The 57336-nt window shown below is 60.2% G+C and carries 50 protein-coding genes, 1 tRNA gene and 3 pseudogenes (1 of these 54 only partly in view); 21 read left to right on the forward strand and 33 right to left on the reverse strand.

The window, feature by feature from the left end:
* Window positions 1-493: 493 nt before the first annotated feature.
* Both FJ958_RS25050 and FJ958_RS25055 read right to left on the reverse strand, forming a co-directional pair.
* Window positions 494-925 carry a potassium channel family protein gene (locus FJ958_RS25050; RefSeq protein WP_140746623.1) on the reverse strand — a complete coding sequence of 144 codons (432 nt, stop codon included), beginning with the start codon at window positions 923-925 and terminating at the stop codon, window positions 494-496.
* Window positions 926-929: 4 nt separating this feature from the next.
* On the reverse strand, window positions 930-3326 hold the full coding sequence (locus FJ958_RS25055) for a phosphoketolase family protein (protein WP_140746625.1): 2397 nt from the start codon (window positions 3324-3326) through the stop codon (window positions 930-932).
* 162 nt (window positions 3327-3488) lie between these two features.
* On the opposite strand from FJ958_RS25055, the gene FJ958_RS25060 reads away from it, so the two are divergent.
* On the forward strand, window positions 3489-4682 hold the full coding sequence (locus FJ958_RS25060) for an acetate/propionate family kinase (protein WP_140746627.1): 1194 nt from the start codon (window positions 3489-3491) through the stop codon (window positions 4680-4682).
* A gap of 12 nt (window positions 4683-4694) precedes the next feature.
* Here FJ958_RS25060 and FJ958_RS25065 read toward each other — a convergent pair whose 3' ends face one another.
* Together FJ958_RS25065 and FJ958_RS25070 are read right to left on the reverse strand one after the other, a co-directional pair.
* Window positions 4695-5228 (reverse strand): GNAT family N-acetyltransferase, encoded by a 534-nt coding sequence (locus FJ958_RS25065; RefSeq protein WP_140746629.1) that lies wholly within the window; start codon window positions 5226-5228, stop codon window positions 4695-4697.
* A 322-nt stretch (window positions 5229-5550) separates the two neighbouring features.
* Window positions 5551-5760, reverse strand: a pseudogene (locus FJ958_RS25070) (hypothetical protein); the annotation flags it as partial.
* 47 nt (window positions 5761-5807) lie between these two features.
* On the opposite strand from FJ958_RS25070, the gene FJ958_RS25075 reads away from it, so the two are divergent.
* A complete protein-coding gene (locus FJ958_RS25075) occupies window positions 5808-7283 on the forward strand; it encodes an inorganic triphosphatase (protein WP_348642221.1) in 1476 nt (491 codons plus the stop codon).
* Between the two features lie 736 nt (window positions 7284-8019).
* On the opposite strand, the gene FJ958_RS25085 is transcribed toward FJ958_RS25075, so the two are convergent.
* From FJ958_RS25085 to FJ958_RS25135, 11 genes are all read right to left on the reverse strand, one after another.
* Window positions 8020-8238 carry a hypothetical protein gene (locus tag FJ958_RS25085; RefSeq protein ID WP_246679749.1) on the reverse strand — a complete coding sequence of 73 codons (219 nt, stop codon included), beginning with the start codon at window positions 8236-8238 and terminating at the stop codon, window positions 8020-8022.
* Window positions 8239-8654: 416 nt separating this feature from the next.
* Complete coding sequence (locus FJ958_RS25095) at window positions 8655-9434, reverse strand: 3-methyl-2-oxobutanoate hydroxymethyltransferase (protein ID WP_246679750.1); 780 nt, start codon at window positions 9432-9434, stop codon at window positions 8655-8657.
* Window positions 9435-9491: 57 nt separating this feature from the next.
* The gene (locus tag FJ958_RS25100; RefSeq protein ID WP_181176512.1) at window positions 9492-10283 is read right to left on the reverse strand and encodes a TIM barrel protein; all 792 of its coding nucleotides are present in this window, start codon (window positions 10281-10283) and stop codon (window positions 9492-9494) included.
* Window positions 10284-10289: 6 nt separating this feature from the next.
* Window positions 10290-10598, reverse strand: a complete 309-nt coding sequence (locus tag FJ958_RS31685) for a MocE family 2Fe-2S type ferredoxin (RefSeq protein WP_140610892.1) — start codon at window positions 10596-10598, stop codon at window positions 10290-10292.
* A gap of 11 nt (window positions 10599-10609) precedes the next feature.
* Window positions 10610-11569, reverse strand: a complete 960-nt coding sequence (locus FJ958_RS25105; protein WP_140746633.1) for a sugar phosphate isomerase/epimerase — start codon at window positions 11567-11569, stop codon at window positions 10610-10612.
* Window positions 11566-12570: a Gfo/Idh/MocA family oxidoreductase gene (locus FJ958_RS25110; protein WP_140746635.1), complete on the reverse strand. Its 1005-nt coding sequence runs from the start codon at window positions 12568-12570 to the stop codon at window positions 11566-11568. The genes FJ958_RS25105 and FJ958_RS25110 overlap by 4 nt, the downstream gene beginning before the upstream one ends.
* A gap of 88 nt (window positions 12571-12658) precedes the next feature.
* Window positions 12659-13504, reverse strand: coding sequence for an ATP-binding cassette domain-containing protein (locus FJ958_RS25115; RefSeq protein WP_140746637.1), 846 nt, complete (start codon window positions 13502-13504; stop codon window positions 12659-12661).
* Window positions 13505-13631: 127 nt separating this feature from the next.
* On the reverse strand, window positions 13632-14651 hold the full coding sequence (locus tag FJ958_RS25120) for an ABC transporter permease (RefSeq protein ID WP_140746756.1): 1020 nt from the start codon (window positions 14649-14651) through the stop codon (window positions 13632-13634).
* A complete protein-coding gene (locus FJ958_RS25125; protein WP_246679753.1) occupies window positions 14651-15595 on the reverse strand; it encodes an ABC transporter permease in 945 nt (314 codons plus the stop codon). The genes FJ958_RS25120 and FJ958_RS25125 overlap by 1 nt, the downstream gene beginning before the upstream one ends.
* 208 nt (window positions 15596-15803) lie before the next feature.
* Window positions 15804-16769, reverse strand: coding sequence for a sugar ABC transporter substrate-binding protein (locus FJ958_RS25130; protein ID WP_140746641.1), 966 nt, complete (start codon window positions 16767-16769; stop codon window positions 15804-15806).
* A 97-nt stretch (window positions 16770-16866) separates the two neighbouring features.
* Window positions 16867-17913, reverse strand: coding sequence for a sterol desaturase family protein (locus FJ958_RS25135; RefSeq protein WP_140746642.1), 1047 nt, complete (start codon window positions 17911-17913; stop codon window positions 16867-16869).
* 197 nt (window positions 17914-18110) lie between these two features.
* Between FJ958_RS25135 and FJ958_RS25140 the strand changes: the two genes are divergently transcribed.
* From FJ958_RS25140 to FJ958_RS25150, 3 genes are all read left to right on the forward strand, one after another.
* A complete protein-coding gene (locus FJ958_RS25140) occupies window positions 18111-19145 on the forward strand; it encodes a LacI family DNA-binding transcriptional regulator (RefSeq protein ID WP_140746644.1) in 1035 nt (344 codons plus the stop codon).
* A gap of 1330 nt (window positions 19146-20475) precedes the next feature.
* Window positions 20476-21081: a sulfite oxidase-like oxidoreductase gene (locus FJ958_RS25145; RefSeq protein ID WP_140746759.1), complete on the forward strand. Its 606-nt coding sequence runs from the start codon at window positions 20476-20478 to the stop codon at window positions 21079-21081.
* Window positions 21078-21824: a ferredoxin reductase gene (locus FJ958_RS25150; protein WP_140746646.1), complete on the forward strand. Its 747-nt coding sequence runs from the start codon at window positions 21078-21080 to the stop codon at window positions 21822-21824. Before FJ958_RS25145 ends, FJ958_RS25150 begins: the two co-directional genes overlap by 4 nt.
* Window positions 21825-22112: 288 nt before the next feature.
* On the opposite strand, the gene FJ958_RS25155 is transcribed toward FJ958_RS25150, so the two are convergent.
* From FJ958_RS25155 to FJ958_RS25170, 4 genes are all read right to left on the reverse strand, one after another.
* Complete coding sequence (locus FJ958_RS25155; RefSeq protein WP_181176514.1) at window positions 22113-24287, reverse strand: molybdopterin cofactor-binding domain-containing protein; 2175 nt, start codon at window positions 24285-24287, stop codon at window positions 22113-22115.
* 14 nt (window positions 24288-24301) lie between these two features.
* Window positions 24302-24763 carry a (2Fe-2S)-binding protein gene (locus FJ958_RS25160; RefSeq protein WP_140746650.1) on the reverse strand — a complete coding sequence of 154 codons (462 nt, stop codon included), beginning with the start codon at window positions 24761-24763 and terminating at the stop codon, window positions 24302-24304.
* A 302-nt stretch (window positions 24764-25065) separates the two neighbouring features.
* Complete coding sequence (locus FJ958_RS25165; RefSeq protein ID WP_181176515.1) at window positions 25066-25446, reverse strand: cytochrome c family protein; 381 nt, start codon at window positions 25444-25446, stop codon at window positions 25066-25068.
* A 321-nt stretch (window positions 25447-25767) separates the two neighbouring features.
* The gene (locus FJ958_RS25170; protein ID WP_140746652.1) at window positions 25768-26838 is read right to left on the reverse strand and encodes an aldo/keto reductase; all 1071 of its coding nucleotides are present in this window, start codon (window positions 26836-26838) and stop codon (window positions 25768-25770) included.
* 108 nt (window positions 26839-26946) lie between these two features.
* Here FJ958_RS25170 and FJ958_RS25175 point away from each other — a divergent pair, with 108 nt between their 5' ends.
* Window positions 26947-27846, forward strand: coding sequence for a LysR family transcriptional regulator (locus tag FJ958_RS25175; protein WP_140746655.1), 900 nt, complete (start codon window positions 26947-26949; stop codon window positions 27844-27846).
* A 100-nt stretch (window positions 27847-27946) separates the two neighbouring features.
* On the opposite strand, the gene FJ958_RS25180 is transcribed toward FJ958_RS25175, so the two are convergent.
* Both FJ958_RS25180 and FJ958_RS25185 read right to left on the reverse strand, forming a co-directional pair.
* On the reverse strand, window positions 27947-28354 hold the full coding sequence (locus FJ958_RS25180; RefSeq protein ID WP_140746657.1) for a DoxX family protein: 408 nt from the start codon (window positions 28352-28354) through the stop codon (window positions 27947-27949).
* Window positions 28355-28443: 89 nt separating this feature from the next.
* The gene (locus FJ958_RS25185; RefSeq protein ID WP_140746660.1) at window positions 28444-29097 is read right to left on the reverse strand and encodes an isochorismatase family protein; all 654 of its coding nucleotides are present in this window, start codon (window positions 29095-29097) and stop codon (window positions 28444-28446) included.
* A 108-nt stretch (window positions 29098-29205) separates the two neighbouring features.
* Here FJ958_RS25185 and FJ958_RS25190 point away from each other — a divergent pair, with 108 nt between their 5' ends.
* Complete coding sequence (locus FJ958_RS25190) at window positions 29206-30066, forward strand: LysR family transcriptional regulator (protein ID WP_140746663.1); 861 nt, start codon at window positions 29206-29208, stop codon at window positions 30064-30066.
* 35 nt (window positions 30067-30101) lie between these two features.
* On the opposite strand, the gene FJ958_RS32485 is transcribed toward FJ958_RS25190, so the two are convergent.
* From FJ958_RS32485 to FJ958_RS25210, 4 genes are all read right to left on the reverse strand, one after another.
* Window positions 30102-30401 carry an SDR family oxidoreductase gene (locus FJ958_RS32485; RefSeq protein WP_140746666.1) on the reverse strand — a complete coding sequence of 100 codons (300 nt, stop codon included), beginning with the start codon at window positions 30399-30401 and terminating at the stop codon, window positions 30102-30104.
* Between the two features lie 616 nt (window positions 30402-31017).
* Entirely contained in the window at window positions 31018-33000 is a 1983-nt protein-coding gene (locus FJ958_RS25200; protein ID WP_181176516.1) for a serine hydrolase, read from the reverse strand.
* A gap of 373 nt (window positions 33001-33373) precedes the next feature.
* Window positions 33374-34141, reverse strand: a complete 768-nt coding sequence (locus tag FJ958_RS25205; protein WP_140746672.1) for an enoyl-CoA hydratase/isomerase family protein — start codon at window positions 34139-34141, stop codon at window positions 33374-33376.
* 76 nt (window positions 34142-34217) lie between these two features.
* Entirely contained in the window at window positions 34218-35117 is a 900-nt protein-coding gene (locus tag FJ958_RS25210) for a LysR family transcriptional regulator (RefSeq protein ID WP_246679751.1), read from the reverse strand.
* 210 nt (window positions 35118-35327) lie between these two features.
* Between FJ958_RS25210 and FJ958_RS25215 the strand changes: the two genes are divergently transcribed.
* Window positions 35328-36005, forward strand: coding sequence for a peroxiredoxin-like family protein (locus FJ958_RS25215; protein WP_140746677.1), 678 nt, complete (start codon window positions 35328-35330; stop codon window positions 36003-36005).
* A 242-nt stretch (window positions 36006-36247) separates the two neighbouring features.
* Here FJ958_RS25215 and FJ958_RS25220 read toward each other — a convergent pair whose 3' ends face one another.
* Window positions 36248-37120, reverse strand: coding sequence for a LysR substrate-binding domain-containing protein (locus tag FJ958_RS25220; RefSeq protein WP_140746680.1), 873 nt, complete (start codon window positions 37118-37120; stop codon window positions 36248-36250).
* Window positions 37121-37231: 111 nt separating this feature from the next.
* Here FJ958_RS25220 and FJ958_RS25225 point away from each other — a divergent pair, with 111 nt between their 5' ends.
* The 9 genes and pseudogenes from FJ958_RS25225 to FJ958_RS25265 all read left to right on the forward strand — a co-directional run bounded on the left by FJ958_RS25225 (window position 37232) and on the right by FJ958_RS25265 (window position 46948).
* Window positions 37232-38356 (forward strand): ABC transporter ATP-binding protein, encoded by a 1125-nt coding sequence (locus tag FJ958_RS25225; RefSeq protein WP_246679754.1) that lies wholly within the window; start codon window positions 37232-37234, stop codon window positions 38354-38356.
* A 101-nt stretch (window positions 38357-38457) separates the two neighbouring features.
* The gene (locus FJ958_RS25230) at window positions 38458-39471 is read left to right on the forward strand and encodes an ABC transporter substrate-binding protein (RefSeq protein ID WP_210243474.1); all 1014 of its coding nucleotides are present in this window, start codon (window positions 38458-38460) and stop codon (window positions 39469-39471) included.
* A gap of 59 nt (window positions 39472-39530) precedes the next feature.
* On the forward strand, window positions 39531-40376 hold the full coding sequence (locus FJ958_RS25235; protein WP_140746683.1) for an ABC transporter permease: 846 nt from the start codon (window positions 39531-39533) through the stop codon (window positions 40374-40376).
* Window positions 40373-41140, forward strand: a complete 768-nt coding sequence (locus FJ958_RS25240) for an ABC transporter permease (protein ID WP_140746686.1) — start codon at window positions 40373-40375, stop codon at window positions 41138-41140. The genes FJ958_RS25235 and FJ958_RS25240 overlap by 4 nt, the downstream gene beginning before the upstream one ends.
* 23 nt (window positions 41141-41163) lie before the next feature.
* A complete protein-coding gene (locus tag FJ958_RS25245; RefSeq protein WP_140746689.1) occupies window positions 41164-42315 on the forward strand; it encodes a Xaa-Pro peptidase family protein in 1152 nt (383 codons plus the stop codon).
* Window positions 42316-42339: 24 nt separating this feature from the next.
* Window positions 42340-43422 (forward strand): hypothetical protein, encoded by a 1083-nt coding sequence (locus FJ958_RS25250; RefSeq protein ID WP_140746692.1) that lies wholly within the window; start codon window positions 42340-42342, stop codon window positions 43420-43422.
* Window positions 43423-43676: 254 nt separating this feature from the next.
* Window positions 43677-45059: an FAD-dependent oxidoreductase gene (locus FJ958_RS25255; RefSeq protein WP_246679752.1), complete on the forward strand. Its 1383-nt coding sequence runs from the start codon at window positions 43677-43679 to the stop codon at window positions 45057-45059.
* Window positions 45060-45070: 11 nt separating this feature from the next.
* Window positions 45071-45427 (forward strand): cupin domain-containing protein, encoded by a 357-nt coding sequence (locus FJ958_RS25260; protein ID WP_140746695.1) that lies wholly within the window; start codon window positions 45071-45073, stop codon window positions 45425-45427.
* Window positions 45428-45755: 328 nt separating this feature from the next.
* Window positions 45756-46948, forward strand: a pseudogene (locus FJ958_RS25265) (IS256 family transposase).
* A gap of 631 nt (window positions 46949-47579) precedes the next feature.
* On the opposite strand, the gene FJ958_RS25270 reads toward FJ958_RS25265, so the two are convergent.
* Window positions 47580-48236, reverse strand: coding sequence for a TetR/AcrR family transcriptional regulator (locus tag FJ958_RS25270; protein ID WP_140746697.1), 657 nt, complete (start codon window positions 48234-48236; stop codon window positions 47580-47582).
* 541 nt (window positions 48237-48777) lie between these two features.
* Between FJ958_RS25270 and FJ958_RS25275 the strand changes: the two genes are divergently transcribed.
* Window positions 48778-50427, forward strand: a complete 1650-nt coding sequence (locus tag FJ958_RS25275; RefSeq protein ID WP_140746700.1) for an ABC transporter substrate-binding protein — start codon at window positions 48778-48780, stop codon at window positions 50425-50427.
* A gap of 88 nt (window positions 50428-50515) precedes the next feature.
* Window positions 50516-51559, forward strand: coding sequence for a GlxA family transcriptional regulator (locus FJ958_RS25280; protein WP_210243475.1), 1044 nt, complete (start codon window positions 50516-50518; stop codon window positions 51557-51559).
* Between the two features lie 133 nt (window positions 51560-51692).
* Here FJ958_RS25280 and FJ958_RS25285 read toward each other — a convergent pair whose 3' ends face one another.
* From FJ958_RS25285 to FJ958_RS25295, 3 genes are read right to left on the reverse strand one after another with little or no spacing between them, the layout of a single operon-like run.
* The gene (locus tag FJ958_RS25285; RefSeq protein WP_181176517.1) at window positions 51693-52439 is read right to left on the reverse strand and encodes an SDR family oxidoreductase; all 747 of its coding nucleotides are present in this window, start codon (window positions 52437-52439) and stop codon (window positions 51693-51695) included.
* 44 nt (window positions 52440-52483) lie between these two features.
* Complete coding sequence (locus FJ958_RS25290) at window positions 52484-52795, reverse strand: putative quinol monooxygenase (RefSeq protein WP_140746706.1); 312 nt, start codon at window positions 52793-52795, stop codon at window positions 52484-52486.
* 31 nt (window positions 52796-52826) lie between these two features.
* On the reverse strand, window positions 52827-54545 hold the full coding sequence (locus FJ958_RS25295) for an FAD-dependent oxidoreductase (protein WP_140746709.1): 1719 nt from the start codon (window positions 54543-54545) through the stop codon (window positions 52827-52829).
* A gap of 432 nt (window positions 54546-54977) precedes the next feature.
* Between FJ958_RS25295 and FJ958_RS25305 the strand changes: the two are divergent.
* A pseudogene (locus FJ958_RS25305) lies at window positions 54978-55469 on the forward strand (tyrosine-type recombinase/integrase); the annotation flags it as partial.
* Between the two features lie 71 nt (window positions 55470-55540).
* Here FJ958_RS25305 and FJ958_RS25310 read toward each other — a convergent pair.
* Window positions 55541-55616 (reverse strand) — tRNA-Ile (locus tag FJ958_RS25310).
* Window positions 55617-55751: 135 nt separating this feature from the next.
* Between FJ958_RS25310 and FJ958_RS25315 the strand changes: the two genes are divergently transcribed.
* A complete protein-coding gene (locus FJ958_RS25315; RefSeq protein WP_140746712.1) occupies window positions 55752-56462 on the forward strand; it encodes an SIMPL domain-containing protein in 711 nt (236 codons plus the stop codon).
* A gap of 147 nt (window positions 56463-56609) precedes the next feature.
* On the opposite strand, the gene FJ958_RS25320 is transcribed toward FJ958_RS25315, so the two are convergent.
* Window positions 56610-56966, reverse strand: coding sequence for a hypothetical protein (locus tag FJ958_RS25320; protein WP_140746715.1), 357 nt, complete (start codon window positions 56964-56966; stop codon window positions 56610-56612).
* 203 nt (window positions 56967-57169) lie between these two features.
* Window positions 57170-57336: the 3' end of a YcgN family cysteine cluster protein gene (locus tag FJ958_RS25325; RefSeq protein WP_140692496.1), read on the reverse strand. The gene runs 280 nt beyond the window's last position; the window shows 167 of its 447 coding nt (coding positions 281-447); its start codon lies off the right edge, out of view; it ends in the stop codon at window positions 57170-57172.

Raw genomic sequence — 57336 nt, forward strand, 5'->3', positions numbered from 1 at the left:
CTGCAGGACGCGCTGGTCGAGACCTGGGATGCGCTCGGCATCCCCTACGGCTCGGCCGGACGGCCCTCGGTCGCCAAGAGCGACCGCATCATTCCGCTGCTGGTGCTCAAGTCGGGCGGCTGAGTATCACCGCGGAGACAATCTCCCATGTTCACAGCTCCCCCAAACCTCCGCGAGAATGGCCAAGACAAGGCAAGGTCGTTCCAAGGCGGTGCCGGCGCTCGCCCTCACACTCCATTTTCCGGGCCCGAAACACTTCCCGCCGCCAGGGCCCTGGCAGCTTCAGACTTGTGTTCAAACCTGGTGTTGCAGGCGACGCGCACGATACTGCGTCTATCGTTCAGCGCATTGCTGGCGCTGTTCGTGAGCGATCTATTCACACGGACTGCTAGCCTGCCATTCTTAGGTGCTGCGATCGCCGTTCTCCCGCTCGAATCCCTCGCCGGGTTGGTCGCCGACCTTAGGGCCGGCAGTTTGGAACAAGCAGGGCAACTCAGAAATGTTCCCCGGCCCGGAAAGGTCCAACCCTGGTTCCGGCTGCTATCAGATAAGCGGTCGACCAGCCGATCAGCAGAAACCCATTGATCCCTTCAAGGGCAGCCAGCATGCGCCAGCCATTGGCTGGGACGATGTCGCCATAGCCAATGGTCGAAAACGTGACTGTTGAAAAGTACAGCGCAGTCTCGAAATCGGGAAGAACGCCTAACAGCCTGTAGCATCCCGCCCACAGCCATATCTCCGTGGTGAGCACCGCAAACAGCCCCATCACGACGGTAATCATGGCGATCACCCGGCCCCGGCTGCCATGCATGCGGAAATACAGGACCAGCTTGGCCATTGCCCTCGTAATCGCCATCAGGCCGAAGGTGTGGATAAGCACGGTCAGACCGATGATAACCGTACCCGTTGCGAGATCCGCAAACATCGGCTCAGGCAGCGCGAGACGGGTCCGGCCAACGCCAGCCGCTGACCTCGGGCATATCGGCTCCATGTTCGACTATGTATTGCTTGTGCTCGATCAGGCTGTCGCGGAATGCCTGCTTCGCATACGCAGCGGTCGAGCCAAGCGAGCCGACGCGATCGATGACATCCATCGCCAGATGAAAGCGATCGAGGTCGTTGCGCACAGCCATATCGAATGGCGTCGTGGTGGTGCCCTCCTCCTTGTATCCACGAACATGCATGTTTTCATGGTTGGTGCGCTTGTAGGCCAGCCGATGGATCAGCCAGGGGTAGCCGTGATAGGCAAAGATGACCGGGCGGTCCTTGGTGAAGAGTTCGTCGAAGTCGGCATCCGAGAGACCGTGTGGGTGCTCGCTTTTGGGCTGCAGCGTCATCAGGTCGACCACGTTGACGACGCGAACCTTCAGTTTCGGCAGGTGCGTGCGAAGCAGGTCCACCGCGGCCAGTGTCTCCAGGGTCGGCACATCGCCACAGCAGGCCATAACGACATCGGGATCATCGCCACGATCGTTGCTGGCCCATTCCCAGATGCCGACGCCGGCGGTGCAGTGCTTGATTGCCTGGTCCATGTCGAGCCACTGGGGTTGCCGCTGCTTGCCGGCGACAATGACATTCACGCGGTTCCAGCTGCGCAGGCAGTGGTCCGTGACATAAAGCAACGTATTTGCGTCTGGCGGAAAATAGACGCGAACGATATCGGCCTTCTTGTTCACGACATGATCGACGAAGCCCGGATCCTGATGACTGAAGCCATTATGGTCCTGGCGCCAGACATGGGACGTAAGAAGATAGTTGAGCGACGCGATCGGCCGCCGCCAGGCAATCTCCTTCGAGGCTTTGAGCCATTTGGCGTGCTGGTTGAACATGGAATCCACGATGTGGATGAAAGCCTCGTAACACGAAAAGAAGCCGTGCCGCCCGGTCAGCAGATAACCCTCGAGCCAACCCTGGCAGGTGTGCTCGCTCAGGATTTCCATCACCCTGCCTGTCGGCGAAAGGTGATCGTCATAGCTGAGGGTCTCGGCGTCCCAGGCTCGATCCGTCACCTCGAACAAATCCTGAAGTCGATTGGACGCCGTCTCGTCGGGACCAAAGACCCTGAAATTGCGCCACTCCGCATTGGCCTTCATGACATCGCGCAGGAAGGCGCCGGTAACCCGTGTCGTCTCGGCTTCAGAGCCGCCCGGGCGCGCGACCGTCACCGCATAATTCCTGAAATCCGGCAATCGCAGCGGACGCATCAGCGCCCCGCCATTGGCATGCGGATTGGCGCTCATGCGTCGTTCGCCGGTCGGTGCCAATGCGGCTATCTCGACACGTAGACGACCGGCCTCGTCGAAAAGCTCCTCGGCGCGGTAGCTGCGCAGCCATTCCTCGAGCAGGCCGAGATGCTCGGGCTTGTCCATGGTGAACGGCACCTGGTGCGAGCGCCAGAACCCTTCGGCCTTTTTTCCATCCACGATCTTTGGTCCTGTCCAGCCTTTCGGCGACCGCAACACGATCATCGGCCAGATCGGCCGCCTCACCTCGCCGCCTTCACGTGCATTTCGCTGGATCTCGCCGATGTCGGCAAAGGCGTCGTCGAGCGCTGCCGCCATCTTCTGGTGCATATCCGCGGGTTCATCGCCTTCGACGAAGATCGGGCGATAGCCGTAGCCCTTGAACAGCGCCTCCAATTCGGCAGGACTGATGCGCGCAAGGACGGTCGGGTTGGCGATCTTGTAGCCATTGAGATGCAGGATGGGGAGGACCGCCCCGTCACTGGCCGGATTGAGGAATTTGGTTCCATGCCAGGAGGTCGCGAGCGGTCCCGTCTCGGCCTCGCCGTCTCCCACCACACATGCGGCAATCAAGTTCGGATTGTCAAAGACGGCGCCGAATGCATGCGACAGGGAATAACCGAGCTCTCCACCCTCGTGAATCGAGCCGGGAGTATCTGGGGCCGCATGGCTCGGGATGCCGCCAGGGAAGGAGAATTGCCGGAATAGATGGCGCATGCCGGCTTCATCCTGCGAGACGTTGGGATAGAGCTCGCTGTAAGTACCCTCCAGCCAGGTGTTGGCGATCACACCGGGCGCGCCGTGACCCGGTCCCGCAATGAAAAGGACACTCTCGTCGCGCTCCTTGATGATCCTGTTCAGATGGACGTAGATGAAGTTGAGGCCAGGTGTCGTGCCCCAGTGGCCCAGAAGGCGCGGCTTGACGTCCTTCATGCTGAACGGCTCGTGGAGCAGCGGGTTGTCGAGGAGATAAACCTGTCCGACGGACAGATAGTTGGCCGCGCGCCACCAGGCATCCATCAGGTTCATCTGTTCGGACGACAGAGACTTGGCACGTGCTCGGGTTCTGTTTTCGCTCGTCATTCGCGTTCTCCGTGGACACAATAGCCAGATGAACATGACCGTTGAGAGTCGGTTCCACTATAGGTTCGCCATTTGTGGAACTCCGTCCCGCCGATCGCCTTGATGTCGGTCAAGGATTGCAACTCGCGAGCCGGGCAAGTCGCGCATTAGGAGATCGAGACGATGGCTGACGCGATCCTGACACTGAATGCCGGTTCATCCAGTCTCAAATTCGCATTATTTGCGGACGATGGAGATCGCTTGGTCCCGGCGTTCCGGGGCGAGATTGAGGAAATCAACACCAACCCGCGACTGACAGTAACGGACGAGGCCGCGGCCGTGTCGGCCGATCAGACCTGGCCCGACGCCGCCGGCGACTTCCGGTCCCTGTTGGAAAAGGTTATCGATTGGATTGAAGGCCATGCCGCCAACCATCGCGTCGTAGTGGTTGGCCACCGGATCGTGCATGGCGGGCCCGACCATTTGGGACCGGAGCTGGTCACTCCAGATCTTCTGGTGGCACTGGACGATCTGACCCCACTGGCGCCACTGCACGAGCCGCAGAACATTGCACCGATCCGAGCCATTGCCTTGGTGCGTCCCGCCCTGCCCCAGATAGTGTGCTTTGACACTGCTTTCCATCACACCATGCCAGCAGTGGCTAAGCGTTTCGCGCTCCCCCGTGAGTTTGAGGCAGCGGGCCTCAGGCGTTACGGCTTTCACGGCCTTTCCTACGAATATATCGCAGGTCGCTTGCCAGAGATTGCTCCGCAATTGGCCAAGGCGCGCGTCGTCATCGCGCATTTGGGCAATGGCGCGAGCTTGTGTGCTTTGCGCGCAGGCGCAAGCGTCGACACCACGATGGGGTTCAGCACACTTGACGGCCTGATCATGGGAACGCGACCTGGCAGTCTCGACCCGGGCATTGTCCTTCATCTGCTGCAACAACGGGGCATGGGCGTGAGCGATGTCGAGGATCTGCTCTATCGCCGGAGCGGCCTGCTTGGCGTTTCCGGCGGCATCTCCAGCGACATGCGCAAGCTGCTCGCCAGCACCGACGCCGCCGCTGCCGAAGCCGTCGAGCTTTTCTGCTACCGGATTGCGCGTGAATCCGGAGCGCTGGTCAGTTCGCTCGGCGGCCTGGACGGCCTGATCTTTACGGCGGGCATTGGCGAGCACGCGCCGCGCGTGCGCGAACTCGTCTGCCGGAGGCTGCAATGGCTGGGCATCGAACTCGATCTGGACGCAAACGCCCGCAACGACGGGAAAATCAGCACGCCGGCAAGTCGTGTCGAGGTTCGCGTGGTCGCGACCGACGAGGAAGCGATGATTGCCCGGCATGCTTTAAAGGCGATCCGGCCCGACTTTCATGCGTAGCCAAAACTTCGGCTATGAGGCTTCGGCGGCTTGATTGCCGAGCTGCTTTGTGACCAGCACCAGCGTAGGGTCGTCCGGGTAGGAACGAACGATGAAGCCCATGTTTCGTTCAAGCTCGATGGCATCGAAGTTGTCTCGGCTTTCGATCGACTCGATCGCTGCCAGACCGCTCCTCTCCGCCTGCTTGGCGACAAAGGACAGCATCTCCCATCCAATGCCGCAGTCCCTGTAGTCCGCGCGCACCGAGACGGCGACTTCGCCACGGCGGCCATGCCGGTCGCAGGCCAGCATCGCCGTCGTGACCGCGAGCTTGCTGCCGGCGATAAAGCCGATATAGGTCTCGGTCGTGCGATGATCGACATCAATCATTGCATGGATCTGTTCGGGCCTGACGGCTTTTTGGCCAGACAGGAAACGGAAGTGCAGATCGTCTTCGCGAACTTGATGGAAGAGTTCATCGAGAACGGCCTCGTCGCCTGCACCCGCGGTTCGCACATGCAGTTTGAGGCCAGTGCGGGTGGTGATTTCCCAAGATTGAGCGTCCATTTGAGTAGCCTTTCGACAGCGACAGCGCCCGTTGCAGATGGCGCGATGGAGCCTCCCATAAGTCACCGCGGGCTTCGCTGCCTTGAGCTAGCGCAAAGACAGGACCTTGAAAATTCACTCTCCAGCCGAAGCCCGCCTCGAAGTCGATGCGCATGCGGCTGACGATGCAGTCGGGTTCGCCATCCAGGATTGGCTAATTGGTGGTTGAAAAACCGCCAAGTCATTGACAAATAACAACATGGTTGGCCCGGACGGTGTGAGACCTCCAAAGAAAATCAGTGACTTAAAGGATGGATACTCCCTGCTTATGGGCATCGATGAAGGCGCGCAGGTCTAGAATCTCGGTCACAAGTGCCTTTTCCCGATCCCAGCGTGCTTGCGCTGCCGCAAGGGTGGTCTCGGTTTCCGCCAGCCCGGCTTCCACGCGGGTCTGTCTGTCGGCCACTTCGATGCCGATCGCTGCCTCGCGGCCAATGATGCCGTTCTCCACCTTGAGCGCCTGGCGGCGGCGCAGGATGTCCTCGACCTCGGCCAGCTTGAGATCCGGACGCAGCTGGTCCAGTTGTTTGTGACAGGTTTATGACGCACAATGCGAAGCGACGCTGCGCCGAGGACACTATGCAGGAAACGGAACTGAAGCTCGAGCTTTCGCGGTCGGGTGCGGGGTCGCTCCTCAAGAAAAATCCGTTCGGAGCCTCGCCCACCATTCTCCAGCAAAGATCGATCTATTTCGACACCCCGGAACGGGACCTGTCCAAGCGCGGCCTGTCGCTTCGCATTCGCAAATCGGGAAATGAACGGATACAAACCGTCAAAGCCAGCAATGACGCCGCGGCCGGATCGTTCGCACGCGAGGAATGGGAGCGGCCGGTCGCCGACGATATTCCGGTGCTTGACGATCCGCAGATCCGAGGCCTGCTTGCAGAGGCTGGCCCAAGGCTGGCGCCCTTGTTCGAGGTTCATGTCAAACGGCATCGTTGGAATGTGACGGACAGCGGCGCCACGGTCGAAGTCGCCTTGGATCTTGGCAAGGTCGTTGCAGCCGATCGCGAGGCGCCGGTCTGCGAGCTCGAGTTGGAAAAGAAGGTAGGCTCGCCGAAGGCGCTGTTTGCGCTCGCCCGGAAAGTCGACCTGATCACGCCTGCGCATCTCGGGGTGCTGAGCAAAGCAGAACGGGGTTATCGTCTGCTTGACTCGGCGCCGGGTGCCGTGAAATCGGCGGCGACCCCGCTCTCGTCCGAGATGAGCGCGGCAACGGCTTTCGCGCGTATCGCCGCAGCCTGTCTCAGACAGTTTCGTCTGAATGAAACGGCGCTGGGCTGGTCCCGCGACGCAGAGGCCCTGCACCAGGCTCGTGTGTCGCTGCGACGGCTGCGATCTCTGTTTTCGATCTGCAAGTCCCTGTTCGACGACAGCCGTTTCGACCACCTGCGAGAAGAATTTAAATGGCTTACCTCGGAACTTGGCGATGCGCGCAATATTGACGTGATGATCGAGCGCGCTTCGAGCGAGGCTCTTTCAAGCCGTCTTCAAGATGCGCGCGACGACGCCTATGTGGCGGTCGAAGCATCGCTCTCCTCGGTGCGCGCCCGCTCGTTGATGATCGATGCCATCGAGTGGATCTCCATCAGAGACTGGCGAACCCAGTCGGACGAGCAGTCGTTAAGCGATTTCGCCTCGAGTGTATTCGATAAATTTTGGAAAAAGGTGGCGAAGGGCGGCAACAACCTCATTGATGCCGATGACGAGACCCGCCACAAAGTGCGCATTGCCGCAAAGAAACTGCGCTACGCGGCGGAGTTCTTCGAGCCGCTTTACAACAGCAAGGCGGAAGTCAAACGCCATCGACGATTCATCGAGGCGATGAAGAGCCTGCAGGATCAGCTCGGCAACCTCAACGATATCGCCACCGCCCCCGATTTGCTGGCGGCGCTGGAGCTTTCGGACGTGGCCGGTGCGAAGGATCTCTTCAGCGCCGAGGAGAAATCCAAGCTTCTCAAGGACGCCGCGGAAGCACACGACAACTTTGTCAACACCAGGCGCTTCTGGCGTTGAGGCAGCATGCAGAGCGACGAAGCTGCAGCACCGGCTAGCCCGGACACCATGCTAGTTAGCGGATGTCAGCCAACCCATATCCTTCGTATGACCTCGTATGGTCCGGCGAACCTATGGGCGAAGCAGCTAGGGTTCGGACTCGTAACGAAAGCGACCGTCGCGCCGCCTAGCACCCGCGCCTAGGGCACTGCGCTCGACAACATTAGAACGATGCCGACCGCTATCATTAGCAGGCCTGGCCAGTTGCGCGAGAAGCCGAGAAACCCGAACCCACGCCGGCGCGGCTCGAGAGTTGGGCCAGGCGTTGCCAGCCTTGAGGCCGACCGGTCGGCTGGAGTGCCGAGCGGTGCCAAATTGCTGAGCCGACCGTATGAAAGTGCCGCGCCTGCCATGTAGACAATGCCAGCGACGATGAGTAGCGCACCGATGAGAATGACAGTCAATTTTCATCCTCCTCTCTTTAGCTTTCCAAGCCTGGCCCGCATATGAATGAAAACGGTCGTGACGGCTGACAGTTCCGGCAAGAGCGCCCTATCGGCTTGGACGTGTCGCCTGAATCGAACGGAACGGGCCCGGTGAACGCCGGAGGTCTGCCATGGGGAAGAAAGCTAGGCTGATCATTGAGTAGTGCGCGAAGCACCTGCGAAGCAGTTGTTACCGCTGTGCCCCCAAGAAGCAGCCGACCAATGATCGGTCATAGCCTCAAGGAGCGGACGCCAGCCCTGACCCGTTCGTGTCATCTGCGATCAGGCAAGTCCGTCCCTATCCGCAGACGCTCCATATAGGCTCGGCAGGCAAAGCTGCGGTCACGCTTCTTGCCGGTCGTTTCGACGAGAATGCCAGCTTCAGCCAGCACTTCGATCGCGCGGATTGCCGTTGGCTTACTTGCATCAATCATCTTCGCCGCCCCCGCGTCTCTCACAATGCTGCTTTCAGTGCCAGAAATTTCGAACATGAACCTGTTTTCCGTAAAATGTCCGATTTCCGGCTCATTTCAGATCAAAACGCATATCTAAACTGAATGCAGTCGCTTTGTTAGCTGGGGTTCCGCTGCGCCTTCCGATCAAGAATATGATTGCGAAAGCAGTTCTGCATTTCCTTGAAGGACCTGAAGCCAAGGCGCGGAACCAGGCGAGACAGGGTTGTCGTTGAGACGTTGCACCGGCGTGCGATCGAGGCCGACTTTTCGAAGGCGACGTAGTCCGGCTCTGCAAACATCACGCGGGCGACAGTTTCCAGTTTCGTCGGAAGGATGAGCTTCCGCTGGCAATCAGCATTTTGAGTTCATCGAGCGTTGGCGCCCTGGTGTTGCGAACCACGACTTGTCCGGCATCCGCTCGTGATGAAATGGGTAGCCCCAAAGGCATTGTTTCACCGTTTTGCTGCTTGCATGAAGCTGTCGAACTCGGCATCCCCAATCGGAACGGTATGTTCGTAACCGGGGTACCGGCCGGAATCGACGTCGGCCTTGTATTCCCTGAAGGCCGCAACGCGCTCGTCCTGGATCTTTTGCAGCTCCGGGCTGAGGTTTCGGTATACCTTTCCGTGTCGCGGCTTGTGGTTCTTGCCGTAGCCGCAGACATCTTCGGTGAACAGATACTGCGCATCCGCATATCTGCCGGCGCCCATACCGAGCATGACCAACGATGAGTTTTCGGTCAGGAATTTCGCGACGCGGTCGGGCACGACTTCCAACTCCGCCCCGAAGACGCCGATCTCCTCCAGTCTCTTCGTATGTCGCCAGAGGCGGAGCGCTTCGTCCGCCGTCTTGCCGACCGCTCGCCAACCCGTCCAGGTGATGTAGGAAGGGATCAGGCCGATATGGCCGACGACAGGGAGGTGGTTGTCGCAAAGCGCCTTCTGGATATCGTAGGACGCGGCACAGTAGAAGGCGTCGCCTCCGATGCCGGCAAAGTGGAAGGCCGCACGCAGATAGTCCTCCGCCGTCGCGAGCGGACGGCTGGCAAAACTGCCCCAGCCGCCATAAGGCAGACCGACCTGCACGAAACAGTTGCCGGCTGCATCCCGCATTTCCTGGTCGAAATACCGGCCTTCGATCGAAAGCATGTGAATGCCCGCTGCCGCTGCTGCCGCGGCTTCGTCGGGCGTGCTGACGAAGAGCATGGAGATCTTCTCTCCATTCCGCTTCATCTTTCGGATGTCCTCGATATGAGGACGGTTGTGATACATGCCCATGGTCAGCCTCCCCTATAGTCCATCGCTCACCGTGAACGCCCGCCGGAAAGCGTCCAGCGCCGCCTCGGGATCGTGTTGGGCAAACGCTTCCAGACCCACTGGCCCGCGATACCCCATGTCGAACAGGGCTCTTGCGATGTAGGGCCAGTTCATCTCGCCCGTTCCCGGCTCGCAACGACCCGGGTTGTCGGCCACCTGCACCTCGCCGATGAACGGCAGGCACTTCTCGCACCAGCGCACGATATCGCCTTCGCCGATCTGCGTGTGATAGAGGTCGAGATTGATCCGCAGCTGGGGTCTGTTGATCGACGACACCAATGCCAGCACCGATGCCGTCGAGCCAAACGGGCAGCCAGGGTGGTCGAGCAGGTTCAGATTTTCGAGCGTGAAGACGACACTTTCGGCCTCCGCCATGTCGCAGATGCGGTTCAGCGTATCGCGCGCCTTCAGCCACATCGGGCCGGTCTCGACGTCGGCGCTGACGACAGGTATGCCGCCCTCGCCGAGCCCGGTGCCGTGCAGGTTCAGCCGGGCAATGCCGAGGCGCCTTCCGACCCTGGCGGTCTCAAGAGCCGATCTTAAGAGCATGTCGGCGCCCTCGTCGTCGGCGAGCCGTCCTTCGAGATAGCCGTTCATGATCGTGAAGGTTGCGCCTGTCTTCTCGAGCGCCGCGAGGTCATGGTCCGGCCAATTCCACAATCCGACGCCGAAACCCATTTCATGCAGCCGCGCGACGCGCCAGGCCATCGGACGATCGCGCCAAAGCATCTCTGCGCAGGCAGCCAGTTGGAAGGGTTGGGTCATGACAGCTCAAACCTCGACCATAACGCGGCCGTTCTCGACCTTCGTCTTGTAAATCCTGAGGTTTTCGCAGGCCGGTGGCGTCTCTACCTCGCCGGTCGTGAAATCGAAAACGGAAGCGTGCTTGGGGCACTCCACCGTGTTGCCCATGACCAGGCCGTCGGCAAGGTGGATCGCCTCGTGCGTGCACAGTCCGTCAGTGCAGTAATATTCATCGGCGTCGTTGCGGAAGATTGCGAAGGCCCGGCCGCCATTGTCGAAGCGCCTGGCTTCCTCGGCTTCGATGTCATCGGCGGCGCATGCGTCGACCCAGGGCATTGAGTGTCTCCTCAGATATCTTGTGGTTTGAAGTCCGCGGGGGCTGATGGCATCACGCCCTGGAGCAGCGCGACGGACTTCTCCAGCCCCTCGAGCGAATTGAGAAGTACGTCCTCGTGCTCGATGGAAAGCCAGCCGTCATAGCCAGCCATCTTGAGCCGATAGCAGAACTGCCGCCACCACTCCTGGCCATGGCCGAACCCAAGGGTGATGTAGCTCCAGGAGCGGGCCGGAATGTCCATGAGGCTGCCATTCTCAAGCAGCGAGGTCGTGGCCTGAACGGGCCGGTTGAGCATCGTATCCTTGGCGTGAACATGGTACACGGCCTCGCCCAGCGCCTCGGCGGCGGCGAGTGGGTCGGCGCCCATCCAGAACAGGTGCGAGGGGTCGAGATTGGCGCCCACGACAGGCCCGACCGCTTCTCGCAATTTCAGAAGCGAGGGCACGTTGTATACGCACTGATTGCCGTGCAGTTCGAGTGCGATGCGCTCGACACCATTTTCCTTCGCCAGCGCCACGATCTCCGACCAGAACGGGATCAGCCTGTCTTCCCATTGATATCTGAGAATGGTCTGCGTTTCCGGCGGCCAGGAGGAGACGACCCAGTTTGGCAGGCTGTCGCTGGCGCTGCCGGCCGGCAGACCGCTCATCGTGCAGACGGTGCGGATGCCCATTTCGCCGGCGACGCGGATCGTATCTTTCAACCCCTCGCCCTGGGACGGATCGGTCGGATGCAGCGGATTGCCGTTCGCGTTCAGGCTGATGATCTCCAGCCCGCGTTCCTCGAACGCTCCGGCGAACCGCTTCTGGGCTTCCCTGTCGCCCAGCATGGACGACAGCCGGAAATGCGGGGCGGTCGACCAGCCACAGGTGTTCACCTCGATCCCGGATACCCCCATGCGCCGGGCATGATCGAGCACGGCGTCGAACGGCAGGTTGCCGAGACTGTCTGAAACGAAACCCAGCTTCACGCGTAGAACTCCGGCTTTGCAATCATCTGGATGGGTGTGTGACGGGTCTCCTTCAGCGCCACCACGCCAGCCTCGGCAACGACGGCGGCGCAATAGCCGTCCCAGCAATCCGAGGCGATCGCGGGGAACTCGCCAGTCATCACGAAGCGAAGGAAGTCGCGGTTCTGGCGGCGATAGGCGTCGTAATAGCGGGTCCGCCAGTCTGCGTCGTAGCTTGTGCTTTGGGTGAGCGCGGACTCGGTGCGGGTGTACGCGACATTATTCGTCGCAACGGTTCCCCGCTCGCCGATCAGCTCGGCACGGACGTCATAGCCATAGGCTGCGTTGTTGTTGATCTCGATGTTGACGAGCTGGCCGTCCACCGTTTCCAGCACCATCACGACGGGCGCGACCCGCGCGTCCGAGCGTCTCGGCTGGAATGCCGAAATAGAGGCATATTCCGTCCCCAGCACGTAACGCACGACGTCGAATTCGTGCGGGGCGGAATTGGTAATAGCCATCGCACCGGTGAAATCGGCTGCAGGCGTTTCAACATTGCGGTGGAAATTATGCATCATCAGCGCCCGGCCGAGGTGGCCATCATCCAGTGCCCGCTTCATCTCCTGGTAGGAACGATCGTAACGCCGCATGAAGCCGAGCTGGACGAACTTCGCCCCCGCCTTCTGTTCGGCTTCCATCACCGCGACGCAGTCAGCCGAGGCTTGTGACAGGGGCTTTTCGCACAGCACCCGCTTGCCGGCGGCGATGCAGGCCATCGCAAGCGGCGCATGCGTGAAATCGGGACTCGCAATGATCACGACGTCCACGTCTTGCCGCGCGATGGCGTCCTTGGGGTCGGTCGCAATGTCGAAGGCCCCGCACGCATCGCCGACGCGGCGAGCGCGCTGCTCATCCATGTCGCAAACCAATTGAAGGGTTGCGCCGGGCAGTTCCTCCGCGACTATCTTGGCATGATCCGCGCCCATCAAGCCGGCGCCGATCACTGCAATACGAACTGTCATTTCTGTCCTGTTTTTGCTTTCGAGTTTACGGGGCCGCGACAAGCGGCGAGATGAAGCCGAGCCGGACTGGATAGCCTCCCAAGGAAGTCTAGTGAGCGGCTGGGACCTCCAGCACCTGTGGCGACGGCGGATGCCCCTCATGGGTCTCCATGTAACCCTCAACCTGCGCTTCGAGGTCAGCCATGGTCTCGCCGCCAGCCATCAGATCCGTGATCTCCTCGCGGGACTTTTCGCCCTTGCGGAAATCGGCGGCGATGGCGCCACGGATCAGCACTGCGAAATGATCGCCGACGGCCATGGCGTGCATGACCTGGTGCGTGATGAAGACCACCGCCAGGCCGCGCCTCTTGGCCTCGTTGACGATACGCAGCACGTGCGAGGCCTGCTTGACGCCGAGCGCAGCGGTCGGCTCGTCCAGGATCAGCACACGCGCTCCAAAATACACGGCGCGGGCAATGGCGAGCGACTGGCGCTCGCCGCCCGACAGGCCCCCAACCAAGCGGTCACCGTCATCAATGCGGGTGATGCCGAAATCCCGCACCGCTTTCACCGCGATTTCGTTGGCGCGCTTGCGGTCGTAGATCCTGAACGGTCCCCAACCTTTGGTCGGCTCGACCCCAACAAAGAAAGACCGCCCTATGCTCATCAGCGGGAACGTGCCGCCGAACTGGTGCACCGTGGCAATACCCCGCCCCTGCGCGTCACTCGGTCCGACGAAAGTTACTGGCTGACCGTCCATCAGTATCTGCCCGCTGGTGGGCTTATGGACACCAGCCAAGGTCTTGATGAGGGTCGACTTGCCGGCTCCGTTGTCGCCGAGCAGACAAAGCACCTCGCCCGCACGCACCTTGAGCGAAATATCGTGCAGGACGTCGATTGGGCCGAAGGATTTGTTGACGTTCTTCAGTTCGAGAATGGCGGGTTTGTCGTTCATGGCGTGCTCAGCCCTTCATATCGCGCCCGGTGTGATTGATGCTGCCGACTGGCCAGGCTGTTCATCGAAGCCCTATCCTTGGCCAACCATGCGACCGCGGGCTTGGACTGCTCTAACAACTCATTTTTCATGGGTTTGCTGGCTCCCGCGGCAGGCTTCGCTTGCTCCGCGGCCTGAAGTACAGAGCCAGGTCACGGAACGACTGGTTCATCAGCACGGCTATCAGGAGCATCACGCCGATGATCAGGTTCGACCAGTTTCGGTCGATCTGCGTAAAGTAGATGCCCTGGCTGACAATGGCGAAGGTGATGGTGCCAACGAAAATGCCGAGGACGGACCCGAAGCCGCCGGTCAGCAGGACGCCGCCCACCACCACGGAGACAATGGCGTTGAAGATGAAGTTCATGCCGCCGGAGACTTGGGCGGAATTGAACAGGATCGCCTGGCAGATGCCAACGAACGTTGCACTGACAGCGGACAACACAAAAAGCGCAATGGTCAAGCGATCAGTCGGAATGCCAGCATTACGGGCGCTGACGCGGTCGCCGCCCATTGCAAAGAGCCAGTTGCCGTAGCGGGTTTTGTGCAGAACGAAGCCTATGATAGCGGCGAATGCTAGCCACCAGACGATGATGACTTGGTGACTGCCGCCGATCAGCTGGCCGAACAGGAATTTGGCCCAGTCCGGCGCGGTTACCGCAACGCTGGCATTGCCGGTCAGAAGTACCGACCCGCTGAGCACCACCCCTTGCATGGCGACCAGCGTGGCCAGGGTAATGATAAGCGAGGGCACGGAGGTGCGTATCGTCAGCAGGCCGTTGACCAGACCGACCGCCACGCCTATTGCCAACGCTCCTGCTATCCCTACCGTAATGGGCAGCCCGTAGTAACCAGTGAGGATGGCAGTGGTCATCGAACCCGCCGGGATCAGTGCGCCGATGGAGATATCGAGCTCGCCTGAGATCATCAACAGGCCGACGGGAATGGCGACAATGCCGAGATTGGCCGCGAAATTGACCCAACTCGCCGCGCCAACGAGTGTGCCCAGATTGGCGCCGCCGAACAAAACGAAGAACAGCACCACGCCGATGAGACTGAGGATCGACCCGGCTTCCGGACGCCGCAACAAGGATCTGATTGCGTCCATCATGACCGCCCTCCCTTCTTAGACGAATAGCTGAGCGCGAGTTGCCGGAAGGTGTCGTTGGTCAGCACCGCAATCAGGAGGAGCACGCCGATGATGACGCTTCCAACATTGGGGTCCAAACTCGTGAAGTAGATGCCCTGATTCACGATCGAGAAGGTGAGAGTGCCGAACACGATGCCAACGACCGAGCCGAAGCCACCGGTGAGCAAAACGCCGCCGATGACCACGCACATGATGGAATTGAAGATGAAGGACTGGCCCGCCAGAACCTGCGCACTCTGATAGACCATCACCTCGCTGACGCCGACGAAAGCGGCGCTGAAGCCGGAGAGCATGAAAAGGCCGATGCTCAGGCGCTTGGTTGGGACGCCGACATTGCGCGCGCTCTCCTTGTCGCCGCCGAGCGCATAGATCCAGTTGCCTATCGGCGAGATGTGCAACAGCCAGAACAGGCCGACCACGAACACCATCCACCACAGGATCGTGACCTGGAACATGCCACCGAGATAATCACCGAGGATTTCCTTGGTGAACGGATCCGGCACAAGCGAGACCCCGGTGCTGCCAGCGATCTTGACGGTGAGACCCAGCGTCAGACCCATCGTGCCGAACATGGTGCCGATGGTGATTATCAGGGATGGGATGGACGTTCTCGTGACGAGCAGGCCGTTGAGGAGGCCGACGGCGAGACCGAGTCCGAGCGCGGCCGTTATGCCAAGCCAGTCGGGGAGCCCATAGTGACCGGAGATGATGGCAGCGGTCAGCGATGCCGCCGGGATCACGGCGCCGACCGAGATATCCAATTCGCCAGCGATCATCAGCAACCCTATCGGCAGCGCGATGATGCCGATCTCGGAAGCGATGTTCAACCAACTCGCCGCGCCGGCTGCTGACATAAAGCCGCTTCCGCCGAACACGCCGAAGAAAAGAAGAACAGCGATCATGCCGAGAAACGAGCCCGACTCTGGTCGTCGCGCCAGGCGGCCGAGTGCCAGTCCGAACTGCGGGCGGTCAATCGCCGGCGTTGATGTGGACGTCACGGGATGTGCCATTAGGGTAATCCGCGAGCATACGGCCAGCCTTGATGTCGCCGCCGCAGAGAGAGGAAAAAGGGCCGCCGCCGCAAACGCGAAGGCGGCCCAGGCGGGAGGATTATCGCGTCCCGGCCTTCACGCCAGCGATGGTGGCGTCGACATTTGCCTTGTCGATGATGCCTGGTCCCGTAAGGATCTCGCGGGTGGGCACCGACAAACCATAGTTGACGTGGCCATTCAGGATCGCAACGGCCAGGTATCCCTGCAGGTAGCCTTGCTGATCGATCGCGCAGGCCTGCTTGCCATCCTTGATGTTGTTCAGGATGGTTTCGTCAAAGTTCATGCCGCAGAGTTGCACTTTCCCGACCTTGCCGGCCTGCGTAAGACCGTTCATGGCGGAGTTGGCGTCGACGTTGCCGATCGTAAAGACAGCGTTCACATCCTGGTGCTGCAGCAGATAGGCTTTCACCGCCTGCGCGACGGCCGTGGCCGAGCCGAAGGATGTAGCAGGCAATGGCAGGACGTCGGCTTCGCCGCCGCCATTGGTCATGCCTTCCTTGAAACCGCCGCAGAAGGCCTCGATATTGGCGGCGCCTGGCAGCGTGTTGATGCAGACGCCCTTCTTGTTGCCGCCCTTGGCAAGGTACTCGCCAGCCGCGACACCGCCCTTGTAATCGTCCGAGCCGACATAGTTCATGGCGCCAAGACGATCGGCCGCTTTCAGCCCGCCGGCATTGTAGATGAGCAGCGGAATGCCAGCATCCCTGACAGCCTTGAACGCAGGGTCCATCGCTTCCGGCACCCAGTCCGGGCCGACAATGGCGTCCGCCTTCTGGTCGATGGCTTGGCGGATCAGTTCGGCGGCGTCCACGCCCAGATTGTCGTAGTTCTGCGGCCCGAGCCAAGTGACCTTGCCACCCTGAGCCTCGACCACCTTGCCGGCGTCTTCGGCGCCGCGCTTGACGATCGACCAGAACGGATCGTCGGGCTTGCCGCCGACGACGAAGATGTTGGCGGCAAGCGTCGCGCCGGTGCTGAAGCCGACCAGCACCGCTGTCGACACAAGCGTCTTGAAAAGCTTCATGGTTTTTCCTCCCAGATTACCCCGTAGGGTTTCGACAAAAGTCTTCCTGTTCCAGGCCCGCTCCTCACGGACTCAGCCGAAACAGCGCTTGGTTTGGTTATTCGGCCGGCATTCCAGACGCTGGATCGCCGCGGCCTTCCTGTCGGCTCCGTACCTTTTCCTTTTTCTTGCGAAAGCGGGTCTTCATGACTTCGTCGGCTTCCTTGCTTCCGTCGTGCCAGGTGCCGAACAGCCTATCGAGGGGCACAAGCCCGTCGCCGCCGTAATTCACCTCGAAGTATTTGTGGTGCAGGTAATGCACGTAAGAATGGCTATCGAGATTGATCTTGTCGGTGATTTCAAACATCTCGAAGCCGAGGTGGCCGTTAACCGCGCCGAAGCCCGCTCCATGCAGCGTGAAATAGGCGCAGACCGGGTTGGACGGGATCAACAGGTGCAGCCAGGCTTCGGCATGATAGAGGAAGCCCTCGACCGGATGCATCGACAGCGACGACCACGGGCTCGGATTGATCGAATTGTGGTGGACCGAGTGCACCCATTTGTAGAGCGGAGGCCAATGGATCGCCCGGTGCAGGAAGAAGAAATAGACCTCATGCACGGCAGGCGCGATAAGCACCAGGAACGACAGGTAAAGCCAGTTCGTCGTCCATGGCAGCCAGACCGCCCAGCTGTTGGCATAGACCCACAACATCACGATCTCGACTACCGTCCACAGTGGTATGGTGACGAAAAACGAGCGGGCGAAATTGTCGATGTTCTGGCTTTGAAACCAGAACACGTCGGACGGCGCGTCCGAGGGAAACTTTGGATTGTACTTGAAGCGGTTCTGTTGTTTGCGCTGGACGTAGTAGCGCAGCTCGAAGAAGCCGTAGAAAAGAAAAATCCCAGCGGCGTTGAGGCCGTACAGCCAAAGGTAGTTTAGCAGCGAGAGGCTCGCGAGGCTCTGCCAGCTCGGGATCAGCAGGTTGACCCAAATGAGCGACGTGGCGAGGTGGAAGGTATTCCACGGCCAGAAGAATTCAGGAATCCAGGCCAAGACCTTTTTCGCATTGAACGGACGGTGCCAGATCGGTGCCGGCTCTGCCCGGCGATGGGGAGCCCAGCTGCCGCGCTTGTCGCGTGTTCCATACTGAAGGTCATCCATCGTAACAGCGCCTCCTCACCCGGATCGGTCTGGTGACTGCGGGGTTCAGACCCGCCCTGGGGCTCAGCCGGCCGAGCCCTCGTTCGGCGCAATTCATATCGGAGGGTTGATATTCGGAGAAGGCAGAAATATTATCAAAATTGCATTTGTATCATTTAGTTTCAATCATGATGATACAGAAGAGGAATGGGCGTTCGATGAAGCGGCCGACAATCCACGATCTCGCCACTGCGGCAGGCGTATCAGTGGCGACTGTGAACAGAATTTTGGGTGGCAGCGTTTCCGTGCGGCCGAAAACAGTCCAACGCGTCCAGAGCGCTGCGGAAGAGATTGGCTTTTACGGTATCGGCGCGATCGACGATCGGGCCCGTAAGATATCGCCGCATTACCGATTGGGTTTCCTGCTCCAGCAGTCGACCCGTGACCTCTACCAGTTGTTCGGGAAGAAGATCGTTGCCGCCTGTCGCGAGCGTCGGGACGAGGTCATCGAACCTGTCGTCGACTTCGTGGATATTTTGACGCCAGAGACGATCTCGAGCCGTCTCATTGCGCTCGGCGATTCATGCGACGCTGTCGCGGTGGTCGCGGCGGATCACCCCATCATTGGCCAAGCCATCCGTTCCCTGAAGGAGATGGGGAAACCAGTTGTTTCCTACATCACGGATCAGTCGGCGCCGGAAAGGGCGGCCTATGTGGGCACGGACAACTGGAAGCTGGGGCGCACCGCAGCCTTCCTGATTACCCAAACGACCCATGGTCCAGGTCGTATTGCCGTTTTCATAGGCAATCACCGGTATCAATGCCAGGACGTCTCGGACGCCAGCTTCCGCTCCTATTTGCGCGAGCACGCGCCTCGGCTCACAGTCGAGGAAAGCCGCCCCACCCACGAAGAATCGAGCGAGGCCTATCGTATGGTGGCCGAGTTGCTGGAAGCGACAGACGATCTTGTGGGAATTCTGATCGTTGGCGGCGGAATCACAGGGGTACTTCGTGCATTGAGAGAGGTCCCTTCGGAAAGGCGTTCGGGCATCAAGGTGGTATGCCGCGACATTGGTCCCGAGACACGCAGGGGCCTTTCAGAAGGACTGATCACTGCAGCTCTCTGTCATCCACTCGAAGCCACATCGGCTCTTCTCGTGCAGACGATGATCGACGTCATTAGCCCACAGGCGCCGCTAGCCACCCTGCAGCGGTCGATACCATTCGAAATTGTAACGCCAGAGAACATTTGAGGCGTATCCCAGATACTGATCACTTTGTACGTGTGAATCCGAATGTCCGCTTTTAGAGCGTGGTAAGCGCTACAGCAGGTCCCGATCTGAGGCGGAAACCTGCCATTTCGTCGAAGGTAAATACGATTGACGAGTGGCCGGACCCACACCTTGAATCAACTCTGGCGAATCGCTTCGTAAGCTATTGATAGATAAGAATTATGTTAGTCGCTGAGGGTGTGGGATTTTAAAAGAAAATCAACGGTTTAATGGATGGTTAGCCAACCCATATCCTTCGTATCGTCTCGTATGGTCTGGCGAACCTAAGGATCAGGAGGACGACTAGTTTTCATGCAACCGGGCTTTCCCTTTCCAACAGGGGGTCGGTGAGCGCACGAGCGCGGCTGGTTTGGGCCGAGAGCGGCTACTCCGCTTTCGAGATGAAGCTTGTAGAAGCTGCCGTTCTATCAATTAGCGTGGATGGCGGCGCGGATGAAAGCCTCCGCGCCGTCGATTATAAAATCTGATCAATCAGGCGCGCTCGGACGAGTAGCGGCAACATCACGTCCATGCAGCCGGGCAAGGAGACCGCGTCGACCTGAGCGGGGTGGGCGCAGGCTCTCGGATTTGCCGTCGTGAACCAGCATGTCGCTATGTATGAACCCATCGTCGAAGCGCCCTGGACAGTCAACGTTTCCCCAGCAGTAAAAAGCTCATGTCGGCAGCTCGCCTGGGCGGGTCGCCCAGGCCCAAGCCACGGCGGATAGGACCGTCCCAAAGCTCGATACCGCGGCGTTTGGTGGTCCCGGCGATGCTGACAACGGTCCGCAGATGAACGTCATCGTCGGCCGTTCCAATATGCACGGGCCGCAGGTAGGGATCACGATGCGCTGGATACGGCTCGTTGCCTTAGAAGGCGGATACAAGCTCCGCGGAATGACGTGTTCGCGGGGTACTGAGCCGTAACTCACCGCACAGTGCACAACGGGCGACAAATCGTTTTCCCATGACTGATCTTGTGAAATTGCTCGCCGGGATATGGCATCACCTAAATCCAGGACGACTGCGGGTCCGGGTCTTTAGCGCCATCGTCAGGCTTGCCGGGCTCCTGGGTTTACTCGGCCGCGGCATTTCCCTCGCCTGACTTGATCGCTAAGCAAGCAAGCCGGAATCGGCGATGCTCAGCAAACAGCACCCAGCTTATCGCGGTCGTAATGTTCGGCGACAAGTCATGTGTGTCCTGCCGAGCGTAACGAAACCTGCCTCGAGCGTTTTTTTGTTGCTCGACATTGCTTCTTTGGAGGATGATTCCAAGCGAGGTCACCAAGGCCCGATGAAAGGCAACGCCAAGATGGTCACACGCGGGTTTTCAGGACGCCGGCCGCCGGCTGGGGACGCACGCATACCCCCCGGGCAACACCTCGAGCACGGATTCCCCGTCCTGTCGGCCGGGCCAACACCGAGGGTCCGCACCGAGGACTGGTCGTTCACGCTCAAGCACGGGCCGCGGCCCATCAAGAAGTGGAGTTGGGCGGAGTTCAGCGCCCTGCCTGTGACGAAGATGACTCGCGACATCCACTGCGTGACGTCTTGGACCAAGTTCGACACACCTTGGCAGGGCGTCCTCGTCGACGACATCCTCGCCGACGCGGGCGTCGAGCCGCCGACCGCCTTCACGCTCGCGCACTCCTTCGACGGGTATTCAACAAACGTGCCGACCAAAGACCTGGTTGTGGGCAAGGCTATGGTCGCCCTGCTCTATGAGGGAAAGCCGATCACGGCGGACCACGGGGGGCCGGCGCGGCTGCTGGTGCCGCATCTCTACTTCTGGAAGTCGGCGAAGTGGGTGAACGGCCTGCAGTTCACTGAGCGTGACGAGCCCGGATTCTGGGAATTGCGAGGTTACCACATCTACGGCGACCCATGGCGCGAGCAGCGCTACACGAACGACCCGTGAGCGAAGGCACCGCGCCGCAGTCGCCTTGGCAAACGGCGACAATCGCTCGCATTTTGAGGCGTACGCCCCGGGTCGTCAGCTTCTTCCTCCAGCCGTTGCAGCCATTCGCCTATCGCGCGGGCCAGCACATCGACGTCAAGCTGACCGCGCCCGACGGCTACGAGGCGCGACGCTCCTATTCCATTGCCTCCGCGCCTGAGGCTGGCGAGCAGGTCGAGGTCGCGATCGAGAGGCTTGATGACGGTGAGGTGTCACCGTTCTTCCATGATGTGGCGGCGGTCGGCGATGAGATCGAGGTCCGCGGGCCGCTCGGCGGACACTTCGTCTGGCCGGAGGGTGACCAAGGACCGATCCTGCTTGTGGGTGGCGGCTCCGGCGTCGTTCCCTTGGCGTCGATGGCCCGCCATCGCGCCGCTCTTAGCTCGAAGGTGCCAGTCGTCTTGGTCTATTCTGCGCGGACTTGGGACGAAGTGGTCTTCCGCGACGAGCTGATCGAACTCGACCGCCGCGGCGACGGCTTCAGCCTGGCGCTCGCGCTGACGCGGGAGGGCGCCCGCCGCCCTGCTGACCATTCCCGGCGGATCGACTTGGCGATGGTGGCACAATCAATAGCATACTTCCCCAGCCCGCCGGGCGTCGCCTTTGTCTGCGGGTCCAACGCGTTCGTAACGGCCGCCAGCCAGGCGATGATCGATGCAGGCGTCCCTGCAAGAATTATCCGCACCGAACGTTACGGCGTTTGAACAGTGAAGCCCGCGGCTCTGTCCCGGCCAGCAAACAAGGACGCACAAAGCGGAAGCACCGAAATGCCCGCCGCTGGACCGAATCGAGAAAACCCAGTTTGGCAGCGCAAGAACCATTGATGCCATCCGGCATGGCAGCCCCAATGACCTCTCGGCAAACCCGAAAAGGCCGCCACGATTAAATCCCCCCGCCACTCTTCATTCCGACTGCCGACAAGACTTGCCCAGCCATGACACTATGGCGTTGTTTGCCGTCAGTTGTCTCGCGCGTGGAGCAAAACTGACGCTTCAGACATCATCGATCGGGAGGATACGGTATCGCTTTCCGGTGAGGCTCGCCAACGCGTTAACTACCGCCGGCGAAATGACGGGGGTGGCGGGTTCGCCTACACCCAGAGGAGCGTCGTTGCTTGGCACGATATACACATCGATCGCCGCCGGAGCGTCGGACATGTAAGGCGGCCGAAATCCATCGAAGTTCGACTGCTCAACCTCGCCGTCCTTGAGGGTGATGGCGGACATGAGCTGAGTGAGACCGAAGCCGATCGCGCCTTGGCACTGCGCTTCGATGGAAAGCGGATTCACCGGCAGCCCGCAGGCGATGGCAACGGTGACGCGGTGGACCCGTGGGCGGTTGTCGACGACCGAGACCTCGGCCGCGCAGGCGATACCCGTGTCCCAATAATCCGCGCAAGCGATGCCGGCGGCACGGCCGGAGGCAAGGTTATTTCGCCAACGACTCTTCTCCTCGAGCAGGGTTAACGCATCGCGGACCTTTGTGGCCTCGGGATCGAGAAGCTTCAGCCTGTAGGCGAAGGGATCGGCCTTGGCGCGAACGGCGAGCTCATCGATCAGGGTCTCCATGACAAAGGTGTTCTGTGAATGCCCGACAGAGCGCAGGGTATAGACAGGCACGCTCACCGCCGGATGGTGTACCGACACCTCAAAGTTCGGGATGCGGTATTTGTTGTTCACCGCTCCCTCGATGACGAGCGGATCAACGCCATCCTTGATGAAAGTCTTTTCCATCGCCGTTCCGATGATGAAAGATTGGCCAACGGCCACGTGTTGCCAGGCCCACGGCATCCCATCGCCCCCGATGCCGATTTCGACGCGATGGGTCGTCATGGGACGGTAGTAGCCGCTCCGCATGTCGTCCTCGCGCGTGTACATCAGCTTGATCGGCGTGCCGCGCAGGCGCTTCGCGATGGCCGCCGCCTCGAAAGGCACCGGGCCGTCGAGCGGGCTGCGCCGGCCGAATCCGCCGCCGGCAAAGACCACGTGCAGCGTGACTTGGCTGGGATCCAGTCCCAGCGCCTGGGCGAGCACGCCTTGGTCAAGCGTGGCAAACTGAGACGGAATCCATGCCTCCGCACGGTCGCCGTCGTAGCGAAGCGTCATGTTCAGGCATTCGAGCGCGGCAGCGGCCAGATATGGAAGTTCGTATTCCGCCACAAGGTGTTGGGAAGGCGTGGTCTTGGAAAGCGCGGTCTTGTCGCCTCGGCTGAGAGCGACGGTTCCCCGCGTTTTGGCGAGGGCCTGATACCTGGCGCGCAGTTCCTGGCTGTCGGCGCGCTCTACGCTGGAGAAATCCCAGTCGATCTTGAGCTGGTCCCGCGCCTGTTTCGCGCTCCAGAACCGATCCGCGACCACGGCCACGGCGCTCCCTTTGACGAGGGGAATTTCAAACACGTCCCGCACACCCTCCATCGAGCGGACCGCCTGCGCGTCGAACGCCTTGACCCTCGCCCCGAATACCGGTGGCCGTGCGATGAGGGCGATCTTCATGCCCGGAAGGTCGATGTCGAGCGCGAATTTTTGCGACCCGTCCGTCTTCGGGCGGCTGTCCATGCGACGCGTCGACTTCCCGATAATCCGGAAGTCGCCAGGGTTCTTCAAGACAACTTGCTCCGGCATGGGCCTGCGCGCAGCATCGTCCGCGAGTTCGCTATAGCCTGCCGACTGGCCGCCTGGACCACGGACCACGCCCGCCTCCGTGCGGCACTCGTCTGGGCGCACCTTCCATCGATCGGCGGCGGCGCCCACCAGCATCGCGCGGATCCGAGCGCCGAACTCGCGGTGCTGCTGATAGCCATAGCGCACGGACCACGAACCGCTCGTGCTCTGTATCCCGAGCGGCGGCGCCTTGTAGGCATCTCCCGCCGGGGCAAGCTCGGCGCTTACTTGGGACCAGTCCGCATCGAGCTCTTCGGCGACGATCATCGGCAGTGATGTGAGCACGCCCTGCCCCATCTCGATGTGCCGCACAGCGATCACGATCCGCCCGTCGGGCTTGATGTGAATATATGCGTCGGGTGGGGCTGGTAGCGCCTCGGCGTTCTGCGCGAGCGCGGGAAAATCGAAGTGCAGCGAAACCAATAGTCCGCCCGCGGCAACTGCCGATGCGCGCAGGAAGGTGCGGCGGCTCAAATGACCCTTGTCAGGCTGGTATGCGAACCGCATGGTCCGGCTCCTTGCTAGATCAACCGTGTTGAGGCGTCCTGGATGGCAGCGCGGATGCGCACGTAAGTGGCGCAGCGGCATAGATTCGTCATCGATCCCTCGATGTCGGCTTGCGACGGCCGGGGCGTTGCCTTGAGGAGCGCCACGGCGGCCATGATCTGGCCGCTCTGGCAATAGCCGCACTGCACGACATCCTTCTTCACCCAGGCCTCCTGCACAGTGCGACCGACACGATCGACGCCGATGCCTTCGATCGTCACCACCTCCTGGTCTCCCACTTCCGAGACCGGCAAGCCGCAGGAGCGGGTCGCTTCGCCGGCAAGGTGCACGGTGCAGGCGCCGCACAAGCCGATGCCGCAACCGTATTTGGTGCCTGTCAGCTTCAGGTCTTCGCGCAGAACCCAGAGCAGAGGGGTCGACGGATCAACGGTTACGTCCCGGCGCTGCCCGTTCACCGTGATCTTGTATGTCGCCATCGAGGTTCTCCGTCGTGTGACGTCGAGGGTTGGCGCCGAGCCTTGACGGCTTGAAGCATTTGGAGCTTACGAGGCGATGCCGACGATCGAAATGACATAAATCCCAGAAAAACCGCCATTGGCGCGGTTGCCGTTCGACGGCTCTGCCGATTGCCGCTGGCGCAGCCGCTGCCGTGGCACTGCTTTGCACTTCGCCGGAGCGCATCAATGTTGCGGTGGAGGTCGTGTGGGATGAAGGCTGGGTGACCGCACGGCTAACGATCATCGTTACGATCGCCGCCAACGCCCCGCAGAACAATCGGTCACTGCAGCGATTTCAAGTATGCGATGAGATCGTCGCGGTCCGTTTTGTTCGGCACTGAGACGGTCATGGAAGTGCCGGGTACGAATTTTGCCGGAGCAGTGAGGAAAGCATCCAGAGAAGCGTCGTCCCAGGTGATGGACGCGTTCACCAAAGCCTTGGAATAATGGGCGCCGGCGACCGATCCGGCTTTGCGGCCCACGATTCCGTTGAGATGCGGGCCAACCTTGTCCTGACCCGTCACGGAGTGGCAGGCGGTGCATCTGTTGAAGATCGTCTTGCCGCGATCGGCGTTCCCTTCCGCAAGAGACGGTGAAGCGGCCGCCATCATGGCGACGACGACGGCGATCGTCCGCGGACGGATTCTTGCCCTCCCGATCATGACGCACACAAGCTGTCTGAATAGGTCGCCATCGAGGTTCTCCGTGTGACATCGAGGGTTGGCGCCGAACCTTGACGGCTTGAGGCATTCGCAGCCTAAGGGGACGATCCGACGATCGAAACGACATAGATCCCAGAAAAACTGCCGCCAACTCCGTGAGCTTGGCCTCGCCCAATCACGCCCACGCTGACGCCGCCGTTGCGAATGAAGCATCGGGCACCGTCGCCGGGCGCTGGATACCGACAATCATTCGGCACCCGACCACGCGGCAACCAGCGGCAGGCGAGTTGCCGGAGTGGTCGGCTTGCGAAGCACCGTTCGCTACCAGCTTCGCTCCGGGAAATGTGCCCCTCCGCTGACCGCCGCGCGAAGGAATGGGCCGTGCAGCAGGTTGTACGGAAAACCGAGCTCGATGGCGCTCACCGCATCCAGCCGTGTTATCTGTTCGGCGCTCAAGGTGACGTCGAGGGCGCCGAGATTGTTTTCCAGTTGCTGCAGCGTCCGAGCGCCGAGCAGCAGAGCCGTCACCCCGGGATTGGCCATGACCCAGGCGAGCGCAATCTGCGCTGATGAGCGATCGACTTCCCGCGCGATCTCGCCGATGACATCGGCGATCGCAAGGCTGCGCTCCGACAGGGAGCCGTGGGCGCCGGCAACCGCCTTGCGCGACCCCGCGATGCCGGTCTGCGAAGCGCCGAGATCGGCGCGGCTGTATTTGCCCGACAGCACGCCATTGGCAAGTGGCGCCCAGGGCATGAAGCCCATACCCATCTCGTTGGCCATCGGGATCAGGTCGCGTTCCGAGGTGCGTTCGGCCAGACTGTATTCGCTCTGCAACGCGACGAACGGCGTCCAGCCGCGCAGGTCGGCGATTGCCTGCATCCTTGACGCCTGCCAGGCGGGAATATCCGAGAGGCCGAGATAGAGCACTTTGCCTTGGCGGACGAGATCGTCGAGCCCGCGCAGGATCTCTTCGACCGGGGTCAGCCCTTCCCACTGATGGACATAAAGCAGGTCGATATAGTCGCTCTTCAGCCGGCGCAGGCTTTCCTCGACCGAAGCGATCATGCTCTTGCGATGGTTGCCGCCCGAGTTCGGATCGCCGGGACGCGTCGCCATCGTATATTTGGTCGAGATCACCAGCCGGTCGCGCTTGCCTGCGGCGAATTCACCGACAAGGCGCTCGGAGGAACCGTTGGTGTAGGCGTTGGCGGTATCGACGAAGTTGCCGCCGCGGTCGACATACGCGTCGAATATGCGCTGAGCCTCGTCCTGTTCTGCCCCCCAGCCCCAATCGGAGCCGAAGGTCATGGTTCCCAGCGCAAGCGGGGAGACGCGCAGGCCGGAGCGGCCGAGCAGGCGATAGGTAACAAGGTCAAGTGATTGGGTCATGGGTTAATCTCCAGGAACGGGTGAAGTTGTCCGGAGTAAAAATGAACCGTCGCCGCCAATAAGTTAATCCGCTATAATCCTGATAGGCTAGTTAGAGATTGATGCATAATGAGAGGATCCGACTTCGCCGAGTTGAAGGCATTTGCCGCCATCGTCGAGCATGGAAGCTTTGCCCGCGCAGCCAGCCATCTCGGCATGTCCTCGTCCGCTCTCAGCCAGACCATACGCCTGCTCGAAAGCCGTCTCGGCGCAAGGCTTCTTAACCGCACGACACGAAGCGTGGCGCCGACCGCGGTCGGCCAGAAACTCTACGAGCGGCTTACGCCAGTCATGCTGGAACTGGAGTCGGCGGTGACCGAAGCGGTCGACGCGACCGGCCGCGTGGCCGGCCTGCTGCGCATCAATGCGCCTGGCTACGCTGCGACCATGCTGATCGCGCCCAGGCTCGGGCATTTTCACAGGGGCTATCCGGACGTGGTGCTGGACGTCGTCTCCGATGACAGCCTCAGCGACATCGTCGCCGGGCGCTTCGACGCCGGCATCCGCGCCGGCGAGCGGCTCGAAAAGGACGTCGTGGCCGTTCGGCTGACGCCGGACATGGAGATGATGGCCGTCGCGTCGCCCGACTATCTGAGTACGCGAGGGATTCCGAACACACCGGCGGACCTGCACGCCCATGCTTGTATCAACTGGCGCTACCCCGGCAGCGGCGCGGTCTATCGTTGGGAGTTCGAGAAGGATGGAAAGGCGTTCGAGATGTCGGTCGACGGACCGTTGACCTCGAACATGCAGGAGGTGGTGCTGGATGGCGCGCTTCAGGGTCTCGGCATCCTCTACACCTTCAATGATCATCGCATTGTGCGTTCAATCGAGGAAGGACGCCTCCAACGAGTCCTGGTGGATTGGTCGCCGACCTTTCCCGGCCTCTTCCTCTACTATTCGAATCGCCACTCACCAACGCCGGCATTGCGGGCCTTCATCGACTGCCTTCTGGATCGAGATTCATAAAGCGGGGTCAGTTCGTGTCGATGCGCCATTGGAAGGGCACGCGAATCGCATGCGAGCCGCCCACGACGAGCGCTGGTCCTTGCGGGCACTCGTGCGGTTCTTATTGACCGCCAGGAGACCTGCTCTCCGCCGCCAGCCTCGCCACTGCCAGCAATCCACCGATGACCGCCATGTGTTCGATGGCGAAATCCAAAGAGATCGCGCGGTCGGCGCCCACCTGATTCCAAAAGTCGTGGGCGACCGGAATTGTCAGCGCGGCGAAGCCACTCAGCGCGATGGCGCCAAGCCATTTACAAGGACCGACGATCAACATGGCGCTTCCGAGGATTTGGACCAGGATCGTCGCTGCTGCATAAGGTGCTGGCGGCGACAGATGGAAGTATGTCATCTCCGAAATCGCGCTATTCCAATCGCCTAGCTTGCTCAGCCCGCTTATCCAAAACGGCGAACTGACGAGTATGCGGAGCAGTCGCAGCGAGACACAGGAAAACAGTCGACGAGCGTTCATGCCGGAATCCCTCTTTGGTTCCTGGCGCTGCGCCCGATCTTGAGCGTGGGATCGGGCGCAGTCGACTGTCAGGAACAGTGCGGGAGGAGCTAGGAAGCCTTCCTGGCAGCGTTTGCGGTCTGGGCCTCGAAGCTGTCCATCAACAGGCTGTAGCTATGATAGTGATCGCGGACGACCGGCCCGAATTCCTGGGCGGTCGGCAGCCTCCAGTCGCGCTGCAGCTCGAATCCAACGGTTGTCCAGTTGATGGGGGTGACCCCGTGATCCTGCATTCTGGCAATGGCGAGGCCGCGAAGGGTCTCGTCACTCCCGCCAGAGGCGTCAACCACGCCATACACATTGTAGCCCGCCTCGACCGCCTGCATGGCGGGGAAGGCAAGGCATACATCGACGGTGACACCGGCCATGATCAGGTTCTTGCGGCCGGTTTTCTCGACCGCGGCCAGGAATTCAGGATCATCCCACGCACTGATGATCCCTTGCCGCCGAATCAGCGGGGCATCGGGGAACATGCTCAGCACCTCTGGGATAAACGGGCCGTTTGGACCTTGGTCAAGGCTCGTGGTCAGGATGGTAGGCAGCTTGAAGGCTTTGCCGAGCTTCGCGAGCCCCAGAACATTGTTGCGGTATTCGGCCGGTGAATAGTCATGCACCAGCTGCAAGATTCCCGACTGATGGTCGATCAGCAGAAGTGCCGCGTTGTCTTTAGTGAACCGGGACTTTGTATAGCTGTTCGTAGTCATTGCTGTTTTGCTCCTGTGGATAGATGTTTACGGTGAACGGAATTTGGATCCGCGCCGAGTGGAACAGTAGACTGGCATTTGGAACTCCAGCGTCTTACATTCGGAACGATGACTGACGCTGTTGACCTCTCCGGCATGGCCCTCTTCGTAAAAATCGTGGAGTGCGGCTCCTTGAGCGCCGCCGGCCGTTTGCTCGGTCTTCCCAAGGCGACGGTCAGTCGCCAGCTTGCGCTGATGGAGCAGCGCATGGGGGCGCCGCTGCTCCTGCGCTCGACGCGCGCGCTCAGTCTCACCGATACCGGCCGGCGTTACTTTGAGCGGATCCGTCCGATCGTTCACGATGCCGAGCAGGCCCAGGTCGAGGCGCTTGCGGAACATGCGGTCCCAAGTGGAACGCTAAAGATCGCAGCCCCTGTTGCTTACGGCCAGCATGTCCTGGCGCCGAAACTCTTCACGTTTCTGCAGCGCTATCCGGAGGTACGCATCGACCTGCACCTTAGCGACGAGCGCGTGAACGTAATCGCCGGCGGCTTCGACCTTGTGATACGAATTGGCCAGCTTGGCGACAGCGATCTGCTAAGGCGTCGGCTCGGGCATGTCGACAGGAAGCTGGTCGCCTCGCCCGACTATCTCGATCGCGCCGGAACACCTCGGACGGTGGCGGAGCTTGCCAGCCACCGTGGCATCCTTACGCGTACGGATCTCGATCACTGGACGATCGACAGTCAGTCGATACGCATCCCATGGAAAATCAGTACCAGCAACATGCATGTAACCCGCGATGCGGCATGCGCAGGTCTGGGTATAGCCCTGTTGCCCGGGTATCTGGCCGACGTCCCGATCGCGGAGGGAAATCTTGTCCCAATCCTTCCTGAAAGTCGCCTGGATCAGATTGAGGCGACGGCACTGCAGGCGCGCACGGTTACACCATCCATTGCCGTAAAAGCACTCATAAAGCACCTTGTCTGAACCGACAGCATTGTCGCTGCCGCCAGGCGCCATCACTAACTCCCAGCCCTCGCTCTGCTGGAGTCGTTGCGTTCTGAACCCGGACCGAGGTGCGCGCTCGCCCTTGCCATCTTCAGTCGAACCTGGTCCGCTCCTTCGTAAACCGAGCCGGTGACGAACGATGCCTCGTCGGAAAGCAGGAGTGCTACCACGCTGGCTACCTCTTCCGGTCTTCCTTGCCGACCCATGGCAGTCTTCGCAGCGATGGTGGCGATCACTTCGGGTGGAAGGCCAACGCTGGAGGCGGTGCGGATTGGGCCCGGTGCGACAGCGTTGATGCGGTGCCCGGGTTGCATATTCGACGGCTGCGCTGCGGGTCAGTCCGATGATTCCGTGCTTCGAGGCGGAATAAGCCGCCCGCATCGGATGGGCTGGACACCCGCGGTCGACGCCATGTTCACAATGGCGCCACCATCCTGTTCAAGGAAATGAGCGATCTCCGCCTGCATGCACAAGAAAGGTACCTGTGAGGTTGATCGCGATGATGCACAACCTCCCTTCAGTTGCTTCCGTGGTGCTACCGCGATGTCGAACGCAGTTTTCCGCTTCCTTCGGGTTTCGCCAATCGCCTAGTGTAACTCGCTTTTCCCAACATCCACGTTAAAAAACGAGCTTGCATTTGCCCTAGAATGGCGACGGTCAGCCTAGGTTCTCAACAGGTAACCCATTAGTCCGATTTGTAGCCGTGAATAGCCGCCCCCCTGCTCGCCCCTTGCAATAAAGCGTGTGGTAACGAATTGGGAGGCATGGAGTGGTAGTTCGACTCCAACGTATCGCCCTTTGCTGGAACAGGGCCGAACTCGTAGGCGAAGTTCGTGCAGTCAACTGATCGAGCCAAAGATCGTCGGCGCAACGGTGTTTGCGGAAACGGCGCGAGTGTTTCGCCGCGTCGCTTCTGCGCACGGCATCAGGTCACTTGCAGAACGACTCCAAACGATTGGCCACATTCGCCATGCCGGTATAGTCGGAGCGGGCCGCGTTGCCGTCCCAGTTCTTAGCGAGACGAATACCGATCATGCCGTTGGGCATCAGCGCGACGATGTTGCCGCCATATCCAAGCATCGCCGGCAGATAAAGCTTGCAGTTCTCGGCCGCGTCATAGCGGGCATACCGCAACGACATGTAATATCGGCCCTCGCCATAAGCATTATGTTCGCCAGTCGGCAGTCCGCGGTCTTTCGCGCCGGCCAGCATCGTTTCGATCATCGGCTCGTAGAGAATCTGCTTGTTACCAAGTCGGCCCTTGTTCTGGAAAAGCGTCGCAATTTTGGCCAAGTCGCTCAGGCTGGGGTAATAGCCGAAAGCCATGATTGGATGACCTTTGCTTCCGTCGCTCTCGATCGTGCGGTTGGTCGCCGCGTGGTGAATGCCGATCGGGCGATAGACCTCGTCCGTCAGCATCTGCCAAAGATCGCCGTTGCCGCCTTTTCTTTTCAGATACTCCGCCATGGCAACGCCAAGCAGAAACATGTCCTGGTCTCGATAGCGTACGACCTCACCAGGGCCCCACGGAAAATCCGGCGTCTTAGCCAGCGCCTCGATCTTGTCCTTCAAACTACGCGCTTCGGTCCATTCGAAATAATTGCCTTCCAAGTAACCATCGCCAATGTCGTTCGGATCGCGCTTGTTCGTGCCGAATCCGACGCCGCTTGCCATGTTCAGCAGATCTGCGAAGGTGACATCGCGCCAGCCATTGTGCGCGGCTGGGATTTCGACATAGTCCACGACCTTGGCTGAAAACACATCCGGCCCGTATTTTTGCGCCAATCGCAATAGGGCGGCCGCGCTGGCCAATGTCTTGGTGACTGACCAGACGCCGAATCCGGCGGTGTCACAGTAAGGCAGCGGACCTGCTGCGCTCTTGCATGGCTTAAGATAGAGCGTGCCGTCGACGATCAGGCCGCTGACCAGAACTTCATCCTGCGCCATTGCGCTTTCGAAATCGGCGAGCCTGTCGGCGCCAACCTTGGCCTCCAGTGATGACCATTCGGCCATCGGAAAGCGGTCCGCGCGTTCTTGAGCATAGTTGGAACGCAGCAGCGCGAGATCACTAATCCCGCCGGGGATATAGCGCACCGGGACACGGCCCCACGCGGTGAAGTAGTCTGGAACATAGTAAGGCGTTGTCTGCTGCACAATTTGGAACCGCAGGTCGGAAACCTCTTTGTCGTTATAAAGAAACGTCGCCACGCCATGATGCGTCTCGCCCTCTATCGAATTGACCAGGGAAAACGGGAACGATGCGCGCGACCATCGGTCATCGCCAGGTTCAGACCAGACGCGTCCTGGTTGCACGATCATGTCCCAGTAGCTTGTGCCCTCAGGGGTCGATCCGAAACGGATAACGTCGCGGTCCACCGGCACCAAGTCGCCATCTTTGGTGAAAAAGGCCAACCTGACACCAGGAAAGATCTTCGGATTTCTACCCAATACTTTCGGCGCTTTGAAGACTGCCGGGTCTGTACCCATCTCGATCTCGCCGAGTTGGAGACTTCCGTCGAAGTCATGCCGCGCCTGCCCTGCCGCAGGGCTAGGCAGGAAGGCGCTGTTGTCGACCAGCCCAGTCACCGCTGCCTTCTCCAGCAGTTGGTGTTGCGTGATCTTGTCAGCCATTTGTCCGGCCGTGAACGCGGTACTGGCCGAACCGGCCAAAGCCATGCCGGCGACGGCACCCAACGTTTTCAACTTCATTTTTCTCTCTCCCTGGTTAATCTTGTCTCCAGCCATTTCTTCCGATTCCAGAAGCAAGCAGACTGTCATGAGCGCTACCGACAGAATGGCGAAGACCGCAATAGCACCGCTTTCCGGCGCGCTGGCATGTAGCGCCTCCATGCCCGCTGACTTGATGTGCTCCGTGATGACGACGCTCTTCAACGACATCACGAAGGCAAGCACGCAGCCCACCATGACGCCGGGCCGCAGCAGCGGCAGCGTGGCACGACAGAACGCCTGAAACAGTGAAGCTTAGAGATCCGCGGCGGTGGCCTCGAAAGCGCTACCGTAGGGGTGAAGAATTCGTTCTGGCGGATCGTTACAAACTCGCCCGGTGCTCGGACCCATGCGCCAAAGATCTTGGGCAGCCGAGACCATCATCTTCTCTCAGGAATTAGGGGCTCCCTATGCCGTGTCCTATCATTAACTTCCCTCCGAATTATCAGATGAAATCCGGTGGGAAGTTAGAGATGAATACGATTGACGCAAGTTAAAAAAATTAGCGACTTAGGCGATTTGAATTGACGGAACTCAAATCCAAGCCGCCTAAATCCGATCAACCCTTGGCTGCCGTCGAGCGCGCCACATCGGCGGCGCTGATGCCTTCCAACGCCAGGCCGTAACCGGCACTGTCATCGACGATGCGGCGCAGCTTCTGCGTCAGGGCAATGCGTGTGTAGCGGCTGGTCAGCGGCGGAAGGGCTGCAAGTTGTTCGGCGATTTCCCTGGCGCGGACGAGCAACTTGTCGGAAGCCACAATCTCATTGACCGCGCCCCAATTTTTTGCGGTTTCGACATCCAGCTCCTGACGGGTGAGGAGGAAATACCGGCCGCGTATGCTGCCGATGACTTCCGGCCAGAGCAGATTGACCCCGTCGCCCGGCACGATGCCGAAGTCGAAATGCGGCTTGTCCTGGAAAACCGTCGACGGCGTTGCAAGTACGATGTCGGCGAGCAGGATATACTCCGAATGCAGCCGGACAGGGCCGTTTACCGCGGCGATAAGCGGAACCTCGATGTCGAGGATGTTCATGAGGACCTTTTTGCCCTCGCGATAGATCTTGTCATAGCCGCGTGGACTGAAGAAATCGAAACCGTCGGGGCTGATCGTTTCCATGAAGGCATTGCCGCTGCCGGTCAGGACGACACGGGTTTCCGGATCGGATCCGATCGCGTGGAAGAGGTCGACGAACTGTTCGTGCGTGTGCCCGTTGAAAACGAGCGTGCCTCCATCGGTATGAAGCGCAACTTCGAGGACGCCGCTTGCAGAACGGGTCAGGCGGGCGTTCAGGAAAGCATTCTGGTAGCTGGCAAAGCTGGACATGAAACCTTCTCCTGTGGTTAGCGGGCACCAGAGAAACTACGTGCTTCACTGGCCGCCTTGTAGCCATGGAGAAGGATTACAACCTATTCCCGCCAGGAATGGGCTGCGATGGGGTGCGGAGCTTTCCCTCGACGAAATCTGCGAAAGCCCGGGCCTTTGCACTGGCCACGCGACCGCTTGGGAAGATTGCCCAGAGATCGACAGGGGAAATCGTCCATTCCGTCAGCACCGCCCGGACCGCGCCAGACGCGAGCTCGCGGGAAAACATCCATTCGGATGCGACGGCAAGCCCCATGCCTGCCAAAACCGAAGCGCGCACGCCCTCGGCGGCGGAAACCCGCAGGCGCCCCTTCACGGTGACGGAGATTTCCGCACCGTCCCTGCGGAACATCCAGGTATCGCGACCGGAGCCGAGCCCGTAGATAATGCTCTTGTGGCCGATCAACTCGCCCGGAATGCGCGGAATACCTGCCTGCTCGAAATAGGCGGGTGCACCGATGACCAGCCGCCGTGCCTGACCGATGCGGCGCGCCATAAGATTGGAATCCGGCAGTTCGCCCATACGCAGGCAGATATCGATGCCCTCTGTGATCAGGTCGATCAGCCTGTCGTCGAGCATCACTTCCATTTCGAGGTCCGGATGCTGTGCAAGAAATTCCGGCAAATGCGGAATGACATGCAAGCCGGCGAAAGTGGGGGCCGCACATATGCGAAGCCGCCCGGTCAGCCCCGCGCCAGCGCCGCGCGCGGCGAGATCCGCCTCGTCGGCTTCCTCGATGGCTCGCCTCGCCCGCTGATAGAAGCCCTCGCCCGCTTCAGTCGCCGTGAGGCCACGCGTGGAACGCAGCAGCAGCTTGACACCGAGCCGATCCTCGAGTTGCGCGATCGTCTTCGAAATTGCCGGTTGACCAAGATGAAGCTGCCGCCCGGCCGCGGAAAAGGAGCCCGTTTCAACCACGCGGACGAAGGTTTCCATTGCGGCTAGCCTGTCCAATCCGCCCTCCGTCTCTTGTGGCTGCGACCGGTTCTGACCTCAAACGAGCGGCCCAGCCCTTATTCCAGCTCGGAATGCATCTTATTCACTCGGCACTGCTACCGGAATAGGTTGGGCCCAGTATTTTTGGGCTGTCAACGGCTGGCCATGACCACCGCCCGAACCCGAACCGCTCATCAAAGGATGTTTCCCATGACACTTCAGGCCAAGCTCGATGCCTTCAAGGCCGATTTCGAAGCAGGAAAGCCGCCCTACAATGTGCCGCCGTCCGTCATCGAAACCATGCACCGCGCCACTGCGGAACTCATCGCCTCCGGCGCCGCTGAAAGGGCCCTGAAAGCCGGAAACATGGCTCCGGTCTTCACGTTGAACGATCCCAAAGGCAAGCCTGTCAGTTCTGCTGAATTGCTGAAGAAGGGCCCGCTCGTATTGAGCTTTTATCGCGGTGTATGGTGCCCGTATTGCAACATGGACCTGCAGGCGCTCGAAGCCGCCAAACCGGAATTCGACAGGCTTGGCGCGTCGCTGGTGGCGATCTCGCCGCAGACCGCGCCGAACAGCCGCAAATCCGTGCGCCAGAACAGCCTTACCTTCCCGATCCTTTCGGATGCGAGGGGCGAGGTTGCCGCCGCCTTTGGTTTGCGCTTCCAGCTTCCCGGTTACCTGATCGATCTCTACAAGAGCCTGAAGAACGATCTGCCCTCGTTTAACGACGACCCGAGTTGGACGCTGCCGATGCCGGCCAGATACGTGATCGGCCAGGATGGCACCATTCTCTATGCAGAGGTCAATCCGGACTATACCCGCCGCCCGGAGCCGGAAGACATGCTGCCGACCGTACGGGACGCGGCTCTGAAACGGGTTGCGTAAACGAGCCCTTCGGGCCGTCAGTGGTCCCTGGAACTACTATGCAACGCCGAATAATTCCACGGACGTAGCTCATCGATTTTTCTGTCAGTGATCATGGCAGTGGCCCCCCTTGTTTTCACACATGATCATTGACAGACAGAGGCCTAACCGCTCAATCCGGGTGGGTTGGCATTATTCAGTGGATCAATCGTCTCGCACCGACCGTTGCTTATTGACGGAGCAGGCTCTTGGTTGGCGCGGATTCAGCCAATGTTTTCCAACTGCTCCACCAGTATTGCGGAAAAGACCTCCGCGATCGGCCGCTTTGTTTCGCTCGGTTGTATGACGAAATAGGGATATGGGGCTGGAATCTCGAGATCCAGAACCTTGATCAGGGAGCCGCGGCGAAGATCCTCAGCGCAGAGGATCGAACTGCCGACAGCTACCCCGCAGTCCTCCCGGGCCCCCTGCAGGGTCAGGTAGGCATTCGGAAAGTACATATGCTGTCGAGGCAATATCTGCCCTGCCGCACTGGTCCTGATCAACCTTTGCCAGTCTTCTCCATCATCGGAGTGCAACAGTACATGGTTCTGCAGGTCAGCCGGCGAACGCAAGGCGTTGCGATAGAAGAGGTTGGGACTGCAAACCGCAAAATAGCGTTCGTTTTTCAGGATGGCGTATCGTGACCCATGGATCGGCCGCTCGCCATACGAAATGACAACGTCCATGGCCTCGCTGGCCTGTTCAATGGGAAAGAGCCGCACTGTCACGAGTGGAAATCTGTCAGCAAACCGATCGAGGATGCCCATCAGACGCAATGCGGCAAGCCCCGGTGCACAGGACACATGCAGCTCCCCTTCGAAACTGTCGCTCGCGGCGGTTCGGCAGGCGCTCTGAATTTCCTCAAAGGCTCTGCTGAGCTTGGCAAAGAACGCCGCTCCGGATGCCGTCAGAGAGAATTCCTTTCGGCTCCGCACGACCAGTTGGGTCCCAAGCTGTTCCTCCAGTGTCCTTATGTGGTGCCTTACCGCGCCAGGGGTGACGTTCAAATCCCTCGCAGCCCCCGGAATACCTCCAAGCTTGGCCACAGAGAAGAAGGCTCGCAGTGACGAAAGGTGGAGCAGCTCATTGTGCATCTGTTTATCCGCGTCAATTTAATTGGCGTAATTTGCTATATTTATTGATTTGCGTCAATTTCATTATTGGAGTTACGTTCCTGATCAAGAAAAACGTCGATAGTGGACCGTATGTCATTCCGGGAACACCCATCAGCCTGCGACGAAAACGCGTTCATCCAGATGGAGGATGTGAGCAAGAGGTTTGGCGCGCTCACAGCTCTGAGCAGCGTCAACCTTGATGTGCGCCAAGGCGAGTTCCTGACCCTGCTGGGCCCTTCGGGCTCGGGCAAAAGCACGACGCTGATGTGTCTTGCCGGCTTCGAGGCGCCGAGTGAAGGGCGCGTATTGCATCGAGGCGAAGACTTTACGAGCCTTTCACCGGAAAAGCGTGGCTTCGGTGTGGTTTTCCAAGGCTATGCCCTTTTCCCGCACATGAGCGTGGCCGAAAACGTTGCGTATCCCCTTGTCGTCCGAAAAATCGCCCGGGCCGAGCGCGAGAGAAAAGTCCGCGCCATGCTGTCGACGGTCGGGCTCGGACACTACGAGGATCGTCGCATTCAGAGCTTATCGGGTGGGCAACAGCAACGCGTGGCCCTGGCCCGGGCACTGGTGTTCGGCCCCAACCTCCTCCTCTTGGATGAGCCGTTTTCCGCGCTCGACCGGCGCCTTCGCGGCGAAATGCAGTCTGAATTGACGCGCATACATCAGGAACTGGGAACGGCTTTCGTCTTCGTCACGCACGACCAGGATGAGGCTCTCTCCCTGTCTGATCGCATTGCTGTTTTCAACAAGGGAAGAGTCGAGCAGATCGCCGAGCCCAGCAAGATATACGAAGAGCCCGCTACGACATTCGTCGCGGAATTCGTTGGCGAAACCAATCTTCTCGACGTGACTCGCGTCAAGGCCGTTGGCGATCCCAATCTCTATCATGCCCACTACGGCGATACCGAAATCATCTGCCGCGGTCCGCAAGACGCCGTGCCGGCGCCTGATAGCAAACTCAGCGTTCGTCCCGAGGACGTTGAACTGCACGCCACCCTCCCGGTGAATGGCACGCAGCTCAACGCCATAAGTGTCCGACTGCTCCGCTCGACATATTTTGGCGCATCTGTAGAGGCCCTGCTTGGGGACCAGGCCGATAGGCAATTTCGAGTCCGGCTCAGCACGAAGCGTGCCCGCAACACCGGCCTCGAGGATGGCCGCAGCTATTGGCTGAGCTGGCCCAAAGGGACGGGCTACCTGGTTCCAAAGTAACCGACCGCATAAACATAACAACCGAGGGGTTTGCAATGACTGAGAGAACATCGCATTTCACACTACCGAACATGACACGTCGCCAATTCAGCATATCGGCCATGGCGGCGGCTGCCGCCGGAGCCATCCTCCCGCGTTCGGCTTTTGGAGCCGACCAGTTGGTCGTCGCCAACTGGGGCGGTAACTCGGTGACTGCGTTCGAACAGGCATTTGCAGAACCATGGAGCAAGCTCAACGCCGGCAAGCTGGTTGTCGACGGCGGGGGACCGAGCGAAGGCGCCGTCAAAACGCAGGTGGAAAGCGGCGCGGTGCGCTGGGACGTCTGCGACGGCGAAATGTACTCGTCTTATCGTCTTGGCAAGGACAACCTTGTCGAAAAGCTGGATTATAACATCATCGATAAGACGCTGGTCGGCTTCGGGGACGTTCACGACTATGGCGTTGCCAACTATGTCTACAGCTATGTCATCGCTTTCGACGCCAGCAAGTTCGGCGGCGATCCGCCGAAGAGCTGGGCCGACTTCTGGGATGTCAAAAAGTACCCAGGCAAACGGTCGCTCTATAAGTGGATGAGCGCAAATCTCGAGATCGCGCTGCTTGCTGACGGCGTCAAGCCGGCGGAACTCTACCCGCTCAACCTCGATCGGGCCTTGGCAAAGATCGCCGAGTTGAAGCCGCATATCCTTACGCATTGGGAGACAGGAGTTGAGAGCCAGCTGCTACTGCGCGACGGCGAAATAACCATGGGTCAGGTGTGGAACACGGGCGCCGAGCTGGTCAAAAAGCAGACCTCAGGCCAAGTGGATTATACGTTCGATCAGGCCGTTGTTTCGCCATCCGTTTGGTTCGTCCCCAAGAACAACCCGGCCGGACGCGATGCCGCGATGCGCTTCATCCGCATGACGCAGGATCCAGCAGTCCAGGCAAAACTGATGGAAGTTAACGGCATGGGCCCGGTCAATCCGGCTGCCAACGCGCTCCTGTCGCCCGAGTTGCAGAAGATCAGTCCATCCGCGCCGGATAATTTCAACCGATCGGTGCTGATGGACAACAAGTGGTATGCCGAGAACTACGGCCAGGCGCTGGATAAGTACACTGCGCTGATCTCCGGCTAAACGCTTCTCTTAACTAGCCGGCGGAGCGTTCCGCCGGCGTCTCCCATGGAAACGATCTGATGGCTACTCGTGATGCGAGCTGGCTCGGCTTTTCGCTCGCCCTGCCGCTGCCGACTTTGCTTGTGCTGACCTATCTTCTACCGCTTGCTGGCGTGCTTGCCTGGAGCATCAGCACGCCTGCTGGCATTGGCTTCGGCAATTACAGGCAGATCGCAACGGATCCGCTCGTTGTTTCCATTCTTCTACGCACGCTAAGGATCTGTGTCGCAGTCACGCTGATCAGCGTCGCGATCGCGTATTTCCTCGCCTATCACCTTCGTTTCGGCTCGCCATGGAAGAAGCGGGTAGTGCTCATTGGCGTGCTTATCCCGTTCTGGCTTTCCTCGCTAATAAGGGCCTTTGCCTGGCTCATGATCCTTCGCGCAAACGGTCTCGCAAACACGTTTCTGCAGTCGACGGGAATGATCGCTGAGCCGCTGGCGTTGGCGCGAAACGAACTCGGCGTCATGATTGGCATGATTCACTTTCTGGTGCCCTATGCGGTGCTGCCGATCTTTTCGTCGCTGCAGCATATCGACAACCGGCTTCTTCAGGCATCGCGCAGCCTTGGCGCCGGTTTCTGGAGAGGCTTCAAAGACATCCTCGCGCCTCTGTCTAGCTCGGGGGTGCTGGCGGCAACGATCATTGTCTTCATCTTCAGCCTTGGTTTCTTCGTGACACCTGCGGTTCTTGGCGGCGGTCGCGTGGTCATGGTGGCAGAGTACATCTACCTGCAAATGTTCCAACTCTCCAACTGGGGTCTCGGCGCGGCGCTCAGCGGCATCCTCATGGTGGTCGTGGTGGCCCTCATGTTGGCGCTGATCAAGATCGTCGGGATCCGCCGACTCATGGATACCGCGTCGTGAGAAAGTTCGCGAGTTGGGCCGGAATCCTGCTGGTCATTACCTTTCTTCTGCTGCCGCTCATCGTCATCATTCCGTTGTCGCTTACGCCAACGAGCTTTCTCTCGTTCCCGAGCAGGGCGTTGTCCTTGCGACACTATGTGGCGTTGTTCACCGATCCCAAATGGATCGGTTCAGGGGTGGACAGCATCATCGTCGCTACCCTCACCGCGATTTCCTGCACGCTGCTGTCGGTGGCCATGGCCAGCGGACTTTGGCTGATGAACAGCCGCTGGACGCCTGTCTATGTCACGATCGCGCTGGTCCCGATCGTCGCGCCACAAGTCGTGTCCGCCATGATTGTCTATTATCTCGAAGCGCGGCTCGGCATTCTCGACAGCTACGCCGGTCTCGTCGTCGGGCATTGCATCGTAGCCTTGCCTTACGCAGTCATTACCATGCTGGTGGCGTTCGCACGGCTGAGCCGGTCACTGGAGCGCGCTTCCCGTTCGCTTGGCGCGAGCACCTCGACCACGCTCTGGCACATACTGCTGCCGAATGTGAGATCCGGAATTTTCGGTGCGGCATTCCTGTCCTTCGTGATCTCGTGGGATGAGGTTGCAGTCACGTTGTTCATTTCGGGCCTGAATGTGATGACGCTTCCGAAGCGCATCTGGGATGGACTGCGCTTCGACATCAATCCGGTCATCGCTTCCGTATCCGTCATCATGATCATCATCACGACCATCGCTCTCATCGCCCGCGCCATGCTTCCGACCAAGCGTTAATTCGAAAGACCAGGAGAACCACTATGTTGACTGCATTTTCATTGGCCACCTACCGCGACCGGCAAAAGAAGCTGCGTGCCCGCATCAAGAAAAAAGAGCTTGATGCTCTGATCGTCAACTTCCCGGATAACATCAATTATCTGACCGGTTTCGATAGCCTTGGCTTCCTCTGGTACCAGGCGCTTATTGTCTCCGAAAAGGTCCAGCCGGCGCTGTTCTTCACCCGCACTTCAGAAATGCCTTGCGTTCACGAACTCTCGGCGATCGAAGATGCGGTCTTCTACGATATTGCCACCCAGGATCCGCTAGAGCTTGTCGCCAAGGCCCTGATCGACGCCGGCCATGGCAAGGGCCGTATCGGTGTCGAGACCCATGCCTTCACCTTCTCGCCCGATCAGTTCCTCCGGCTGCAGAAATATCTGCCTGATGCGACATTGGTGGATGCTTCGACGGCCGTTGCCGAAGAGCGCCTCATCAAATCACCACAAGAGATCGAGTATCAGCGCTCGGCCGCGCGCATGGCCGACTACGCCATGAAGCGGGCTTTCGAAGCGATCCGGCCTGGTCGTTCCGAAGTGGAGATTGCCGGCGAGATTGCAATGGCACTCGGCGAGGCCGGCAGCGAGTACAGCGCAATCTCACCGATGGTGGCAACCGGCCGTCGCAGTACCATGACGCATGCCATGCCGCATCGCCAAGTGGTCAGCGTCGGCGATGTCGTCCTCGTTGAACTCGCCGGGGTTTGCAATCGCTACCACAGCATTTTGATGCGCACCGCAGTGGTGGGCAATCCTTCGCCGCGGGTCAGAGAGGTCTCGGACCTGCTGACGGAATCCTTCAACGCGGCGATGGACGCCGCCAAGCCCGGCCAGCCGGTTGGCGGTACGAACGCGGCATGCAACAAGGTCCTCAACCGCATGGGCCTCGCCAAGACCCGCGTCCATCGTATCGGCTACAGCTTGGGTCTTGCCTATCCGCCTTCCTGGCTCGAAGCCATGATGCTGGACGAGGCCGACGACCATGTGTTCGAGCCAAACATGTCGTTCTCGATGGAGCCTAACTTGTCGCTTTACGACGAAGGTTTTGGCCTCAAGCTCGGCGATACGGTGCTTTGCACCGAAGCGGGCTCCGTCAGCCTATCCGAGCTTCCACCGACCTTGACCATCCTGGGTTAAACCGCGATGTCACAGGCACCCGCGATGGACGTTTTCTGGAACGACGATGTGCTGTTCCACGATACCGGATTTGGCTTTTTTGAAGCACCGGAGAGCCCGTTGCTCTCTGTTCAGATTGCACACCCGGAGGGCCCAGACCGCATCCGCAACATGAAGTCCGTCCTGCAGCGCGGACCGGTCGCGCAGCAGTTGCGCTGGCGAACCAGCACACATGCACTGGAAGCGGATCTGATCCGCTTCCATGAAGAAACCTATGTTGCCGAGGTGAAGCGGGCCGCCCACGAGGGCCGGCGTTTTACCGCGACAACGTTGCTCAGACCCGGCGCCTGGCCCGCCCTACTTGCCGCTGCCGGGGCAACACTCGATGCTGGCCGCCACGTTCGTGTGACGGGCTCACCGGCCTTTGCACTGGTCCGTCCACCCGGTCATCACGCGGGGCGCGCGATGGCCGACGGCTACTGCTTCTTCAACCATGTCGGCATCGCGGCGGAAGATGCCGTCGCGAATGGCACAGCGCGCGTGGCGATCGTCGATTGGGATGTCCATCACGGCAATGGCACCCAAGCTGGCTTCTATGATCGCGCCGACGTGCTGACGGTATCCATGCACATGGACCACGGCGCATGGGGCCCAACTCACCCCGAGACCGGTGGCGTGGACGAAACAGGCACTGGTGCGGGTGCGGGCTTCAATCTCAATGTCCCACTGCCGATGGGGTCGACGGATACGACATATCTCGGCGCATTCGATGAGATCGTGGCTCCGCGACTGCGGGCCTTCGAACCTCAAATGCTGATCATTGCAAATGGCGTCGACGCAGGTCAGTTCGATCCCAATGGCAGGCAGCTCGTTACCATGTCAGGCTTCCACGCCTTGGCGTCGCGCGCACGGGCACTGGCCGATGAACTCTGCGCAGGGCGGCTGCTTGTCGTCCAGGAAGGAGGCTACAATCCGGCTTATGCGGCATTCAGCGTGCATTCGGCAATCGAGGGCTTCGCGGGCCTTCCGGAGAGTCTCAAGGATCCGCTGGGTTTCATGCCGCAGGCCGAGCAGCGCGCGAAACACGACGTGGATTGGCTGAAGGCCCGGATTCTGGCCGGGCAATAAACACTCGGCTTTGGCACGCCGGTGTCGGACTTCAGCTTCCGCCGACTCAGCGGGCCGGCCACGACCTCAAGCCGCGGCAGCCACAGCCAAGTGATGCCTGTGCGGAATTCTCGTTCACGCAATATCGATCGGCAAAGGAAAATTCGATGAGCAGAACACGCCACTACAGATGAAGTCCAACAAATTTTCACCACCACCACCAACGTCATGTGTCGACGCTGAATGGGCTCACATCGGGCCCTGAGGAGATTACAGTGGCCGACAATCTGTCCACAGCTGACCGGCGCGTTTTCTGGCACGACACCGTGGTGACGCAGCCGTCCTGCCCTCCCCTGGCGGCCGACGTAAAGTGCGATCTAGCAATTGTCGGCGGCGGATTTACCGGACTCTGGACCGCTCTTGAGGCACGACGTCAACGGCCACAAGACCGCATCATCCTGATTGAGCAAGGTCGTTGCGGCGATGGAGCGTCTGGGCGCAATGGCGGTTTTTGCGCACCCTCGATTTCACATGGCGTCGGCAATGCACTCAAGCGCTGGCCAAAGGAGGCTGAGGCGCTGGTGCGCCTGGGTAGGGTCAATCTCGACGAGTTTGAGGCCGATCTGGGCGAATTCGGCATCGATGCCGAGTTCGAACGGAAAGGCAAGCTGAACGTAGCAGCCAAGCCCTGGCAGGTGGAAAGTCTCCAGTCCTGGGCCCGCAACTATCGAAGGTTCGGCATAGACTGCCAAATCCTCACTGGAGACCGCTTGCGCGAAAAATTCGATTCGCCAGTTTATCCAGCCGGGCTTTACGAACCAAACTATGCCTTGCTCAATCCGGGGAAGATGGTGGCCGAGCTGCGGCGCGTTGCGCTGGCGAAATCGATCGAAATTCATGAAGGCACGACCGCTAGCGCATTGCGCGTGGTGCAAGGCGCAATAGAGTTAGGGACGGCGGGTGGGATCATTCGCGCCCGACATGTGGTGCTGGCAACAAATGCTGCGCCTCCGCTCCTTAGCCGCCTGCGCAACGCGATCATTCCGATTTTCGATTATGCTCTGGTGACGCGACCTCTCGACAATGACGAGTTGGCGTCGATCGGTTGGACCGGCCGGCACGGCGTAGCCGATTGCGGAAACCAGTTCCACTATGTTCGCAAGACCGCCGACAATCGCATCCTTTGGGGCGGCTTTGATGCGGTCTATCACTTTGGCTCGCGTCGAGACGAAGTCTTCCTCAGACAAAGCCAAAGTCTTGCTCGTCTGGCAAAGAACTTCGCAACCGCATTGCCAGCCCTCGCCCATGTGCCATTTACACATGCATGGGGCGGCATCATCGACACCTCCGCGCGGACCACCTTCTTTGCGGGACTGGCTTGTGGCGATCGCGTTGCCTACGCCATGGGGTTTACCGGACAAGGTGTGTCAGCCAGCCGATTCGCCGCGCTGACAGTGCTCGATCTGCTTGGAAAGCGTGATAGCGAACGGACTCGACTAGCCATGCTGCGCCGTCCACCATTCCCGTTTCCTCCCGAACCTATTCGATGGCTGAGTATTCGCTGGGCTCAACGTGGACTGGCGCGCGAGGACGAGACCGGCCGACGTTCCCTGCTCAACAAGGCGCTCGATACGCTCGGCGTCGGGTTCGATTCCTGAAAGAGTAAAGCATGGCTTCGCTTAAGCATGTCATTCCCTTTGACAAGGACGCGATCGAACCGTGTGAAACTGTCGCGTCGGATCCGGCAGCGGTCGATCGGCCTTACCAGGCGCGCAGCTGGCGGCACTTCCAGAAAGCCGAAAGGGGCGCGACTGCGGGCATTTGGGAAGCCGAGGCCCATCTTGAACGGATTGACTGCGGTTACGACGAGCTATGCCATATCCTCGAGGGCAGCGTGCGGCTGACCAACGTCGCGGGCGATTCTCGAACCTTCGGCCCAGGGGATAGCTTCGTTGTAGCGGCTGGCTTCAAAGGAATATGGGAAAACCTCACCCCAGTCAGGAAGGTCTTCTTCATCCTCGTTTAGATGCAGGGCTTAGGCAGATTTCACGTGACCAGTAGCAGCCGGCGATCTTTCATAACACTCTCATCTAAAGAGGCTCCTAAAGACCTGCCCGGAAGCAAGATTAGCGCGCGTTGCGATCAGTGACGGACCTGGATCCTGAATGTCTTCGCCGATTGCCGCAGAGCTGCCCGGGTGCCGCAAAGACACCGTGCCACCATTGCCAGGATCGTGCCTGTCATTTGCGGAATATGGGTAGTGTGCTGAGAGTTCTGCAAATTCGCTGAGAGAGGGCGGTCATGGCAGGCTGGTGATGTTCAACGTCACCTGATTCCCGCGAAGGAACGCCCCCATGACCAAGACTGAAAATAAGACTGCCAGCGCCGCCGTCAAAGACATTCTGCTTTCGAACCCAGAGGGTTTGCACGAAGTGATCCGTGCGGTGATGCAGGAGGTGCTCGAGGCCGAGATGGAGGAGGCGCTGGGGGCTTCGAAAGGGGAGCGCACGCCGGAGCGTCTGGGCTATCGCTCGGGCTATTACGGCCGCACGCTTGTCACCCGTGTCGGCAAGCTTGAGCTGCGGGTTCCTCAGGACCGGGCCGGCCGCTTCTCCACCGAGCTGTTCGAGCGCTACCAGCGTTAGGAGCGCGCCTTGGTGGCGACGCTGGCGGAGATGTATGTGCAGGGCGTGTCGACCCGCAAGGTCAAGGCGATCACCGAAGAGCTGTGCGGTCACGCCTTCTCCGCCTCGTCGATCTCGGCCATCAACAAGCGGCTGGACGAGAGCCTGAAGGCCTTCGCCGAGCGGCCGCTTCAAGAGCCCTTTGCCTACCTCATCCTCGACGCCCGCTACGAGAAGGTGCGCGAGGCCGGCATCGTCATGAGCCAGGCGGTGCTGATCGCGGTCGGCATCGACTGGGACGGCCGGCGCCAGATCCTGGCGGTGGAGATGGCCAATCGCGAGCTCGGCCTGGAAGGACTTCCTCGTCGCGCTCAAAGGCGCGCGGTCTCAGGGGCGTCGAACTGGTCGTGTCCGACGATCATGCCGGCCTGGTCGCGGCGATCGGCGAGGTGATCCCGGAAGCGGCCTGGCAGCGCTGCTACGTGCACTTCCTCAGGAACGCACTCGATCATCTGCCGAGGAAACATGGCGACGACTGCTTGCAGGAGCTGCGCTGGCTCTATGACCGGCGCGATCTCGCCGAAGCCAAGGCCGATCTCACCGCGTGGCTTGCCAAATGGTCGGGCCGCTATCCGCGGCTGACGACGTGGGTGGAGGAGACCATCGAGCATACGCTGACCTTCTTCCGCCTGCCGCGCCAGCACCACAAGCACCTGAAGTCGACCAACATGCTCGAACGCCTCAACGAAGAGGTCAGGCACCGCACCTATGTCGTGCGCATCTTCCCGAACACCGAAAGCTGCCTGCGCCTGGTCAGGGCGCTGGCCGTCGAGACCAACGAAAACTGGATGGAGGCCAACCGCTACATCAACATGGACGACCTGCGCGAGCACAAGAAGCTCGCTCTGCGCCAAGCCGCATGACCAGCCTCATGGCCGCCCCCTTTTTGCAGAACTTGACGCACACAACGCGACACCACGTTTTAATTGGTTGGCGGCAGAGCGACTTTTGCGTTGCTTACGTGGTCTTCGTCTTGGGAATATCTTCGGCTGTAGTCTCGCGAGCAACGGCCTGCGATGCTTGCGCCGTGAAGATAGCGGGCCTATTTCGCCGAATGACCGATCAAAAGCTTATCTGCCAAGTCAATCACACTTCCTCCGCCTGGCCGTTTGCGACGGACTCGGCGTCAGCACCGAGCCCTTGCAGCGATCTCTCAAGGTCTACTTCTACCTCGGGCGGTAAGACCTCTGAAATGCCGTAAATCCCAGAGATTCCGCCATTTTTGCCTGATGTGCTCGATTGCGTTCTGATGACTGCGAGCCGCCATCACCTCTCAGATGTTCGCCGCATTGTCTTGGACTACCGGACGCCCCGCGCGAAAAGTGCACCAAGGAGGACGATGACCCTCGCCAAGTTTCTTTTTGGTCAGAACGCCGTCCGGGTCGCGCTTTTGATCGCAGAGCCTGGCTCGAGACCGAGTTTGCGGCCCGCAATCTCGGTGATCGGAACTGGCGCTTGCAGTGGTGCGACGCCGCCTTGACTCCGTGGCGGGTCTCACATCCGATTGTGATTGCGCGCCTGCATGACAAAGGCCGAAAAATGGGCCACGTCGGCGTCGCTTGGTTCCTGACCCGTGAAGCTGCGCAGATAGGCCGCAAGGTGGCCAAGGCGAGTCTCCGCCAGCTCTTTCACGTCGAGCACATAGTAGCCTATTTGCATGTAATAGAGCACCCGCGCCCGAATGAGAGCGTCTTCTTCACTGTAGCCATGACGCAGGTAAAGGTCGCGTATGGCGCCCAGTCTCTCATCATCCGCCGTGTCAATGATCCTGCGCACTTCGGCGGAGCGGCGTGCCCACTCGCGCACAGCGAAATCGAAGCGCGGGTCGAACAGACTCTCGTCCGCCCAGCACTCAAAGACGTTCATCACACCACGTATGATGGTCTGGGCAGGCCTTGCCGCCCGTTCGACTATCGCCCTGGTGTTCGTGTCACGCCAGTGCTCCAGCAGGCGATTCAGCAGATCCTGGCGGTTCTCGAAATAATTGTAGAAACTCGATCGCGACACGCCGAGCCGCTCGCTCATCTGCAGGACGCGTACGCTTTCCACGCCCTCGGTGACCAGCACCTCCAGAGCCAGATTGATCCACTCCCAGCGCGTCACCTTGACATTGCCGGGGGCGGTCTCTTTCTGCGGCATCAGCTTGATCATGACTGACGAATGACACAGCCCAAAACACGACGCAAGCAGGGCTAGACATATCTGTCCAATCATTGTACATATATGTCCAATAGCGATCGTCCTGATCTTGGGAGGCAGGATTGACGTCACATTATCGAGCAGTCGCTATCGGAGGCAGGGTCGCCGGCGCTTTGGTGTCGTATCACCCCGCCGACCCCGGTTGGACGGATGTGGTCCGGATCGGTCGGGATGAATTCGCCGCCGGCTCAACATTGCCATGCGGCCGCAGGCTTCCGCGTTTTGAAATGCCGATCCGAACCCCGCCGCTTTCGACGAGCCGCCAGTTCTCGACATTTCGAATTTCGGCACTTCGCCGGAGACCAGTTCGCGCCCGGCAACCGTACGCGCCAACGGCATCTGGAGCGGACGCTCGAGCGTTTCCTGCGGCTGCGGCCTCGGCCGAAATCCTCGACGAATTTATCGCGCGCCGCACCGAAGAGGGTGGCGCGACGCCCGTCTCCTGACGGGCAATGGCTGATGAAACGGGCCTGACGGCCAATGGGAGGAAGAGATGGGCTTTCTGAGACGCAACGACAAACCTGTTCCCGAAACTGTCCAGCGGATGGCGGTGGAGGCCGCTGAGGGACGCATGGATCGCCGCGAATTCCTGGCGCTCGCCAGCGTCTTCGGGCTTTCGACAGCCGTCGCCTACGGCATGATCGGTCTCGCGGCCCCTGCGGCGGCGGCGGCACAGCCGAAGAAAGGCGGCGTCATCAAGGTGGCCATGCTGGTCAAGGAGATGAAGGATATACGCAGCTTCGACTGGGGCGAAATGGGCAACCTCGCCCGCCAGGTCCTGGAGCCGCTGGTCAGATACACGAAGGATTTCACCTTCAAGCCCATGCTTCTCGAAAAATGGGACGTGAACGACGATGCGACCGAGTACGTGCTGCATCTGCGCAAGGGTGTGAAATGGAACAACGGCGACGATTTCAACGCCGACGACGTCATCTTCAACCTCGAACGCTGGTGCGAAAAATCTGCGCAAGGCAATTCCATGGCCGCGCGCATGGCCAGCCTGATCGACCCGGCGACAGGCAAGGCCCGGAACAGCGCCATCGCCAGGGTCGACGACCATACGGTGAAGCTGAAACCGTCGGTGCCGGACATTTCCATCATCCCCGCCTTTTCGGACTATCCGGCCCTCATCGTGCATCGCGACTTCGAGAAGATGGGTTCGGATTTCGTGAAGAACCCGATCGGCACCGGACCGTTCGAACTCGTCTCCTACGAAACCGCGGTGCACGCGGTCTACAAGCGGCGCGAGAACGGCGGGCCCTGGTGGGGCGGCGAGGTTCATCTCGATGGCATCGAATTCATCGACTACGGCAACGACCCCAACGCCATGATCAGCGCCTTCGAGGCGGGTGAAATCCATACCAACTATGAGACCACCGGCGACTATGTGGCGATCCTGGACAAGATGGGGCTGGTGCGCAGCGAGATTTTGACCGCCGGCACTCTGACGGCCCGCATGAACGTCAACAACAAGCCATATGACGACCAGAGGGTGCGCAATGCCGTCCAACTCGCGGTCGACAATGGAGCGGTGCTTAGCCTGGGCTACAACAATCTTGGCGAGGTGGCGGAAAACCACCATGTGTGCGGCATCCATCCTGAATACGCGCCGCTTCCCAAGATGGAGAGGAACATCGAGAAGGCGAAAGCGCTGATGGCCGAGGCCGGTCAGGCGAACTTCGAGCACGAGATCATCACGGTCGACGAGGATTGGCAGAAGAACACCGGCGATGCGATCGCGGCGCAGATGCGCGAGGCCGGCTTCAAAGTGAAGCGGACTGTTCTGCCAGGCTCGACCTTCTGGAACGATTGGACGAAATATCCCTTCTCGCTCACCGTCTGGTCGATGCGGCCGCTCGGCGTACAGGTGCTGGCGGTTGCCTACCGCTCTGGCGAAGCTTGGAACGAGTCCGGTTTCTCGAACAAGGAATTTGACGAGAAACTATCTCAGGCGATGGCTACCCCCGACGTAGAGAAGCGGCGCGCGATTATGAAGGATGTCGAGAAGATCCTTCAGGACTCCGGTGTCCTCGTTCAGGCTTACTGGCGCAAGATCTTCAATCACTCTGCACAGGCGGTGAAAAACTATAGCACCCATCCCATGCAGGAAACGATCTTCGAAGAGGTATGGCTGGAAACCTAGGTGAAGCTCACATCGAGCGGACACGACCCGTAGTGTCCGCCCCGATCAACTACGCCGATACGATGCCCCAGATGCAAGGAAACAAAACGTGGCCACACGCTTGACTGAGGAAAGGCACGTCGTCCTTGCTGTTTATCCGGGTGTATCGCTGTTGGATCTGGGCGGACCGCTGGAGGCGTTCCGTGTATTCTCGGAGTTCGGAGGCGACCACCGCATCCGCTACAAATGCACCGTTGTTTCTTCGCAAGGCGGCCAGGTAGCCACGGCCGACGGAGTGCCGCTTGTCGCGCAATCCATCAAATCCCTCTATCGTGTGAAGATCGATACGCTGATTGTGCCCGGGGCGTTTCTGGTCGATGACGTCACGCGTGATGTCGATCTCATCAAGTGGGTGGCAAGAACGGGCCCGCGATGCCGCCGCGTATGTTCCGTCTGCGTCGGCAGTTTCTTGCTCGCCGCGGCAGGCCTGTTGAAGGGTAGACGCGCCGCCACTCATTGGATGCACGCGAAATTGCTTGCCCAACGGTATCCCGAAATAACCGTGGAACCCGACGCCATTTTTGTCCGCGACGGACGTGTTTGGTCGTCCGCCGGAGTAACTACCGGGATTGATCTGGCCTTGGCTTTGATCGAGGACGATTGCGGTCGTGAGGCGGCAATGAGCGTGGCGCGTATGCTTGTTGTCTATCTCAAACGCGCCGGCGGTCAATCGCAGTACAGCGCGCTTCTCGCGACTCAAGGAGAAGCGGATTCTGATGCGTTCATCGAACTCGACCGTTGGATCGCCGAGAACCTCACCACCTCGCTGAATGTCGAGGCGCTTGCGGAGCGTATGCACATGAGCTTGAGGAATTTTACCCGTGTTTACACCCAAAAACGCGGGCGGACTCCCGCCAAGGCGGTGGAGGCAATACGCCTTGACGCAGCGCGACGCCTTCTTGAAGAAAGCGACGATCGGATCGAAGGGATCGCCGAGACTTGCGGATATCGGGGCGAAGAGCAAATGCGGGCCGCGTTTGTGCGCGTCCTTAACATTCCGCCTCGTGAGTATCGCCGCCGTTTTGCCACCAGAAACAGTTCGTTGGCGAGATCAAACAAAGCCGGCGACGGCTGCCAACTCAATTCGCAATGATCCGGCTGTCTTTTGCGTAGTTGGCCGGTTCAAGCCGTCGCCGCGACACCGGCCAAGCGACTTTGTCGCCTATTTTCCTGCGCCGCCTGTGGCGTGTTCCGAAAGCTGATGGGGCGTGCTCAACAGGTGTTGATTATGGGGTAGTGAAACCTCCATCCACGGCATGAACAGTGCCTGTCGCGTAGCGGGAATCATCGGACAGCAAGAAAGCCACCAGCCCGGCCACGTCTTCCGGTGTGCCGTGGCGACCGAGCGGCACGGTCTCGGCGAACGTCTTGTCGGATCCAGCGAACACTTCCTCGGCAAGCTTGAATGTCATGGATCCTGCTATTGGACCCGGAGCGCACGCATTGACCCGAATGCCGCGGTTTCCAACTTCGAGGGCAGCGGTCTTCGTCATGCCAACAATTGCGTGTTTTGAACCGACATAGGCGACGATGCCGGCTCCCCCGACGACGCCAAGTGCGCTCGACATGTTCACCACTGAGCCTCCGTCGCGCATTCGCGGGAAAACGTACTTCATCCCGAGAAAGACGCCGCGAACGTTGACAGCCATGACCCGGTCAAAATCCGCTTCCGGAAACCCGACAATCGGACGAACACGGGTCTGGATGCCGGCATTGTTGACGAACCCGTCGATCGCACCCCACAGCGAGAAAGCCTTTTCGGCGTACGCTTTTACCTGCTCGGTGTTTGTGACGTCGGCGACAAAGGACTCCAATACGCCCTGCGGCGAAATCTTGTCCAGCTTGGTGCGTTCTTCCTCGCGCTCCACCACGGCGAGCACGTTTGCTCCCTCCGATATCAGCCGCTCGGCGATTGCTAGACCAAGGTCGCCACTGGCCCCTGTAATGACGATGTTCTTTCCCGTGAAGCGCATCTTGTCCCCTGTGATTGGTTGTCGATCTCTGTCCGTCATGCGCCCTAAGCTCGCGTCGTGGACGCCGAAATCATGGAAAATCTGCGCAACTCGATGTCGCCGGTGATCAGTGTCGGTGCCGCTGCCAGAAACTTTCGGATATGTTTCGCATGCATGTGGGCCTCCAATCCGCTGGCTGTCTTCCAGTTTTCGTAAACGAACCAAACGTCGGGATCCTCGACGGACTGGTGCAGGTTGTAGGTCAGACACTCCGCTTCACTCCGTGTAGGCTCGACAAGGGCCATCAGCGCCATCCCCAGCTCATGCGTCCGCCCTGGGCGAGCGCGGAAGAATGCGAGATTTGTGACTGTGCTCATCTTCTTCGATCCTTCCGAAATCACTGCGGCGTCACCTGATAAGGATTTCGGCCAAGCGTTCACCAATCATTATGCTGGGCGCCTGGGTATTGCCGGTAATGATGTCGGGCATGATCGACGCGTCGGCGATGCGAAGATTGTCGACGCCATAAACCTTCAGCTTTGAGTCAACGACAGAAGCATCGTCTTGCCCCATCTTGGCGGTGCTCGTGGGGTGATGCATGGAGGTCGCGCCGTCGCGAATGAGATTGTCCAATTCCTCCCCAGCACGATCGCCGGGCAGAAGCTCGCGCTTGGCAAATGGCTTCATCGCTTCGGAATTCCCGAGATCGCGGGCCAGTTGCATGCCACGTCGCAAGGCCGCAAGATCACGCGGGTCCGACAGGAAGTTAGAGTGTATTTTCGGCGGCACGCGTGGATCGGTCGATTTAAGTTCAATAAAGCCACGGCTCGCTGGGCGAACCAGGCCAGGTGCAATCGTCCAGGCGCCGTTTACGGCATATTTCGCAGTGACTTCGGAGACATAGGGAACTTCGATCTGGAATATATGAAGATCGGGAGTGGCCAAGTCGGCGCTGCTTTTGACGAACAGATTGGCTTCGGCGGCATTGTTACGGACCACCATAGGCTCGTGCGGTTCCCATAGCGCTGACCCGATGATGGGATGGTCTTGAAGGTTCCGTCCAACGCCAGGCAAGTGCGAAACCAATGGAATTCCAAACCGGTCAAGTTCGGCACGATCGCCGATACCGGAAAGCAACAGGATCTTCGGTGTTTGAATGGCGCCCGCCGAAAGAACCACTTCCCGTGAAGTCGCTATTCGGTGAATTTCACCCTGCCATTCGAATTCGGTCCCGGTGACCACGTTGCCGTCGACCAACAAGCGATTGACGAACGCGTTCGTCAACACTGTAAGGTTCGGTCGGTCCATCACCGGGTAAAGATAGGAAGCAGCGGCATTCAGACGGCGGCCGTCACGGATGCGGACGTTCGAGATGGCGGCGCCTCCGGAACCTTCCTGCATGATGCCGTTCTGATCCTCAAAGACAGGTATCCCCAAAGATTCGGCCGCCTTGAGGAAGGCCGGCGCGAGCGGGTTGGGGTCCGGTGCCGGTTGGACGAATACTTCTCCACCCCGGCCACGGCGCTCCGGGTCCGGGGCACCATGCCAGTCCTCGATGCGCTTGTAGATTTCCAGCACATGTCGATAGCCCCAGTCCTCATCGCCTGCTGCCTTGGCCCAGGAGTCGAAATCGTGTTTGTGGCCGCGTGCCCACACCATGCCATTGATGCTTGTTCCGCCGCCGAGCGCCTTGCCGGAGGCGTGCTTGATCGAGCGCTGGTTGACGCCAGCGCTCGGCGCGGCTTCGTACGCCCAATCAACGTCGGTGCCCTGGTTGAGATACCAGGATTCGGTCATGAGAATTCCTGGCCTGAGGTCATCGCCGCCTGCCTCGAGAAGCAGCACGTTGTTGAGAGTATCCTCGGCCAAGCGGCGAGCCACCGCAGCGCCCGCCGCGCCGGCCCCAACCACGATGTATTCGTAACTCTTCCTTAATCGCGATCGGAGCGCGGTCTGGTTGGCTCCGATGGCCATGAACTTCTGCGCCGCCTCGTCGGCGTCCGGGCCCGACAGGCCCAGTTGCGTCGCGCCGTCCAGGAAAACCCGACGATCGATTTGTCCCGTGACCAGTTGGCCTTCCAGCAGAGCAAGCCGGACAGAGTTCGACGCATTGGAAATATCGTTCATGGCTCCCTCCCGTATTGAATGGCAGGCGGAAAACTGAGCCGGCGATCGGATTGGGTGCGAAAGCGCCGCTCTGTCATCTCATGATGGAATATCCGGCTTCACGGAGGTTCGCCGCAATGACAACTATCCCATAAAAACTGCCACCCGACCTGGGACGAGAATTGAAGGGCAGCGTTTTAGGGCGTGAACCCATAAAATTCGGCGTTATGAGTTATCAGGATTGATGGTTAGCGACCATATTCCAAGTGGATGAGCGGATAAGGCTTGCCTTGCCCGTCGAGTGGCGAACGGCCTGTGCGCCTGAGACTAAACACCTACCGCAGCGGTCGAGTGGCGGCCTGCCTATACGGCTGGAAGGCTTGGCCTCACGAAGCGATGCAGAAGTTTGAGCAGCGCTGGCCGCTGGGGACGGCTGCGCGCACCTGTTATGGGTTGGCGCCTTGGCTAGGCAATCGTCGCGGCGATGTTGCCGATTTGCGGTGGGACCAGAGGGTGACGCGCAAGGTCATGATCGATGGCCAGGAGCGTCATTTCGACGGCTTCGACATCGTCCAGGCAAAAAACAGGAGCAGGACCGGTGGCAAGCGGCTTTTCGTACCGATTACCCCCATGCTTGCCGAGATCCTTGATGCCACGGACAAGCGCGGCCAAACCGTCTTGGTGACCGCTTATGGCCAGCCCTTCTCCGCCAAATCCCTGACCGGGACCATGGCGCACTGGTGCAAGCTTGCAGGGCTTGCGAAAGGGCTGACGCTGCACGGGCTGAGAAAGTCACTTGGCGTCTATCTCGCCGAGGCAGAGGTCTCGACCAGGCAAATCATGGATGTGCTGGGGCACGACGACATCGATCACGCTGAACTCTATTCACGCGAGGCATCGCAGGTCCGCCTGGCGGTTCAGGGCATGGATCGCGTGGTGCGGCTCGTGACCCGCAGGCCGCTGCTTGGCGAACCTGTTGGCGAACCTACCGGTAAGCCATTGATAAATAACGATAATGGTGGGCCCGGAGGGACTCGAACCCCCAACCAAGCGGTTATGAGCCGCCGGCTCTAACCATTGAGCTACAGGCCCCACGCGGGCTGGATTAATGTTTTTCCTTCGACGGCACAAGGCTTTCCCTGCGGGCTTTCACAGATCGCCCAAATCAGCCCATATTCGCGCCCTAGTTGAGCATCCGCGACAGGATCGCGGACCAAGGAGATTTTCATGACCAGACACCTTTTGCCTCTCGCGCTCGCCGCTGCAATCGCTTTTCCGGCGATGGCTGGAGCCACCGATTTGCCGACGCCGCCCCGCATCATCGTGTCCGGCGAAGGCGAGGCAACCGTCGCTCCCGATCTGGCGGTGCTGACGCTCAGCGTGATGCGCGAAGCCAAGACCGCACGTGCGGCGCTCGACGCCAACAACGACGCCATGGCCGCGGTGATCGCCGCGATGAAGGCGGCCGGTATCAAGGACCGCGACCTGCAGACCGCCGGCATCCAGACCAATCCACGCTACAATTACACCAACAAGCCGGACGGCAGCCAGGAGGCCGAGCTCGTCGCGTATCAGGTCACCAACACGCTCTCGGTGCGCGTGCGCGACGTCGACAAGACAGGCGAGATCCTCGACAAGGCGGTTTCGCTCGGCGTCAACCAGGGCGGCGGCATCGCCTTCACCAACGACAATCCGTCGGCCACCGTCAGCGAAGCCCGCAAGAAAGCGGTCACCGATGCCATGGCCAAGGCCAAGACGCTTGCCGAGGCCGCCGGCGTCAGCCTCGGCCGGGTGCTCGAAATCACCGATCAGAACATCAGGCCGATGCCGATGCCGATCAACGCCAAGGCTTTCGACGCCGCGGCCGGCGCGGCTCCGGTGCAGGCCGGCGAGAATTCCTACAACGTCCAGGTCACCGTCACGTTTGAACTGAAGTAACGCGCGAACGAGGGCAGTGTCCGTCGCCGGCGCTGCCGGCGACGGAGACACCCCCATCGCGAACGGAAAACCCCGCGGAATCGCTTCCGCGGGGTTTTTTCGAGCCGCACCCGTCGGATGGGACGGGGGCTCTGCTATCAAAAGGTTTCAGCGGTTGATGATCGGGCAGCCGCGCTCATTGGCGAACACGATGACGACGCGGTCGCCATACTGGCGGCCCATGACCTTGACCGTGCGGCGGCTGACGTCGACGATGCGGGCACGGCGCAGCCCCATGCGGTCGGCCTTGTCGAGGGCACGCTCTGGCGAACAGCCCCGGCGCCAGTCGTCGCGGCGCTCGTCGCGACGGTAGCGATAGCCATCATCACCGGCATAGACGCCGAAGCGCGGATCCTGGTTGTTGCCGAAGCCCAGATAGAGGCTGTCGGCATGGGCGGGGATGGCGGCCAGCGTGCCGAGGCCGACCAGCGCCGAAAGGGCCGCCGTCTTGATCATGGTGTACATGGTTTTCTCTCCTTGTTGCGGGCTTGTGCCCGTCCTCGTGAAACCGATGGTGGGAGAATGCACTCGCCTGTCTGAACTATTTACGAACCCGCCGTTCATCTGCGGTTCATGTGGCGGGAAAAGGAAATCTCAGCCGGTTTTTCGAACGATGCGCCTCAAACGCCCTGCCCTGCGTGGTTCCGGCGCGCCTTGCCGACACCGCCTCAGGGCTCGTCGTCGAGCATATAGTCAAAATAATCCTCCGGCTCGGCGAGGTCGGTTTCGCTCGCCTTGACCCGGCCGCGCATCGAGATGCCGGCCTCATGCACGGTCTCGGCACTGCCCGACACCAGACGGTGCCACCAGTAGAGATCGCGGCCCTCGGCAACCA

The organism is Mesorhizobium sp. B2-3-5, from assembly GCF_006442395.1.
GTDB lineage: Bacteria > Pseudomonadota > Alphaproteobacteria > Rhizobiales > Rhizobiaceae > Mesorhizobium.

Excerpts from the sequence above, each read along its gene's own strand:
- FJ958_RS25115 (WP_140746637.1), bottom strand. The coding sequence starts at position 13,504 with ATGAACGACAAACCCGCCATTCTCGAACTGAAGAACGTCAACAAATCC.
- FJ958_RS25185 (WP_140746660.1), bottom strand. The coding sequence starts at position 29,097 with ATGACTACGAACAGCTATACAAAGTCCCGGTTCACTAAAGACAACGCG.
- FJ958_RS25245 (WP_140746689.1), top strand. The coding sequence starts at position 41,164 with ATGTTGACTGCATTTTCATTGGCCACCTACCGCGACCGGCAAAAGAAG.
- FJ958_RS25320 (WP_140746715.1), bottom strand. The coding sequence starts at position 56,966 with ATGTACACCATGATCAAGACGGCGGCCCTTTCGGCGCTGGTCGGCCTC.
- FJ958_RS25220 (WP_140746680.1), bottom strand. The coding sequence starts at position 37,120 with ATGCACAATGAGCTGCTCCACCTTTCGTCACTGCGAGCCTTCTTCTCT.
- FJ958_RS25155 (WP_181176514.1), bottom strand. The coding sequence starts at position 24,287 with ATGCGGTTCGCATACCAGCCTGACAAGGGTCATTTGAGCCGCCGCACC.
- FJ958_RS25230 (WP_210243474.1), top strand. The coding sequence starts at position 38,458 with ATGGCGGCGGCTGCCGCCGGAGCCATCCTCCCGCGTTCGGCTTTTGGA.
- FJ958_RS25235 (WP_140746683.1), top strand. The coding sequence starts at position 39,531 with ATGGCTACTCGTGATGCGAGCTGGCTCGGCTTTTCGCTCGCCCTGCCG.
- FJ958_RS25095 (WP_246679750.1), bottom strand. The coding sequence starts at position 9,434 with ATGAAGCGGAATGGAGAGAAGATCTCCATGCTCTTCGTCAGCACGCCC.
- FJ958_RS25190 (WP_140746663.1), top strand. The coding sequence starts at position 29,206 with ATGACTGACGCTGTTGACCTCTCCGGCATGGCCCTCTTCGTAAAAATC.
- FJ958_RS25140 (WP_140746644.1), top strand. The coding sequence starts at position 18,111 with ATGAAGCGGCCGACAATCCACGATCTCGCCACTGCGGCAGGCGTATCA.
- FJ958_RS25055 (WP_140746625.1), bottom strand. The coding sequence starts at position 3,326 with ATGACGAGCGAAAACAGAACCCGAGCACGTGCCAAGTCTCTGTCGTCC.
- FJ958_RS25295 (WP_140746709.1), bottom strand. The coding sequence starts at position 54,545 with ATGAACGATATTTCCAATGCGTCGAACTCTGTCCGGCTTGCTCTGCTG.
- FJ958_RS25085 (WP_246679749.1), bottom strand. The coding sequence starts at position 8,238 with ATGTTCGAAATTTCTGGCACTGAAAGCAGCATTGTGAGAGACGCGGGG.
- FJ958_RS25065 (WP_140746629.1), bottom strand. The coding sequence starts at position 5,228 with ATGGACGCTCAATCTTGGGAAATCACCACCCGCACTGGCCTCAAACTG.
- FJ958_RS25175 (WP_140746655.1), top strand. The coding sequence starts at position 26,947 with ATGAGAGGATCCGACTTCGCCGAGTTGAAGGCATTTGCCGCCATCGTC.
- FJ958_RS25260 (WP_140746695.1), top strand. The coding sequence starts at position 45,071 with ATGGCTTCGCTTAAGCATGTCATTCCCTTTGACAAGGACGCGATCGAA.
- FJ958_RS25225 (WP_246679754.1), top strand. The coding sequence starts at position 37,232 with ATGTCATTCCGGGAACACCCATCAGCCTGCGACGAAAACGCGTTCATC.
- FJ958_RS25060 (WP_140746627.1), top strand. The coding sequence starts at position 3,489 with ATGGCTGACGCGATCCTGACACTGAATGCCGGTTCATCCAGTCTCAAA.
- FJ958_RS25210 (WP_246679751.1), bottom strand. The coding sequence starts at position 35,117 with ATGGAAACCTTCGTCCGCGTGGTTGAAACGGGCTCCTTTTCCGCGGCC.
- FJ958_RS25145 (WP_140746759.1), top strand. The coding sequence starts at position 20,476 with ATGGTCACACGCGGGTTTTCAGGACGCCGGCCGCCGGCTGGGGACGCA.
- FJ958_RS25250 (WP_140746692.1), top strand. The coding sequence starts at position 42,340 with ATGGACGTTTTCTGGAACGACGATGTGCTGTTCCACGATACCGGATTT.
- FJ958_RS25110 (WP_140746635.1), bottom strand. The coding sequence starts at position 12,570 with ATGACAGTTCGTATTGCAGTGATCGGCGCCGGCTTGATGGGCGCGGAT.
- FJ958_RS25285 (WP_181176517.1), bottom strand. The coding sequence starts at position 52,439 with ATGCGCTTCACGGGAAAGAACATCGTCATTACAGGGGCCAGTGGCGAC.
- FJ958_RS25075 (WP_348642221.1), top strand. The coding sequence starts at position 5,808 with ATGACGCACAATGCGAAGCGACGCTGCGCCGAGGACACTATGCAGGAA.
- FJ958_RS25290 (WP_140746706.1), bottom strand. The coding sequence starts at position 52,795 with ATGAGCACAGTCACAAATCTCGCATTCTTCCGCGCTCGCCCAGGGCGG.
- FJ958_RS25130 (WP_140746641.1), bottom strand. The coding sequence starts at position 16,769 with ATGAAGCTTTTCAAGACGCTTGTGTCGACAGCGGTGCTGGTCGGCTTC.
- FJ958_RS25165 (WP_181176515.1), bottom strand. The coding sequence starts at position 25,446 with ATGATCGGGAGGGCAAGAATCCGTCCGCGGACGATCGCCGTCGTCGTC.
- FJ958_RS25215 (WP_140746677.1), top strand. The coding sequence starts at position 35,328 with ATGACACTTCAGGCCAAGCTCGATGCCTTCAAGGCCGATTTCGAAGCA.
- FJ958_RS25170 (WP_140746652.1), bottom strand. The coding sequence starts at position 26,838 with ATGACCCAATCACTTGACCTTGTTACCTATCGCCTGCTCGGCCGCTCC.
- FJ958_RS25275 (WP_140746700.1), top strand. The coding sequence starts at position 48,778 with ATGGGCTTTCTGAGACGCAACGACAAACCTGTTCCCGAAACTGTCCAG.
- FJ958_RS25135 (WP_140746642.1), bottom strand. The coding sequence starts at position 17,913 with ATGGATGACCTTCAGTATGGAACACGCGACAAGCGCGGCAGCTGGGCT.
- FJ958_RS25100 (WP_181176512.1), bottom strand. The coding sequence starts at position 10,283 with ATGACCCAACCCTTCCAACTGGCTGCCTGCGCAGAGATGCTTTGGCGC.
- FJ958_RS25315 (WP_140746712.1), top strand. The coding sequence starts at position 55,752 with ATGACCAGACACCTTTTGCCTCTCGCGCTCGCCGCTGCAATCGCTTTT.
- FJ958_RS31685 (WP_140610892.1), bottom strand. The coding sequence starts at position 10,598 with ATGCCCTGGGTCGACGCATGCGCCGCCGATGACATCGAAGCCGAGGAA.
- FJ958_RS25180 (WP_140746657.1), bottom strand. The coding sequence starts at position 28,354 with ATGAACGCTCGTCGACTGTTTTCCTGTGTCTCGCTGCGACTGCTCCGC.
- FJ958_RS25160 (WP_140746650.1), bottom strand. The coding sequence starts at position 24,763 with ATGGCGACATACAAGATCACGGTGAACGGGCAGCGCCGGGACGTAACC.
- FJ958_RS25205 (WP_140746672.1), bottom strand. The coding sequence starts at position 34,141 with ATGTCCAGCTTTGCCAGCTACCAGAATGCTTTCCTGAACGCCCGCCTG.
- FJ958_RS25125 (WP_246679753.1), bottom strand. The coding sequence starts at position 15,595 with ATGATCGCTGTTCTTCTTTTCTTCGGCGTGTTCGGCGGAAGCGGCTTT.
- FJ958_RS25050 (WP_140746623.1), bottom strand. The coding sequence starts at position 925 with ATGTTTGCGGATCTCGCAACGGGTACGGTTATCATCGGTCTGACCGTG.
- FJ958_RS32485 (WP_140746666.1), bottom strand. The coding sequence starts at position 30,401 with ATGCAACCCGGGCACCGCATCAACGCTGTCGCACCGGGCCCAATCCGC.
- FJ958_RS25270 (WP_140746697.1), bottom strand. The coding sequence starts at position 48,236 with ATGATCAAGCTGATGCCGCAGAAAGAGACCGCCCCCGGCAATGTCAAG.
- FJ958_RS25120 (WP_140746756.1), bottom strand. The coding sequence starts at position 14,651 with ATGGACGCAATCAGATCCTTGTTGCGGCGTCCGGAAGCCGGGTCGATC.